The 57,200-nt window shown below is 53.6% G+C and carries 46 protein-coding genes and 19 pseudogenes (2 of these 65 running past the window's edge); 31 read left to right on the forward strand and 34 right to left on the reverse strand.

Annotated elements, in window-relative coordinates; all coding sequences use genetic code 11:
- The 4 genes and pseudogenes from pmrB to ACWWJF_RS11130 all read left to right on the forward strand — a co-directional run.
- On the forward strand, positions 1 to 427 hold the 3' end of the coding sequence (pmrB, locus tag ACWWJF_RS11115) for a two-component system sensor histidine kinase PmrB (RefSeq protein WP_455869461.1). It extends 665 nt beyond the left edge of the window; the window shows 427 of its 1,092 coding nt (coding positions 666-1,092); the start codon falls outside the window, past its left edge; it ends in the stop codon at positions 425 to 427.
- An 86-nt stretch (positions 428 to 513) separates the two neighbouring features.
- Positions 514 to 990, forward strand: a pseudogene (locus ACWWJF_RS11120) (transposase); the annotation flags it as partial.
- Positions 991 to 1,063: 73 nt separating this feature from the next.
- A protein-coding gene (locus tag ACWWJF_RS11125; protein WP_455868400.1) for an IS3 family transposase occupies positions 1,064 to 2,232 on the forward strand; the annotation gives its coding sequence in 2 pieces (ribosomal slippage) (positions 1,064 to 1,319 and positions 1,319 to 2,232; 1,170 coding nt in all).
- Positions 2,233 to 2,239: 7 nt separating this feature from the next.
- A pseudogene (locus ACWWJF_RS11130) lies at positions 2,240 to 2,434 on the forward strand (hypothetical protein); the annotation flags it as partial.
- 213 nt (positions 2,435 to 2,647) lie between these two features.
- Here ACWWJF_RS11130 and fkpA read toward each other — a convergent pair.
- Positions 2,648 to 3,457: an FKBP-type peptidyl-prolyl cis-trans isomerase gene (fkpA, locus tag ACWWJF_RS11135; protein ID WP_455869462.1), complete on the reverse strand. Its 810-nt coding sequence runs from the start codon at positions 3,455 to 3,457 to the stop codon at positions 2,648 to 2,650.
- Positions 3,458 to 3,669: 212 nt separating this feature from the next.
- Here fkpA and ACWWJF_RS11140 point away from each other — a divergent pair, with 212 nt between their 5' ends.
- On the forward strand, positions 3,670 to 3,888 hold the full coding sequence (locus ACWWJF_RS11140) for a protein SlyX (RefSeq protein ID WP_455869463.1): 219 nt from the start codon (positions 3,670 to 3,672) through the stop codon (positions 3,886 to 3,888).
- A gap of 617 nt (positions 3,889 to 4,505) precedes the next feature.
- Here the strand turns inward: ACWWJF_RS11140 and ACWWJF_RS11145 are convergent.
- Positions 4,506 to 5,674, reverse strand: a protein-coding gene (locus ACWWJF_RS11145) for an IS3 family transposase (RefSeq protein ID WP_455868400.1) whose coding sequence is annotated in 2 segments (ribosomal slippage) — positions 4,506 to 5,419 and positions 5,419 to 5,674 — 1,170 coding nt in all. Because the reading frame shifts where the segments join, the coding sequence is not laid out codon by codon here.
- A 74-nt stretch (positions 5,675 to 5,748) separates the two neighbouring features.
- Here ACWWJF_RS11145 and ACWWJF_RS11150 point away from each other — a divergent pair.
- Positions 5,749 to 6,306 (forward strand): annotated as a pseudogene (locus ACWWJF_RS11150) (dihydrodipicolinate synthase family protein); the annotation flags it as partial.
- 283 nt (positions 6,307 to 6,589) lie between these two features.
- On the opposite strand, the gene ACWWJF_RS11155 reads toward ACWWJF_RS11150, so the two are convergent.
- Complete coding sequence (locus ACWWJF_RS11155) at positions 6,590 to 7,594, reverse strand: IS110 family RNA-guided transposase (protein ID WP_455869464.1); 1,005 nt, start codon at positions 7,592 to 7,594, stop codon at positions 6,590 to 6,592.
- A 71-nt stretch (positions 7,595 to 7,665) separates the two neighbouring features.
- On the opposite strand from ACWWJF_RS11155, the pseudogene ACWWJF_RS11160 reads away from it, so the two are divergent.
- Both ACWWJF_RS11160 and ACWWJF_RS11165 read left to right on the forward strand, forming a co-directional pair.
- Positions 7,666 to 7,881, forward strand: a pseudogene (locus ACWWJF_RS11160) (dihydrodipicolinate synthase family protein); the annotation flags it as partial.
- 300 nt (positions 7,882 to 8,181) lie between these two features.
- The gene (locus tag ACWWJF_RS11165; protein ID WP_455869465.1) at positions 8,182 to 9,225 is read left to right on the forward strand and encodes a LacI family DNA-binding transcriptional regulator; all 1,044 of its coding nucleotides are present in this window, start codon (positions 8,182 to 8,184) and stop codon (positions 9,223 to 9,225) included.
- 56 nt (positions 9,226 to 9,281) lie between these two features.
- Here the strand turns inward: ACWWJF_RS11165 and ACWWJF_RS11170 are convergent, their stop codons facing one another.
- Both ACWWJF_RS11170 and ACWWJF_RS11175 read right to left on the reverse strand, forming a co-directional pair.
- Positions 9,282 to 10,169: a methyl-accepting chemotaxis protein gene (locus ACWWJF_RS11170; RefSeq protein ID WP_455869466.1), complete on the reverse strand. Its 888-nt coding sequence runs from the start codon at positions 10,167 to 10,169 to the stop codon at positions 9,282 to 9,284.
- Positions 10,170 to 10,245: 76 nt separating this feature from the next.
- Positions 10,246 to 11,090, reverse strand: a protein-coding gene (locus tag ACWWJF_RS11175) for an IS5 family transposase (protein WP_455869467.1) whose coding sequence is annotated in 2 segments (ribosomal slippage) — positions 10,246 to 10,745 and positions 10,745 to 11,090 — 846 coding nt in all. Because the reading frame shifts where the segments join, the coding sequence is not laid out codon by codon here.
- A gap of 382 nt (positions 11,091 to 11,472) precedes the next feature.
- On the opposite strand from ACWWJF_RS11175, the pseudogene ACWWJF_RS11180 reads away from it, so the two are divergent.
- Positions 11,473 to 11,676, forward strand: a pseudogene (locus ACWWJF_RS11180) (transposase); the annotation flags it as partial.
- Between the two features lie 67 nt (positions 11,677 to 11,743).
- A pseudogene (locus tag ACWWJF_RS11185) lies at positions 11,744 to 12,229 on the forward strand (IS110 family RNA-guided transposase); the annotation flags it as partial.
- A gap of 9 nt (positions 12,230 to 12,238) precedes the next feature.
- On the opposite strand, the gene ACWWJF_RS11190 reads toward ACWWJF_RS11185, so the two are convergent.
- Positions 12,239 to 13,570 (reverse strand): IS4 family transposase, encoded by a 1,332-nt coding sequence (locus ACWWJF_RS11190; protein ID WP_455869468.1) that lies wholly within the window; start codon positions 13,568 to 13,570, stop codon positions 12,239 to 12,241.
- 114 nt (positions 13,571 to 13,684) lie between these two features.
- Here ACWWJF_RS11190 and ACWWJF_RS11195 point away from each other — a divergent pair.
- Positions 13,685 to 14,221: pseudogene (locus ACWWJF_RS11195) on the forward strand (IS110 family RNA-guided transposase); the annotation flags it as partial.
- On the opposite strand, the gene ACWWJF_RS11200 reads toward ACWWJF_RS11195, so the two are convergent.
- The 5 genes from ACWWJF_RS11200 to ftsY form a co-directional block, all read right to left on the reverse strand.
- On the reverse strand, positions 14,168 to 14,407 hold the full coding sequence (locus tag ACWWJF_RS11200) for a hypothetical protein (protein WP_455868475.1): 240 nt from the start codon (positions 14,405 to 14,407) through the stop codon (positions 14,168 to 14,170). The pseudogene ACWWJF_RS11195 and the gene ACWWJF_RS11200 overlap by 54 nt on opposite strands.
- A 100-nt stretch (positions 14,408 to 14,507) precedes the next feature.
- Entirely contained in the window at positions 14,508 to 15,365 is an 858-nt protein-coding gene (rpoH, locus tag ACWWJF_RS11205) for an RNA polymerase sigma factor RpoH (protein ID WP_455869469.1), read from the reverse strand.
- 249 nt (positions 15,366 to 15,614) lie between these two features.
- A complete protein-coding gene (ftsX, locus tag ACWWJF_RS11210; protein ID WP_455869470.1) occupies positions 15,615 to 16,583 on the reverse strand; it encodes a permease-like cell division protein FtsX in 969 nt (322 codons plus the stop codon).
- Positions 16,573 to 17,241: a cell division ATP-binding protein FtsE gene (gene ftsE, locus ACWWJF_RS11215; protein ID WP_222159087.1), complete on the reverse strand. Its 669-nt coding sequence runs from the start codon at positions 17,239 to 17,241 to the stop codon at positions 16,573 to 16,575. The genes ftsX and ftsE overlap by 11 nt, the downstream gene beginning before the upstream one ends.
- A 43-nt stretch (positions 17,242 to 17,284) precedes the next feature.
- Positions 17,285 to 18,637 carry a signal recognition particle-docking protein FtsY gene (gene ftsY, locus ACWWJF_RS11220; RefSeq protein ID WP_455871042.1) on the reverse strand — a complete coding sequence of 451 codons (1,353 nt, stop codon included), beginning with the start codon at positions 18,635 to 18,637 and terminating at the stop codon, positions 17,285 to 17,287.
- A 312-nt stretch (positions 18,638 to 18,949) separates the two neighbouring features.
- Between ftsY and rsmD the strand changes: the two genes are divergently transcribed.
- Together rsmD and ACWWJF_RS11230 are read left to right on the forward strand one after the other, a co-directional pair.
- On the forward strand, positions 18,950 to 19,567 hold the full coding sequence (gene rsmD, locus ACWWJF_RS11225) for a 16S rRNA (guanine(966)-N(2))-methyltransferase (protein ID WP_455869471.1): 618 nt from the start codon (positions 18,950 to 18,952) through the stop codon (positions 19,565 to 19,567).
- Positions 19,554 to 19,847 carry a DUF1145 family protein gene (locus ACWWJF_RS11230; RefSeq protein ID WP_455869472.1) on the forward strand — a complete coding sequence of 98 codons (294 nt, stop codon included), beginning with the start codon at positions 19,554 to 19,556 and terminating at the stop codon, positions 19,845 to 19,847. The genes rsmD and ACWWJF_RS11230 overlap by 14 nt, the downstream gene beginning before the upstream one ends.
- A gap of 2 nt (positions 19,848 to 19,849) precedes the next feature.
- Here the strand turns inward: ACWWJF_RS11230 and ACWWJF_RS11235 are convergent, their stop codons facing one another.
- Together ACWWJF_RS11235 and ACWWJF_RS11240 are read right to left on the reverse strand one after the other, a co-directional pair.
- On the reverse strand, positions 19,850 to 20,203 hold the full coding sequence (locus ACWWJF_RS11235; RefSeq protein WP_455871043.1) for a DUF2500 family protein: 354 nt from the start codon (positions 20,201 to 20,203) through the stop codon (positions 19,850 to 19,852).
- Between the two features lie 3 nt (positions 20,204 to 20,206).
- Positions 20,207 to 20,491 (reverse strand): annotated as a pseudogene (locus ACWWJF_RS11240) (DUF1820 family protein); the annotation flags it as partial.
- Positions 20,492 to 20,707: 216 nt separating this feature from the next.
- Between ACWWJF_RS11240 and ACWWJF_RS11245 the strand changes: the two are divergent.
- Both ACWWJF_RS11245 and ACWWJF_RS11250 read left to right on the forward strand, forming a co-directional pair.
- Positions 20,708 to 20,788, forward strand: a pseudogene (locus ACWWJF_RS11245) (lysoplasmalogenase); the annotation flags it as partial.
- Positions 20,789 to 20,897: 109 nt separating this feature from the next.
- A pseudogene (locus ACWWJF_RS11250) lies at positions 20,898 to 23,174 on the forward strand (zinc/cadmium/mercury/lead-transporting ATPase).
- An 11-nt stretch (positions 23,175 to 23,185) separates the two neighbouring features.
- Here ACWWJF_RS11250 and tusA read toward each other — a convergent pair.
- A complete protein-coding gene (gene tusA, locus ACWWJF_RS11255) occupies positions 23,186 to 23,428 on the reverse strand; it encodes a sulfurtransferase TusA (protein ID WP_455869473.1) in 243 nt (80 codons plus the stop codon).
- Positions 23,429 to 23,728: 300 nt separating this feature from the next.
- On the opposite strand from tusA, the gene ACWWJF_RS11260 reads away from it, so the two are divergent.
- A complete protein-coding gene (locus tag ACWWJF_RS11260; protein WP_455869474.1) occupies positions 23,729 to 24,415 on the forward strand; it encodes a 7-cyano-7-deazaguanine/7-aminomethyl-7-deazaguanine transporter in 687 nt (228 codons plus the stop codon).
- A 274-nt stretch (positions 24,416 to 24,689) separates the two neighbouring features.
- Positions 24,690 to 25,256: a DcrB family lipoprotein gene (locus ACWWJF_RS11265; RefSeq protein ID WP_455869475.1), complete on the forward strand. Its 567-nt coding sequence runs from the start codon at positions 24,690 to 24,692 to the stop codon at positions 25,254 to 25,256.
- Positions 25,257 to 25,297: 41 nt separating this feature from the next.
- Here the strand turns inward: ACWWJF_RS11265 and ACWWJF_RS11270 are convergent, their stop codons facing one another.
- The gene (locus ACWWJF_RS11270) at positions 25,298 to 25,849 is read right to left on the reverse strand and encodes an FAD-binding protein (RefSeq protein WP_455869476.1); all 552 of its coding nucleotides are present in this window, start codon (positions 25,847 to 25,849) and stop codon (positions 25,298 to 25,300) included.
- A 233-nt stretch (positions 25,850 to 26,082) separates the two neighbouring features.
- On the opposite strand from ACWWJF_RS11270, the gene ACWWJF_RS11275 reads away from it, so the two are divergent.
- Positions 26,083 to 27,251 (forward strand): IS3 family transposase gene (locus ACWWJF_RS11275; protein ID WP_455868400.1). Its coding sequence is split into 2 segments (ribosomal slippage): positions 26,083 to 26,338 and positions 26,338 to 27,251, totalling 1,170 coding nucleotides; the frame shifts between segments, so codons are not numbered across the junction.
- Between the two features lie 44 nt (positions 27,252 to 27,295).
- On the opposite strand, the pseudogene ACWWJF_RS11280 reads toward ACWWJF_RS11275, so the two are convergent.
- The 9 genes and pseudogenes from ACWWJF_RS11280 to ACWWJF_RS11320 all read right to left on the reverse strand — a co-directional run.
- A pseudogene (locus ACWWJF_RS11280) lies at positions 27,296 to 27,784 on the reverse strand (IS4/Tn5 family transposase DNA-binding protein); the annotation flags it as partial.
- Positions 27,785 to 27,854: 70 nt separating this feature from the next.
- Positions 27,855 to 28,211: an antiterminator Q family protein gene (locus ACWWJF_RS11285; protein WP_455869477.1), complete on the reverse strand. Its 357-nt coding sequence runs from the start codon at positions 28,209 to 28,211 to the stop codon at positions 27,855 to 27,857.
- A gap of 44 nt (positions 28,212 to 28,255) precedes the next feature.
- Positions 28,256 to 28,465, reverse strand: coding sequence for a hypothetical protein (locus ACWWJF_RS11290; RefSeq protein WP_455869478.1), 210 nt, complete (start codon positions 28,463 to 28,465; stop codon positions 28,256 to 28,258).
- Positions 28,466 to 29,030: 565 nt separating this feature from the next.
- A pseudogene (locus ACWWJF_RS11295) lies at positions 29,031 to 29,567 on the reverse strand (integrase core domain-containing protein); the annotation flags it as partial.
- A gap of 6 nt (positions 29,568 to 29,573) precedes the next feature.
- A protein-coding gene (locus ACWWJF_RS11300) for an IS3 family transposase (protein ID WP_455869479.1) occupies positions 29,574 to 30,742 on the reverse strand; the annotation gives its coding sequence in 2 pieces (ribosomal slippage) (positions 29,574 to 30,496 and positions 30,496 to 30,742; 1,170 coding nt in all).
- An 84-nt stretch (positions 30,743 to 30,826) separates the two neighbouring features.
- Positions 30,827 to 30,934 (reverse strand): annotated as a pseudogene (locus tag ACWWJF_RS11305) (hypothetical protein); the annotation flags it as partial.
- A 346-nt stretch (positions 30,935 to 31,280) separates the two neighbouring features.
- Positions 31,281 to 32,057: an FAD-binding protein gene (locus ACWWJF_RS11310; protein WP_455869480.1), complete on the reverse strand. Its 777-nt coding sequence runs from the start codon at positions 32,055 to 32,057 to the stop codon at positions 31,281 to 31,283.
- Complete coding sequence (locus ACWWJF_RS11315; RefSeq protein WP_455869481.1) at positions 32,057 to 32,395, reverse strand: hypothetical protein; 339 nt, start codon at positions 32,393 to 32,395, stop codon at positions 32,057 to 32,059. The genes ACWWJF_RS11310 and ACWWJF_RS11315 overlap by 1 nt, the downstream gene beginning before the upstream one ends.
- A 210-nt stretch (positions 32,396 to 32,605) precedes the next feature.
- Positions 32,606 to 33,823, reverse strand: a complete 1,218-nt coding sequence (locus tag ACWWJF_RS11320; RefSeq protein WP_455869482.1) for an MFS transporter — start codon at positions 33,821 to 33,823, stop codon at positions 32,606 to 32,608.
- Between ACWWJF_RS11320 and ACWWJF_RS11325 the strand changes: the two genes are divergently transcribed.
- The 4 genes from ACWWJF_RS11325 to kdgK all read left to right on the forward strand — a co-directional run bounded on the left by ACWWJF_RS11325 (position 33,744) and on the right by kdgK (position 36,527).
- A complete protein-coding gene (locus ACWWJF_RS11325; RefSeq protein ID WP_455871275.1) occupies positions 33,744 to 33,959 on the forward strand; it encodes a hypothetical protein in 216 nt (71 codons plus the stop codon). The genes ACWWJF_RS11320 and ACWWJF_RS11325 overlap by 80 nt on opposite strands.
- A gap of 251 nt (positions 33,960 to 34,210) precedes the next feature.
- The gene (yhjD, locus tag ACWWJF_RS11330; protein WP_455869483.1) at positions 34,211 to 35,191 is read left to right on the forward strand and encodes an inner membrane protein YhjD; all 981 of its coding nucleotides are present in this window, start codon (positions 34,211 to 34,213) and stop codon (positions 35,189 to 35,191) included.
- A gap of 18 nt (positions 35,192 to 35,209) precedes the next feature.
- Positions 35,210 to 35,413: a 2-hydroxymuconate tautomerase family protein gene (locus tag ACWWJF_RS11335; RefSeq protein WP_455869484.1), complete on the forward strand. Its 204-nt coding sequence runs from the start codon at positions 35,210 to 35,212 to the stop codon at positions 35,411 to 35,413.
- 181 nt (positions 35,414 to 35,594) lie between these two features.
- Positions 35,595 to 36,527, forward strand: a complete 933-nt coding sequence (gene kdgK, locus ACWWJF_RS11340; RefSeq protein WP_455869485.1) for a 2-dehydro-3-deoxygluconokinase — start codon at positions 35,595 to 35,597, stop codon at positions 36,525 to 36,527.
- Positions 36,528 to 36,602: 75 nt separating this feature from the next.
- On the opposite strand, the gene ACWWJF_RS11345 is transcribed toward kdgK, so the two are convergent.
- The 10 genes and pseudogenes from ACWWJF_RS11345 to bcsE all read right to left on the reverse strand — a co-directional run bounded on the left by ACWWJF_RS11345 (position 36,603) and on the right by bcsE (position 46,903).
- Positions 36,603 to 38,093: an insulinase family protein gene (locus ACWWJF_RS11345; RefSeq protein ID WP_455869486.1), complete on the reverse strand. Its 1,491-nt coding sequence runs from the start codon at positions 38,091 to 38,093 to the stop codon at positions 36,603 to 36,605.
- 408 nt (positions 38,094 to 38,501) lie between these two features.
- Positions 38,502 to 39,791, reverse strand: coding sequence for a dicarboxylate/amino acid:cation symporter (locus ACWWJF_RS11350; protein WP_455869487.1), 1,290 nt, complete (start codon positions 39,789 to 39,791; stop codon positions 38,502 to 38,504).
- 332 nt (positions 39,792 to 40,123) lie between these two features.
- Positions 40,124 to 40,780: a hypothetical protein gene (locus ACWWJF_RS11355; RefSeq protein ID WP_455869488.1), complete on the reverse strand. Its 657-nt coding sequence runs from the start codon at positions 40,778 to 40,780 to the stop codon at positions 40,124 to 40,126.
- Positions 40,773 to 42,104 carry an IS4 family transposase gene (locus ACWWJF_RS11360; RefSeq protein WP_455869489.1) on the reverse strand — a complete coding sequence of 444 codons (1,332 nt, stop codon included), beginning with the start codon at positions 42,102 to 42,104 and terminating at the stop codon, positions 40,773 to 40,775. Before ACWWJF_RS11360 ends, ACWWJF_RS11355 begins: the two co-directional genes overlap by 8 nt.
- Positions 42,105 to 42,169: 65 nt before the next feature.
- Entirely contained in the window at positions 42,170 to 42,340 is a 171-nt protein-coding gene (locus tag ACWWJF_RS11365; protein WP_455869490.1) for a hypothetical protein, read from the reverse strand.
- A gap of 236 nt (positions 42,341 to 42,576) precedes the next feature.
- A pseudogene (gene bcsG / locus ACWWJF_RS11370) lies at positions 42,577 to 43,644 on the reverse strand (cellulose biosynthesis protein BcsG); the annotation flags it as partial.
- Positions 43,645 to 43,662: 18 nt separating this feature from the next.
- Positions 43,663 to 44,507 (reverse strand): IS5 family transposase gene (locus tag ACWWJF_RS11375; RefSeq protein ID WP_455869491.1). Its coding sequence is split into 2 segments (ribosomal slippage): positions 43,663 to 44,162 and positions 44,162 to 44,507, totalling 846 coding nucleotides; the frame shifts between segments, so codons are not numbered across the junction.
- A 61-nt stretch (positions 44,508 to 44,568) separates the two neighbouring features.
- A pseudogene (gene bcsG, locus ACWWJF_RS11380) lies at positions 44,569 to 45,130 on the reverse strand (cellulose biosynthesis protein BcsG); the annotation flags it as partial.
- Between the two features lie 19 nt (positions 45,131 to 45,149).
- Positions 45,150 to 45,338 carry a cellulose biosynthesis protein BcsF gene (bcsF, locus tag ACWWJF_RS11385; RefSeq protein WP_455869492.1) on the reverse strand — a complete coding sequence of 63 codons (189 nt, stop codon included), beginning with the start codon at positions 45,336 to 45,338 and terminating at the stop codon, positions 45,150 to 45,152.
- Positions 45,335 to 46,903 (reverse strand): annotated as a pseudogene (bcsE, locus tag ACWWJF_RS11390) (cellulose biosynthesis protein BcsE). Before bcsE ends, bcsF begins: the two are co-directional and overlap by 4 nt.
- Positions 46,904 to 47,445: 542 nt before the next feature.
- On the opposite strand from bcsE, the gene bcsR reads away from it, so the two are divergent.
- The 9 genes and pseudogenes from bcsR to ACWWJF_RS11435 form a co-directional block, all read left to right on the forward strand.
- The gene (gene bcsR / locus ACWWJF_RS11395; RefSeq protein WP_455869493.1) at positions 47,446 to 47,661 is read left to right on the forward strand and encodes a cellulose biosynthesis protein BcsR; all 216 of its coding nucleotides are present in this window, start codon (positions 47,446 to 47,448) and stop codon (positions 47,659 to 47,661) included.
- Between the two features lie 5 nt (positions 47,662 to 47,666).
- On the forward strand, positions 47,667 to 48,407 hold the full coding sequence (gene bcsQ, locus ACWWJF_RS11400; protein ID WP_455869494.1) for a cellulose biosynthesis protein BcsQ: 741 nt from the start codon (positions 47,667 to 47,669) through the stop codon (positions 48,405 to 48,407).
- Positions 48,404 to 50,998: pseudogene (gene bcsA, locus ACWWJF_RS11405) on the forward strand (UDP-forming cellulose synthase catalytic subunit). The gene bcsQ and the pseudogene bcsA overlap by 4 nt, the downstream one beginning before the upstream one ends.
- 81 nt (positions 50,999 to 51,079) lie before the next feature.
- A complete protein-coding gene (bcsB, locus tag ACWWJF_RS11410) occupies positions 51,080 to 53,332 on the forward strand; it encodes a cellulose biosynthesis cyclic di-GMP-binding regulatory protein BcsB (protein ID WP_455869495.1) in 2,253 nt (750 codons plus the stop codon).
- A 3-nt stretch (positions 53,333 to 53,335) separates the two neighbouring features.
- Positions 53,336 to 53,680: pseudogene (locus ACWWJF_RS11415) on the forward strand (glycosyl hydrolase family 8); the annotation flags it as partial.
- Between the two features lie 60 nt (positions 53,681 to 53,740).
- Positions 53,741 to 54,585, forward strand: a protein-coding gene (locus tag ACWWJF_RS11420; protein ID WP_455869496.1) for an IS5 family transposase whose coding sequence is annotated in 2 segments (ribosomal slippage) — positions 53,741 to 54,086 and positions 54,086 to 54,585 — 846 coding nt in all. Because the reading frame shifts where the segments join, the coding sequence is not laid out codon by codon here.
- Positions 54,586 to 54,595: 10 nt separating this feature from the next.
- Positions 54,596 to 55,381 (forward strand): annotated as a pseudogene (gene bcsZ / locus ACWWJF_RS11425) (cellulose synthase complex periplasmic endoglucanase BcsZ); the annotation flags it as partial.
- On the forward strand, positions 55,363 to 56,244 hold the full coding sequence (locus ACWWJF_RS11430) for a hypothetical protein (protein ID WP_455869497.1): 882 nt from the start codon (positions 55,363 to 55,365) through the stop codon (positions 56,242 to 56,244). The pseudogene bcsZ and the gene ACWWJF_RS11430, both read left to right, overlap by 19 nt.
- Positions 56,150 to 57,200: the 5' portion of a tetratricopeptide repeat protein gene (locus tag ACWWJF_RS11435; RefSeq protein ID WP_455869498.1), read on the forward strand. 437 nt of this gene lie beyond the right edge of the window; 1,051 of the gene's 1,488 nt are visible here — the first part of the coding sequence; it begins with the start codon at positions 56,150 to 56,152; its stop codon lies beyond the right edge, outside the window. The genes ACWWJF_RS11430 and ACWWJF_RS11435 overlap by 95 nt, the downstream gene beginning before the upstream one ends.

The following is a 57,200-nucleotide window of genomic DNA, read 5'->3' on the forward strand; positions in this document are numbered from 1 at the left end:
GATTGTCCCCATACAGGATGCGATGGAAGAGATGGTCAGTCAGCGCAACCAGCGTATTGACTGGCAAATCAGCGAGGGAGAGGTGGCGATACAGGGCGATGCCACGTTACTGCAACTGCTGCTGCGTAATTTGATCGAAAACGCCCACCGTTACAGTCCCCCAGAGAGCACGATTACCGTGCGGCTTACCGCCGACCCGGAAATCACCTTGCAGGTGCGTGACCAAGGGTCAGGCATTGATGAAAGCAAAGTTGGCGAATTGAGCAAGGCGTTTGTCCGCATGGACACGCGCTACGGCGGCATCGGGTTGGGGTTGAGTATTGTCACCCGCGTGGCGCAACTGCATCACGGTGCATTGACGCTCAGCAACCTGCGTGAGGGAAACGGCACGCTGGCAGAGGTCACCTTCCCGCCGCTGCTTTCCTGACGAGGCGTCATAAAGACCCTGTACATAAATTTGTGTAATTGCCTGATTTTGATATATTCAATCCAACATCAAAAACAGGTTAATTTATGGACGAAAAACAGTTGCAGGCTCTGGCTAACGAACTGGCCAAAAATCTCAAAACCCCTGACGATCTCAGCCAATTCGATCGCCTGCTGAAGAAAATCAGCGTTGAGGCTGCTCTCAACGCCGAAATGTCCCACCATCTGGGCTACGATAAAAATCAGCCCAAACCGGGGGCCAACTCCCGCAACGGCTATTCCACAAACACCGTGACCACCGGCGATGGCTCTCTGGAACTACGTACTCCGCGCGATCGTGATGGCTCCTTCGAACCACAACTGGTGAAGAAAAACCAGACCCGGATCACCGGGATGGATAACCAAATCTTGTCCCTGTACGCCAGAGGGATGACCACCCGCGAGATAGCGTCTGCGTTCAAAGAGCTGTATGACGCGGATGTTTCACCGGCGCTGGTCTCGAAGGTCACCGACGCCGTGATGGAACAGGTTACTGAATGGCAAAATCGTCCACTGGATGCAGTCTGTAGTGGCACACTGATACTGGCCACCTGATCGGAGGTGATATGCTCACCTCATCAACACGACAGGTGACCTCATGGGTAAACATTTTACGGCGGAATTTAAGCTCGAAGCCGCAAAGCTGGTTGTCGACCACGGCTACACATACGTTAAGGCCGCAGAGGCGGTTAATGTCAGCCATTCTGCCATTAGTCGCTGGGTCAATAAGCTTCGCCTTGAACGACAGGGAAAAACGCCAACGGGACTTCCTCTTACCCCTGAACAGCTCGAGCTGCGTGAGATGAAGAAAAAAGTCCAATGCCTTGAAATGGAGAACGAAATCCTAAAAAAGGCTACGGCGCTCTTAATGTCGGACTCACTCAACGGTTCACGGTAGTCGACAGGCTGAGGGCGCGATACCCGGTCACGGCGTTGTGCCAAACTTTTGAGGTACATCGCAGCAGCTACAGGCACTGGCAGGCTTCCGCTAATGAACCCGACGGTGAGCGCGTGGTTAAGTGTAGTCGCGTCATGGAAGCCTGGAACGCCAGCGGCGGCTCTGCCGGCGCTCGAAGTATCGCGACCATCGTCACCGGCAGCTCTGGTGTCAAAATGGGGCGCTGGCTGGCTGGCAAGCTGATGAAGGAGCTGGGTATCGCCAGCTGCCAGCGACCGGCTCACAAATACAAACGCGGCGGCAATGAACACGTTGAAATACCGAACTATCTCAACCGCCAGTTCGCGGTTACCGCGCCGGATCAGGTCTGGTGCGGCGATGTGACCTACATCTGGACGGGCAAATGCTGGGCTTACCTTGCGGTGGTGCTAGACCTGTTCGCCCGCAAACCGGTGGGCTGGGCCATGTCGACGTCGCCGGACTCGGCGCTGACAGTTAAAGCGTTGCAGATGGCCTGGGAACTCCGGGGACAACCAACAGGAGTCATGTTCCACAGCGACCAGGGCAGCCACTATACCAGCCGTCAATACCGGCAAGCCCTGTGGCGCTGCCGGATAAAGCAGAGTATGAGTCGGCGGGGTAACTGCTGGGATAATGCGCCAATGGAGCGGTTCTTCCGCAGCCTGAAGACAGAATGGGTGCCGACAAAGGGTTACAACAGCTTCAGCGAAGCCCAGGACGCGATTATCCGCTACATCACGGGGTATTACAGCGCTATCCGGCCTCACTGGTATAACGGTGGCTTAACTCCAAACGAATCTGAGCGACTGTTCTACATACAGTCTAATGCGGTGGCCAATATTAGTTGACCACTACAAATCGCTGAACAGTGTGATCCGGCATGCGATTAAAAAACGCAAGGTGTTCCCGAGTGACGACGCAGTGAAAAAGGTGGTGTGGCTGGCAATCCAGTCGGCCTCACAGAAATGGACGATGCCACTGCGGGACTGGCGTATGGCAATGAACCGTTTTATTATCGAGTTCGGTGACCGCCTGGACGGTCACTACTGAGAAAGGCATTTACACAGAATCATGTACAGGGTCGTCATAAAAAAAGCCGCGGGTTACCCCACGGCCTAAGTGACTGACAAACTGCCTTAACGCTGTCATTCCCGTGCAAGCGCGAATCTCTCTCACGCTAAACGCTCACCCTTTGTACCGGGTCCTCGGCCTACGCCGGGGACGAAGAGATAAGGATGGATGCTGTCAGTTAGCCACTACGGCTTACTTTGCGCTTTTCTCGGCAGCAGGTTTTTCTGCTTTAGCAGCCGGTTTAGCATCAGCGTTTACCTTGATATCCAGCAGTTCCACTTCAAACACCAGCGTAGAGTTCGCCGGAATACCCGGAACGCCATTTTCGCCGTAAGCTAACTCTGGCGGAATAACCAGTTTGATTTTCCCGCCTTTTTTAACCTGCTTCAGCCCTTCAGTCCAGCCTGGGATAACGCCGTCAAGACGGAAGGAGAGCGGTTCGCCACGTTTGTAAGAGTTATCAAACTCGCTACCGTCAACCAGCGTACCTTTGTAGTTAACCACTACGGTATCGCTCTCTTTCGGCGCTGCGCCCGTACCCTCTTTTTCTACCTGATACAGCAGGCCAGATTCCGTTTTCTTCACGCCTTTTTCTTTGGCAAATGCATCACGGAATTTGGTGCCTTTTTCTGCGCTTTCTTTAGCATCCTGCTTCATTTTCGCTTCTGCTGCGGTTTTCACGCGCGTTTCGAAACCTTGCAGGGTCTTCTCAATCTCTTCATCGCTCAGCTTGCTCTTGTCAGCGAACGCGTCCTGAACGCCGGCAATCAACTGGTCTTTATTCAGCGTAATGCCCAGTTTTTCTTGCTCTTTCAAGGAATTATCCATGTAACGCCCCAAGGACGCCCCCAGCGCATAAGCGGCAGCATCCTCATCGCTCTTGAATTTTGCCGCTGGGGCCGCATCGGACGCTTTGGTCGCTTCTGCTGCCATTACCAGGTTAGCATTCAGCGTCAGTGCCATCGTCGTCGCTAACAGCGTTACTTTAAATAGTGATCTCATCTATCATCTCCCGGTCTGGAACGACAGGCTCCAGAAACATTAATCGTAAATGCGCGACTACTATAACTGTGGGTATCGAGACAACACAACGACACACACAACAATCCTTTGATAAAATTCCCTGAATTATTCATAGGCCCATTTTCCGACCTCGTCGATGTCCGGAGGTTCCGAATATTCGGCTAGATACGACAAAATACAGAGGAATCGTAATGTCCCATACGCAACTCGAGCAACGTATTGAAATGCTTGAAAGCAAGCTGGCTTTTCAGGAGCTCACCATTGATGCGTTGAATCAGACGGTCGTCCAACATGAATTGGAAATGGCGAAAATCCGTGAGCACCTACGCCTGTTAGTGGAAAAATTGAAAGCGACGTCCCCTTCTCTTCTCGCCTCGCAGTCCGAAGAGACGCCACCGCCACACTATTAATCAATAACGCTGGCGCATCCGTGCCTCTACGGTTGCGCCAGATCACATTTATCACATCATCCCAGGCGTTACACACGGTTTTCTGCACGCAAGAAAACCAATTAACTAATTGATTTAAATCATATAAAATAAAAAACCCCAGCCGTTAGACAAAAATCCTTACAGCAAATCGCTCTTGGCAGTCCCTTCAGAAAAACCAAAAATGCAAACGTTACCGAGAACGTTATTAATCGTTCTTTCATTTTTCCGATGACACTAAAAAGAGAACATCATGACCAAAATTAATATCGATTTAAGTGGCCTGAACCCATATCGTTATACACATCTTTTGGCCATTTTTTGAACAGGATGCTCAGAACCCCGTGAATTAAGGCATTCAAGCCATCCCATTGGCTTTTTGAGGTTCAAAATGCCACTCTGAGATAAACCCGTAACTCATTGATTAAACAGTGCGTTAGAAAGATGTGTATAACGATATGGCCTGAACCCTGCCCCTGTCACACCGTTCAACCGCGATGGTTCCGTGGATTACGCCGCGTGTAAAAAACTGGGTGCCTGGCTTGCCAGCATCGATGGCGTAAAAAGTCTGACCGTATTGGGCCACGCAGGTGTAGTGGTCAACTAATATTGGCCACCGCATTAGACTGTATGTAGAACAGTCGCTCAGATTCGTTTGGAGTTAAGCCGCCGTTATACCAGTGAGGCCGGATAGCGCTGTAATACCCCGTGATGTAGCGGATAATCGCGTCCTGGGCTTCGCTGAAGCTGTTGTAACCCTTTGTCGGCACCCATTCTGTCTTCAGGCTGCGGAAGAACCGCTCCATTGGCGCATTATCCCAGCAGTTACCCCGCCGACTCATACTCTGCTTTATCCGGCAGCGCCACAGGGCTTGCCGGTATTGACGGCTGGTATAGTGGCTGCCCTGGTCGCTGTGGAACATGACTCCTGTTGGTTGTCCCCGGAGTTCCCAGGCCATCTGCAACGCTTTAACTGTCAGCGCCGAGTCCGGCGACGTCGACATGGCCCAGCCCACCGGTTTGCGGGCGAACAGGTCTAGCACCACCGCAAGGTAAGCCCAGCATTTGCCCGTCCAGATGTAGGTCACATCGCCGCACCAGACCTGATCCGGCGCGGTAACCGCGAACTGGCGGTTGAGATAGTTCGGTATTTCAACGTGTTCATTGCCGCCGCGTTTGTATTTGTGAGCCGGTCGCTGGCAGCTGGCGATACCCAGCTCCTTCATCAGCTTGCCAGCCAGCCAGCGCCCCATTTTGACACCGGAGCTGCCGGTGACGATGGTCGCGATACTTCGAGCGCCGGCAGAGCCGCCGCTGGCGTTCCAGGCTTCCATGACGCGGCTACACTTAACCACGCGCTCACCGTCGGGTTCATTAGCGGAAGCCTGCCAGTGCCTGTAGCTGCTGCGATGTACCTCAAAAGTTTGGCACAACGCCGTGACCGGGTATCGCGCCCTCAGCCTGTCGACTACCGTGAACCGTTGAGTGAGTCCGACATTAAGAGCGCCGTAGCCTTTTTTAGGATTTCGTTCTCCATTTCAAGGCATTGGACTTTTTTCTTCATCTCACGCAGCTCGAGCTGTTCAGGGGTAAGAGGAAGTCCCGTTGGCGTTTTTCCCTGTCGTTCAAGGCGAAGCTTATTGACCCAGCGACTAATGGCAGAATGGCTGACATTAACCGCCTCTGCGGCCTTAACGTATGTGTAGCCGTGGTCGACAACCAGCTTTGCGGCTTCGAGCTTAAATTCCGCCGTAAAATGTTTACCCATGAGGTCACCTGTCGTGTTGATGAGGTGAGCATATCACCTCCGCTCAGGTGGCCAGTATCAGTGTGCCACTACAAGGGGAAGGCACCTTTATGTCTCAGAGCGAGCAAATGAAAGTGATTGAAGCTTTTGCGGAATCGGTGAACGGCGCCATTCCAATCATTGCGGGTATCACGCTAGAAGGCACCGAAGTGGCAGCCGAAGAAGCCAAGCGCGCCGTCAGCGCAGGGGCCTCTGCGGGCCTGCTGTATCCTTCTCACGGCTGGCTGCGTTTCGGCTATCAGAAAGGCGCACCACAGGATAAATACCGCCAGGTATATGAAGAAAGTGGCCTGCCACTGATCCTGTTCCAGTATCCCGATGCCACTAAGTGCACCTATAGCCTGGAAACGTTGCTGGAAATTTCGGCTCAACCCGGTGTGTTTGCCATGAAGAACGGCGTGCGCAATATGCGTCGCTGGGACACCGAGATCCCGGTAATCCGCCGTGAGCGCCCAGACCTGCAAATTTTGAGCTGTCATGACGAATATCTGCTCTCAACGGCCTTTGATGTAGACGGTTTCCTGGTGGGCTATGGCAACATTGCACCAGAACTGCTGGTAGAGATGATCAAAGCAGGCAAGGCGAAGGATTACAATCTATGGTCACCCCCCATTTTTGCAACACTGATTTTTGACTAATGGTGGGCTTGCTTCAATCTATCCGGCGTCTCTGTGGGCGAGATGCCCGCGACTCGATGAGTTCCGCGCCTGGTGAACCTGAAAAAGCCCTCGGCTTCAGTGAGCCATTTTTGTCGTCAGGTTTTTCAGCAGGCCGATATGCCGTTCATGTCATCAATAATCAGTCTTCGCAAAACCAGATAGGTAACTGCTGTTTAATTACTTAATAATCAGTCTGTTGATTTAGTTCTACATAACATCAGGCCTGATATTCATTGTGATTAGTTGTGATTGACCAGGCTATTCGCGCCAGTTTGTTTGCCAGAGCACAGGCGACAATATTTGAATGTTTGTTATCGAGTTGCCCCCGAACCCATTCAGCAAGCCTGCCCTGCTGATATTCAAGTCGCATCATGAACGAGCGGGCACATTGAACCAGAAGTTTGCGTAAATTTTTATCACCTCGTTTGCTTATCCCCAGCAGAGTCGGTTTGCCTCCTGTGCTGTATTGTCGCGGTACAAGCCCTGTGGAAGCCGCAAAATCCCTGCTACATGAAAATTGTTTTCCATCGCCGAACTGTGATGAAAGTAAGCTGGCAGTAATCGGACCGACGCCTGGAATTGTCATAATTCGCTGTGCAGTATCATCAGCTTTGATTGACTGATTTAATTCTGATTCCAGCGCTGTTATTTGCTCGACAAGGTAAAGATAGTGGGCATGTAACTTCATCAGCAGACGGCTCAGGTATGCGGGGATTTCGTGCTCAGCCAGCACCAGAGACAGTCGCTTTATTACCGCCTCGCCGATTGGCAGGCTTATCCCAAACTCCAGCAGAAAACCGTGGATCTGGTTAGTGGTTTTTACTTTATCTCTGATAAGAGATTCCCTGACCCGATGCAGTGCTCGCATCGCCTGCTGAACCTCCGTTTTCGGCTGAACAAAACGCATTGACGGCCGGGATGCGGCTTCACATATCGCCTCTGCATCAACAAAATCATTTTTATTGCCCTTGACAAACGGGCGCACAAATTGCGGAGAGATAAGTTTTGCTTCATGGCCGCTATCATTGATACGCCGCGCCATAAAGTGTGCACCGGCACAAGCTTCCATAACAACAACCGAGGGCGGGCACGTCGCCAAAAACTGCATTAGCTTTGTGCGCGTAAACTTCTTACGCAGAAGCGCTTTACCTGACTTATCCTGGCAATGAATATGAAAAGAATGTTTACCGAGATCGATACCAATAAGAGTAACGTTTTCCATGATGGCCTCTCCTGAAAGAAAAACACCCTGCCAGCGTACCGCTCACAGAGTGGGGGTGACCATCTCATTAAGCCCGTGAGATCCATGACCGCCTGCTGCCTGTGACCAAAAGCGTGTATCACCGTGGTTCGCACATGGAAGGTACCGTGGCACTGAAGCATGCGCTGGTGGCGCGCGGCATTCTGGATCACGCCACAGTGCGTTCTCCGCTGCTGCCATTGGAACCCGGCGCAGAAGAGGAAATCAAAGCCGCAATTCGCGCTGCTGAACTGTCATTCGTTGGCTAATGCCCGTACTCCGACGCTGACATGACGGATACGCCCGCCTTCATACCGTGAACGGCGGGCGTATTTTCGATCCAAACGGCATCCAACTTCCCACGCTTGTTAGCGCAATCAAACGTATATGTTGCGCATTATTGTATGCTTTTGCATAGTAATCCCTGATTATCCTGCCATGGCACAGATTTAAAATTCCGAGGTGTAGCCAAAGCCTGGGAACCATTACATAATAAATTCGTAAACGCCGCGCGGATGTCATTGGCAACACACTGTGCCTTTTTTTAAAAATAAAAATCAAGGGATTACATGGACCCTAATACCTTTCCGCCCAACGGTTCAAGCCGTAAGTTGGGAAGCAAACCCGTCACCTTACAGGATGTCGCCACGGCAGCCGGGGTGAGCGTTTCCACCGTTTCCCGCGTTCTGGATGAACGGTTACCTCCGTCACGCAGCAAAGCAGCCGAACGTGTACGTCAGGTTGCACAGGAGTTGGGTTACCGACGCGACATAATGGCCTCCAGCCTGCGCCGTGGCGGCACGGGAACCATCGGCGTACTGGTGCCACGTCTGAGCGATATGGTGATGGCGTTATTGTATGAGGCCATTTGCCGCGCAGCAGAGCACTACGGTTATTTCGCGATTGTTGCGACCTGCGGTGACGATCCGGAGCAAGAAAAACAGGCGGCAGCCTCCCTGCTCGATCGGCGCGTCGATGGACTGATTCTGGCCACTAGCCGACTGGATGACCATTTGCCGGCGGAATTGCGTCAGCAAAATGTTGCCCACGTATTGGCGCTGCGTACCGACGGTGTTAGCCGCTCAGCCATTGGTGATGATGAACAGGGGGGTTATCTGGCAACCCGGCATCTGATCGATCTGGGCCACCGTGATATCGGAATGGTTGCGGGTCCCAGCTTTTCTTCCGGTGCAACTTATCGCCGGGAAGGATTCCATCGTGCAATGCGCGAGGCCGGGCTCCCCCCTAATCCCGCCTGGATTAGGGAATCCGGTTTCAGCATTGAGTCAGGAGAAAGTGAAGGGATGGCGCTGCTGAGCGGAGCACTCAGGCCCACAGCCATTTTCGCCATCAACGACGATTTGGCCTTCGGCGTTATGGCGGCAGCCCATCGATTGGGACTGGCAATAGGTCAGGATTTATCACTAGTAGGCTATAACGATATTCCACTGTCCGCCCGTTTGCCGGTTCCGCTCTCTTCGGTGCATATTCCGTTCGACCACGTTGCTTCGATTGCTGTTGAATTGCTGCTGGCTGGCACCGAGCCCGTCGATACCATTCGGCGCGTGATGCCAAGTCTTATTCCACGCAGTTCCAGTGCACCGCTCAGGTAATCGCTCATACATTAGCGGGTCAATGCAGCCCGCTAATGCGTGCGTTTCAAATTGCGTTACACCCAATCACCCTGCGTTAGCTGAACGGGCAAAGCCGCAAAACGGGTTGGTCGCTGTGCGGCCTCTGGCTCACAAACGGCGTTTCCAGGCAGAAGGAATACTGCAATCAGCGAGGCAAGCCGCGCGACCTGCGCTTCCAATGCTAAAGCCGCAGAGGTGGAATCACTGACCATCGTTGCATTTTCCTGAATGGTACGATCCATGTCCGTCACCGCATCACCAATTTGTGCAATACCTCGACTCTGCTCGTCTGACGCCACTGAAATATCGTTCATGATGCGATCGACAGCGCCAATTGACGTCACAATGTCATGCATGGCGCTCCCCGCTTTTTCTACCAGCACAGAACCCTCATCCACTCGCGTCACGGACTCTGCAATCAAGGTTTCAATCTCTCTGGCCGCCTGTGAACTGCGCTGCGCCAGTTCAAGGTTGCCGCGTATCGATCTCGCTATCAGGCGGGTCACCGATACGGCGATCAATATTCCCAGCAAAACGGCACAAATACCGATAACAACGATCTCCGCGACTGAATGGTTGATAACATACTGATTTTTCTTATCAAGCTGGCTCGCAATACGGCTAAGGGTATCGGTAACGGCAAACCCCGTTTTAATGGACTGCGTATCGGCCGCCTTTAGGCGCTGCCACTGTGCGGTATTCTGTATGTTCTCCCCGGCGGAAACGACATGCTTCTGCCCACGCAACACAGTCGCTGCGAGCACGATCTCTTCCAGCTCATGTTGATATTGCGTCAGCTGTTCGCTCAGGCGTTGGAAATGCTGCACATCGCTTTCTTGCCAACGCAATTGGCGCGCTTTTTCCTGCTGCGCAATTATCTGGGAAACATATTTCATCATATTGCTGGCGTTCTCTTCATCCAACGTATAAAAGAGTTTCACTCGGGCAATTTTTGACTGATCGAGATAATGGTTTATCTCAGAGACTAGGCTGTGTCCCTTAATTACATAACCTCTGGTAAAACAGGCGGATGCAGCCCAGTTTCAACATTGCCAGATAATTCCTCGCCGTTTTGTCGTAACGTGTCGCAATGCGACGGTATTCTTTAAGACGGCCAAAGCACCGCTCAACAACGTTCCGATTGCGGTAGGCGTCACGATCGAGCTTTGAACGACCATCCACCGCCATTTTTTCAGTGGATTTTCGGGGGATGACAGTTTTTATACCTCTGTTTTTCAGCTCGTTACGTAATACATGCCCGGAGTACGCCTTGTCAGCGAGTACCGCATGACCACGGCGTTTCATACTGCCGTTCTGGCGTTGAACACCAATACCGTCCAAAAGACGTAGTGCAAACTGACTTTCATGAGCCTGACCGGGGCTCAACACGATGTTTAACGGAAGACCACTTCCGTCTGTAGCCATATGGATTTTGGTGCCAAAACCACCTCGAGAGCGACCCAGCCCATTATCTCCGGTGATATCGGGATGTTTTTTTGAGCACCGGCAGCACATTTCAGCGCCCTGATATTGCTACCATCCAGCGCAGTCGCTGACCAGTCCACGAGGCCATGGGCATCAAGTGATGAAAGTAACTTATTGAAAATAATGTTAATGATTCCCGATTTTGACCATCGGTTAAAGCGGTTATAAACGGTTTTCCATGGGCCGTATCGCTCAGGTAAATCACGCCATGGGACACCAGAGCACAGCCCCCAGAACATGCCATTGATAATCATGCGATGCTCAGCCCATGGGCGTCCGGCCTGTGGTGTTGCTGGTTCAGCAGGGAGTAAGGGCTGGATGATAGCCCATGCTTCATCGGGAAGGTCGTAGCGAGCCATAGTTCAAAATGATGTAGAAACAAACAGTTAGTATAACTCATGGGATTAAGGGACACATCCTAGTATTCCATCAGCTTCAATCGGGTTAATGTCCGAGAAATGCCGTAAACTGAGAAAGAATATTAGGCTTTGTTGAATAAAGGCTTTGTTGAATAATAGGGAATCGTGCTGTTTTACTATGCCCATTTTGGTAGAAAATGCTTATCACCTCAGGCATTCCGTTTTCTCATGATGCTTAACTGCATGATTTTACGTTGCTGGAAACAATCGTTTTACTGGGCTGGTAGCATAAAATCTGTTTATTCAACAAAGCCTTGAATAAATAGAAAGTTTGGTTAATCATCGGATCAGATCACCATAGTTGTTTCAACATCAGGTCTCCATGGCAAAACAAAATTTTAAAATCACTAACTGGCCCTCCTATAACAATGCCCTCAAGCAGCGCGGTTCTCTAACCGTATGGCTAGATGAATCAGCCATTGCTGCATGGACGGAAAAAACGACTACTGAACGGCGTGGACGACCGCTCCACTACTCAGATATGGCCATCACCACAGTCCTGATGATGAAACGCGTGTTTGGCCTAATGAGATGGTCACCCCCACCCTGTGAGCGGTACGCTGACAGGGTGTTTCTTTATGGAGAAGGCCATCATGCAAAACGTCACGCTTATTGGTATCGATCTCGGCAAACATTCTTTTCACATTCATTGTCAGGATAAATCAGGCAAGGCATTACTGCGGAAAAAGTTTACCCGCACCAAACTCATCGAGTTTCTGGCTACGTGTACACCTACTACCGTTGTAATGGAAGCCTGCGCCGGTGCCCATTTTATGGCTCGTCGGATCAGTGAACTGGGGCATGAAGTAAAGTTGATCTCTCCGCAGTTTGTCCGCCCTTTTGTCAAGAGCAACAAGAACGATTTCGTTGATGCCGAAGCAATATGCGAAGCCGGATCACGCCCTTCCATGCCGTTTGTGCAGCCAAGAACTGAGGCTCAGCAGGCTATGCGAGCCTTGCATCGCGTCAGGGAGTCGTTGGTCAGAGACAACGTTAAAACGACTAACCAAACGCATGCTTTTTTACTGGAATTTGGTATCAGCGTGCCGAAAGGTATTGCGGTAATCAAAAGGCTTTCAGCCTCCTCGTTATACACATCTCTGTTCGTGCCTGAGCGCGCGTAGCGTTTCGGCGGCCGTCATGACTTTCTGCAAGCCTTTCCTGATAGTTTTTGCGCCTGGTTCACCGTCGCCTTTTCGAGCAAGAAAGCCTCCCAGTTGCGCAACTAAGCGCAATACTTCGTTTAGCTTAGGGCGGCCCTTGGGCATACGCTTGTTCATCAGTAGGTAAGCTCCATGAGTCTCGTCGGAATCAAAGAACAACATTGCGTCCAGCTCTGGACAGGTTCGTCCCATACGCATTAAATAGGCGATGCGCCATGCCACGATCATGAACAGCGCCAATGCCCGCTCAATGCGATCCACGGTCGATAACTGTAACGCTTCGACACAGCAGCCGTTCTTCAGCACATTGAAGAACATCTCGATTTCCCATCTAGCCCGATACCAGTCGATCAGCTCCACGATATCTTCTCGTCCTTCAGGTACGCGATTGCTCAGCAACCGCCACTCGACCGGCTTCACGCCTGCTGGCGGCTCAATTTCCTTGGCTATCACACAAGTCACTGCCAACCCGCAACGCAGCGACACTCGCTTCACGCGCAGCGCCTGTTTCACCGTACGCGCCTTCTGTCCCGCGCGAGCCGCCATAACGAATTGGATTTCTCCCACCGGCACGGTCTTTCCAACCTTCTGCCAAAGCTTCTCATTACAGTCCAGACTGCGATTATGAGTCGAGCGGATCAACCAGTCAGCCGGAGTGCCAAGGTCATCAGCGAGCTGCATCAACGCCTTGATATCCGCTTCGCGATCGGCTAAGTACACCAGACGTGTGTTTGGCAACTCCGAGGCGAGTTCAGCAACTCGCTCGTATCCCTCGAGCCAGCGCGTACTCTCCTTGAGCCCATCGCGTTTTCCGTCTGCATCCTTCGGCTCTCTTGCCCACATCCACGCATCCAGTACGCCCAACCCCACGCGATCCGGACTGACCGCGTAGGTCGGATGCAGGTACAGACCACGCCTGGCTTCGTAGTTCAAGGGACCCAAGCCTTGGATTTGCTGCCCGTTGAAGTCAAGCTCGGTAGTGTCTTGGATATACAGCACAACCTCGTGTTCTCGGATCCTTTCCTGCGTACGCTGCCAGTGAGGTTGCAGAATGTCTCGCCATTCGAATGCTTGGTTCTCCATGAAGCGGTAAGCACCCAGCGTCTCAAACCATCCGAGGCACGCATGCGGAATGCTGGCTTGCGGATTCTCAGCCAGCCGTATCAAAAGCCCTTTGGCACGCTTATTGAGCCTCGTGTCACCAAGATTTACCCCTTCCAGTTCTTGGTGTGCCCAGCCATCTGAATCCCGTGTCATTTTTCAGCGCCGTAAATGGCGATAGTACACGTCGGTTTCACTTCATTTACAACCCCACCGGCTGCCTATTTCAGCCCGCTAACCCTTGGCATATAAGGCGTTGCGGACTTGTGTATAACGAGGTGGCTTTCAGCTGTTCTGGCTGATAATGACTTGCCACCTTATCTGGCATAGTTGCTGCTTCGATTACACGATCATTACCAATATTTGGTTGGGCAGATAGCAGAGCTCGAAAGAGAACTTGGGCAGGCACTCTCTCTAGATGAAACTGGCCAGCATTTAATGACCATCCCTGGTGTTGGACCGATAACAGCCAGCGTTTTGTCATCACAGTTAGGCGATGGCAAGCAATATGAAAACAGTCGTAATTTTGCCGCTTCCACCGGTCTTGTACCCCGCCAATACAGTACTGGAGGGAAGAATACTCTGCTGGGTATTAGCAAGCGTGGAGATAAAAACCTTCGCCGATTGCTTGTTCAATGTGCGCGGGTATTTATCCTAAGAATTGACCATCAATCAAGGAGATTAGCTGATTGGGTAAGGTCTCAGTTGGGCAGGAAACATTCTTGCGTTGTGTGCTGTGCATTAGCAAATAAATTAGCTCGAATAGCTTGGGCAATAACGACACGAAATACCGTGTTTGAACAGTAATGCTGGTCTAACAGTCAGCAATTTAACGAAGTTACCCATCTGGTTTTGCGAAGACTGATTATTGATGACATGAACGGCCTGACGGCCTGATATAAAACCAAAAAATGAAAATGGCTCAATGAAGCCGATGGCTTTTTTAGGAATATCAGGTGCGAAACTCATCGTGGCGCGGGCATCCTTGGCCATAAAGACGCCGGATAGATTTAAGCAAGCTCACCATTAATCAAAGATCAGTGTTGCAAAAATGGGGGTGACCATAGATTTTCACTATGAATAAGTACTGTCATCAAGCTTCAATCGCTGCCCGCAGTTTCTTCATGGCGTTTTTCTCTAACTGACGCACACGTTCTGTGGACACGCCGTACTGATCGGCCAGTTCCTGCAAGGTGGATTTATTGTCATCATCCAACCAGCGCGCCCGGATAATATGCTGGCTGCGTTCATCCAGCCCTTCCAACGCGTAGGCAAGCTTGTCCGCTGCGTGGTTATCCCAGTTATCTTCTTCGATGCCATCGGCAAAATCAGAAGATTTATCCTGAAGATAGAGCATGGGTGCCATCGCTTGGCCATCGTGCGATTCGTCATCCGGCGTGGGATCGAACGTCATGTCTTGCGCGGCCATACGCGATTCCATCTCGCGCACATCTTTGCTGGTGACACCCAATTCACGGGCCACCAGTTCTACTTCGTCCTGATTAAACCAGCCAAGACGCTGTTTGGTCTTACGCAGGTTAAAGAACAGCTTGCGCTGCGCTTTGGTGGTCGCAACCTTGACGATACGCCAGTTACGCAACACATATTCGTGAATTTCGGCTTTGATCCAGTGCACAGCAAAGGACACCAGACGCACACCCATTTCCGGGTTGAAGCGGCGCACCGCTTTCATCAGGCCGATATTGCCTTCTTGAATCAGGTCTGCCTTGGGCAATCCGTAACCAGCATAAGTACGGGCTACGTGAATCACAAAGCGCAGATGCGACAGGATCAACGCTTTCGCCGATTCCAGATCGCCCTCGTAATGCAGCCGTTCAGCCAGTGCCCGCTCTTCCTCCGCCGTCAGCATCGGATAGGCGTTGGCGGCACGAATATACCCTTCCAGACTGCCCTGGGGAACTAAGGTGAAAGTTTGCATATCTTTGGTCATTCGACCCCCCTTCAATTAGCGTGAGTGAATAAAATACAACGTTAAACCTCACATTATGTACAACAAAACCGATGAACCTTACTACCGCTCCGGCACAGAACCTTTGACTATGTCGTATGCCAAGAGTTCATTCTGTTCATCGACTGACCCTATTTTATCGCCTGACGGCGACAGATCAAGGCGAACCTGTCGATGATTTTACCCCACCCTCAGCGCGCCAAGGCACCAGAAAATCCTACCAGAAAAAACTCATTCTGGTGTAAAGCGACGTAAATGTTGCACGGTTGCCAGCCATGCTGCCAGCCAGCCAATCATCCCAGCAATCAACAGCAGCAGCAGTGATTCATCCCAGGTGAGTCCGGTCACGGCAAAGCGCGTACCAAATACCGTAGCAACCTGATCGACCACGGCAGAGAGCTTCCAGACCAACGCCTGCGACAGAATCAACGACAGCAACGCGCCACCACCGCCCAACAATGCACCACCGTTGAGGAAGGGACGTAAAATAAAGCCGTCCGTCGCCCCAATCAGCTTCATGACATTGATGGTTTCACGGCGGCTGAAAATACTCAGACGCACGCTATTACCGATGACCAGGAACACGGCAACAATCATCAGGATAGCGATGGTAGTGGCCACCTGACCCACCAGTGAGGTCAGCGCCACCAAGCGCGCAAACCAGCTATCGTCCATACGGACTTCACTCACACCGTGCACCGCCGCCACGCGATCGCGCAGCGAGGTCAGCGTCTGTGAGCTTTGGAAGTTCAGCTTTGGCGTAATGATGGCAACGGCAGGCAGCGGATTCTCTTCCAGCATTTCCAGCGCCCCACCGAAACCGGACCAGTTGCGAAACTCACCCATCGCTTCATCACGGGACAGGTAGTTGACCTTCTCCACCCCGTCCTCTGCCTGAAGCGTGTTAATCACGCCCTGCGCCGCATCATTGTCCAACTCCTTATCCAGATAGACCGTCAGTTGCGGCGTGGGATACCACTGCTCCGCTGCCTGACTGACGTTTTTCCACACCAGATAACAGATACTTGGCAAGGTCAGCGAGATGGCAATCACCATCACGGTCAGCAGCGTCGCCAGCGGCTGGCGCAGCATATCCGCCAGCGTATTGTCCCAGGCATAGCGCCACTGTTCTTGCCAACCACCGCGCAGTGCCTTTTCCTTATTTACGCGGGGTTTCGGATTACGGGAATTAGTCGCCATAAACGCCTCCCAGCATACGTCCTTGCGACAGCGTCAGTACGCGATACTGACGGCTGGCAATCAGCGTCGTGTCGTGCGTTGCCATCAACACCGTAACGCCAACGCGGTTAAATTCTTCGAACAAACGCAAAATATCCTGAGACAGCGCGTTATCCAGGTTACCGGTCGGCTCATCTGCCAGCAGTACCGTCGGTTTGTTCACCACCGCGCGGGCAATGCCCACACGCTGCTGTTCACCGCCAGACAATTGAATCGGGTAGCTCTTGGCTTTGTCCAGCAAGCCCACTTTATCGAGAGCGGCCGAAACACGGCGGCGGATATCTTCACTGCTCGCCCCGGCAATAATCAGCGGCATCGCCACGTTATCGTAGACAGTACGATCCATCAGCAGATGGTGATCCTGAAAGATCATGCCGATCTGGCGGCGCAAGAAGGGCACCTCACGCTTTTTCAAGCGGCTGATATTGTGTCCGCTGAACAAAATCTGGCCCGCGCTCGGGCGCTCTATGCCACAAATCAGTTTCAGCAGGGTACTTTTCCCGGCACCAGAATGGCCCGTCAGAAACGCCATCTCCCCAGGAAGCAGATGGAAATCCACCCCCTGCAACGCCTGACGTCCACCGAGATAAGCCTTACTGACTTGTTCAAAGCGAATCATCCGTTTTCATCCTCTCGGGCAAGCTGTTTATCCTCACGAGACATCAGTCTTCGCGGGCAAAAAGCGCCTCAATAAAATCGTCAGCCTTAAAGGGACGCAAATCATCAATACCTTCCCCTACCCCAATATAGCGGATAGGAATCCCAAACTGATCGGCAATGGCGAAGATCACCCCGCCTTTCGCGGTGCCGTCCAGCTTGGTCAGGGTGATGCCGGTCAAGCCGACGGCATCGTTAAACAGTTTCGCCTGGCTGACGGCGTTTTGTCCGGTGCTGGCGTCCAACGTCAGCATGATTTCATGCGGCGCAGACTCATCCAGTTTTTTCATCACGCGGACAATTTTCTTCAATTCTTCCATCAGGTGCGCTTTGTTCTGCAAGCGTCCTGCGGTATCAGCGATCAGCACATCAGCACCGCGCGCTTTTGCCGCCTGAATGGCATCAAAAATCACCGAGGCAGAATCCGCCCCCGTGTGCTGCGCGACCACGGCCACGTTGTTGCGCTGGCCCCATACTTGCAACTGCTCTACGGCTGCGGCACGGAAGGTATCCCCGGAAGCCAGCATCACCGATTTACCCTGCGCCTGGAACTGGCGCGCCAATTTACCGATGGTGGTGGTTTTCCCGACGCCGTTAACGCCCACCATTAGGATTACGTAAGGGGTTTTTCCGTCGATGTTGAGCTGCTCGTCCACCTTGTTAAGGATAGCGCCCATCTCTTCTTTCAGTTTCACCAACAGCGCATCGGCATCTTTCAGTTGTTTACGGCTGGCGTGCTCTGTCAGGTCGGCAATAATCTTGCGCGTGGTTTCCACGCCGACATCAGCAATCAATAATTGCTCTTCCAGTTCCTCAAACAGATCGTCGTCGATTTTCTTACCGCGAAACAATCCGATAAATCCGGAACCGAGGTTTTCTCGGGTTTTTACCAGACTGCGTTTTAGTCGGGCGAAAAAACCCTCTTTGGTCGGTCTTTCCTGCTCCTGTGCCACAGGCTCAGCAACGAGTTCTGCATCTTCCGTTATCGCTTGCTCATCGGCACTGTCCTGTGATGGCAGAACATCTTGTGATAGCAACGTATCCTGCGCTTCAGGACTCGCCTGCGCGTCTGCACGATCTACCGTCTCAGCGGTGTCAACGACATCAACAACGCGCGGCGATTCTGGCTGCGCGGCGGCCGGTTCTTCAGACACCTGTGCACTGTGAACCTCTGTCTGCACGTCAGGCTCATCGTTTGGCGTTTCGACGTGAACCTCCGATACCACAGGCACATCATTGTCCTGAGGCTGTGCCATATCCTGCTGCTGTTCTGCTGCTTGCGGTTGCTCAGTCTGTTCCTCTTCCTGACGCCCTAATCCCAGCCAGGAAAAGAAACCGCGTTTTTTCTCTTTTGTCATATCGCAATCGCGCCCCATGCTGCTGCTCACAGCAGCGCTTAAATAATTGAAGTCAATAGCCCGGTCAGAGTCAAGCCCAGAGTCTACCACTTTCCGCCCGGCAGCAACACGCACCATGGCAGGGCAGGTGGAGACAATCTCGGTAACGAAGTATGTCATCTCGATAACCGGGTAGGCCAAAACCACGCGTCACCGCAGAGAAACCTGATATTAACATTCCTTCCCCTCCTAACCCTCGTTAGAATAGCGCCTACCTATTACCGATAGCGAATCTCAGCACCCGGCAACCCGGAGTTCTACAGTAAACAGACGATGGCAAAAAAAAATGCACCTGCACAGGCAGGCCAAATCCGCATTATCGGCGGCCAGTGGCGCGGGCGAAAACTTCCCGTGCCAGACAGTCCAGGGCTGCGCCCCACCACCGATCGCGTTCGTGAAACGCTGTTTAACTGGCTGGCGCCGGTCATTCAGCAGGCCCGTTGCCTGGATGGCTTCGCAGGCAGTGGCGCACTGGGGTTTGAAGCGCTGTCACGCTATGCGGCACATGTCACCCTGCTGGAAAACGAACGCAGCATCGCCCGGCAACTGGAACAGAATGCGGTACTGTTGAAGGCGAACAACGCCCGCATCATCAATACCAATACGTTGAACTGGCTGGCGCAGGCCGGTGAGCCCTATGACGTGGTGTTTCTCGATCCCCCCTTTCGCCGGGACTTATTAAACCAGACGCTCCGTTTGCTGGAACAGCAGGGCTGGCTGGCACCCGAGGCGTGGATTTATGTGGAAACCGAGGCCGAGAATGGCGAGCTAGAAATTCCGGTTACCTGGTCGCTACACCGCGAAAAAGTGGCAGGACAAGTGGCATACCGGCTGTATATACGCCAGGCTACGCCCACACAGCATGAAGAGGCAGACGATGATTTGGATTAACCTGGGTCGGATATTGATGATCGGCGTGTGGGGCTTTTTGATTACCAACCTGATTGCGCCCTTTCCCCGCCCACTGAACATCTTCATGATGGTCGCGATGGGGTTTACGCTGTTGATGCACGGTTTTCAGGTGCTGTTGTTACGTGCCAGCCACGGTAAAGAACAGGGGCCATTGAGCCGCGCGCTGGAAGCACGTATTTTCCTGTTCGGGGTGTTTGAACTGCTGGCGTGGCAGAAAAAGATGAGGGGTGTTCAACCCACTAGCGGGACAAAAAAATAGCCCTATGCAGGTTCGAAGGACACAAAACGTGAGCCCTGGACCTGCAATCTGCCCGTCATACCCAACGCCAGCGCCCGATATTGGGTCTCGCTCAGGTGGCAGGTGAGGTTTTCCCCTGCGGGCAATAGCATAAACGTCGCCTCATAGCGCTCGGGAAGATCGGGATTCATCGGTTGCGCGCGCGTGGGGCGCGCCAACGGTATGGCGCGCAGCGCGGCGATCTCGGCCTCTACCGTGCGTAGCAGTGTGGCATCGTCCTCTACGCGCTGGCGTCGTTGCCGCAGAAACTGTCGCCACCCCAGAAACAGGATCAGGCTGACAACCAAAGACCACCAATGGGACATTTCCCACGACATCAGGGCTTTTTCCCCAGAAAGAAAAGGGAACGCGTTTACATTGTCGCCCAGCTCGGAAATACGGGCCGCCCCTTTCTCCGTCACGGCATAGATACGGATCATCGCTTGCAGCGGAATAATAAAGCTGCGATTCACGCCGGAAAACTCCGTTTTCAGCTTCTCGGTAGAAGGGTCCACCAGCAGGGTGGAGGGACCGTCAAAAACGAAATCCGCAATCTCGATAAACCCAAAAAGACTGCTTTGCACCAACTCTCGCACGTAAAGCTGATAATTTTTGCCGTTATTCATAAATTGAATCCGTTAGAGCGCTGACTCATTGCTCATGCAAAAACCGTCCCCCTTCAGTGGTATCGCGAAGATATATATACAAAAAAACGATCATTATTGCCGCCAACATAACATGAAGCGCGTGACTTCGCACTTGTCACACGGCGTGTTGTTCATCCCGCGTGCGATCTCCTACACTCAATGATGAAAAATCCAATAAGATGATAAGGATACCCTATGCTCTGGTCGTTTATTGCCGTTCTCTTTTCAAGCTGGCTCTACGTCGATGCCAGCTACCGTGGGCCATTTTTTAATCGTAAGGGCGCTCTATTTTTAATCAGTGCTGAATATCAAAAGCGCTGTGCAGCTACTGGCAGCAGTGATAAAGTCTTGGATGAGAACCACTATCATCAAATAGGAGAGCATGATGCATTCTCATCACCAGACTCACTCTTGCCACACTCACCACGATCAAGGTGCCAATGCTTGCTGACAGCGCCATGCGCAACACAGTAGCCATGCCGATCGCAGTTGCTGTGCGGTTAAACACAGCACCACAACAATTTCTGCGTGCGACACCACACCCAGCGAGGAACACAGCGCGTCTGACGATGGAGAGAGCGGCGATTCCGGTGACCCCGACGGCAGCGACAGTGATGCCTCACCCGCTTCCGGCGTGCGCTTCAGTTGGATTATCCGCGGGATGGATTGTCCCAGTTGCGCCAAAAAGATCGAAAACGCTATCACCCCGCTTCCCGGCGTTATTCAAGCAAGCGTTCGCTTCGCCACCGAAAAACTCATTGTTGATGCACAGTCCGATATTCGCACAGAGATTCAACGCGCCGTAGAGCTCGCTGGGTTTACCTGGCAAGATACGTCCCCCAGCGCAACCGTCCCAACATCATCCACCCCTGCCGAAACGCCTTTACGCCTTATCCTGCGTGAACACGGTTTTCTCATTCTGTTTGCGGTGTTGACCGCAGCCAGCGGGATACTTTCGCTGTTTTCGCCTAGCGCTTCAAAGATAGCCTTTATCGCCACCACCCTGCTGGGGCTGATGCCGCTGCTCTCACAGGCCATTAAACTTATTCGCAGCGGCACGCCCTTTGCCATCGAAACGCTGATGAGCGTCGTCGCGCTGGGTGCCTTGTTGATTGGTGCTACCAGCGAAGCCACCATGGTGATTTTGCTGTTTATGCTGGGAGAGCGCCTGGAAGCCTACGCCGCACAGCGCGCCCGTCGCGGCGTCAGCGCGTTGATGGCGTTGATGCCAGAAACCGCAACGGTGATCCGTGCTGGTCAGCGTACTCAGGTCAGCATTGCCGCACTGCAACCCGGCGATGTGATCTAAGTGGCACCAGGCAGCCGATTGCCCGCCGATGGCGAACTGCTGGTTCCCCATGCCAGCTTTGATGAAAGCGCATTGACCGGGGAATCCCTTCCGGTAGAGCGTGAGCAGGGTGACAAGGTCTCAGCAGGCAGCCTGAGCGTCGATCGCCTGATACAGTTGCGCGTGATATCCGAACCGGGCAACAGCGCTATCGACCGTATTTTGCATTTGATTGAAGAAGCCGAGAGCCACCGTGCGCCGATAGAGCGTTTTCTCGATCGCTTTAGCCGCTATTACACCCCAACCATCATGCTGCTTGCCGCGGCGACCATCGTGGTGCCGCCACTGCTATTTGGTGCGCCGTGGCAGGAGTGGATTTATCGCGGCCTGACGCTATTGCTGATTGGCTGTCCCTGTGCACTGGTGATTTCCACCCCGGCAGCCATCACATACGGCTTAGCAGCCGCTGCCCGGCGCGGCGCGCTAATCAAAGGCGGCGCGGCACTGGAGATTCTGGGCACCATCAATACCATCGCTTTCGACAAAACCGGCACCCTGACACAGGGCAAACCTCAGGTGACAGATGCGATACCCGCGCAGGGCGTGAGCAAGGCTGCGTTGCTGGCACGCGCGGCGGCGATCGAGGCGGGTTCACACCACCCGCTGGCGAAAGCAATTGTCCAGCATGCCCGCCCGGTTGACCCGATGCTGCCGGTGGCAACGGCACAGCGTGCGCTGGCTGGCGTGGGAGTTGAGGGTCTCATCGCAGGCAAAACCATCAGCGTCAAAGCACCCGCTAAAATCGCCCCCGAGGCGCTCGACGCAGACTGGCGCAATCAGATTCACACCCTGGAAAGCGACGGAAAAACCGTGGTGGTGGTACAGGAAGAAACGCACATCATTGGCGTGCTGGCGCTGCGTGACACCTTGCGGGCGGATACGCCGCAAGCGATTGAAGCACTACGCACGTTGGGAATTCGCTGCACCATGCTCACCGGTGATAATCCGCGTTCGGCGGCAGCCATCGCGGCGACGCTGGGCATTGACTATAAAGCGGGTCTACTGCCCGCCGACAAAGTCGATGCCGTGCGCGAAATGAACCAGATCCATCCGACGGCGATGGTGGGCGATGGCATTAACGATGCGCCAGCAATGAAATCAGCGGCTATCGGCATCGCCATGGGAGGGGGCAGCGACGTTGCGCTGGAAACCGCCGATGCGGCGCTCACGCATAATCGGCTAAGCGAACTGGCGGGCATGATTCGGCTTTCGCGCGCCACGCGCAATAATATCCGGCAAAACATCACGCTGGCGCTGGTGACAGCCAATGCACTGCGCTTATTGCGACGCGAAAAACCACAAGACGCCGGGTAACGGCAAAAAGACTACTTCTTGCGCAGGAGGTAGCGATAGGGCAGTGATGTCGTCTCCTGTGCCAGAAGCTCGTGCTCCATATAGGCGCAAAAGCCCGGTATATCGCGCGTGGTTGCCGGGTCATCAGCCAGAATAAGTAGCGTCTGCCCCGTCTCCATCTTACGCACGGTTTTACGCACCATCATCACCGGTTCCGGGCAGCGCAGCCCCTGAGCATCGAGGGTTTTATCCGGGTTGGTGAAGGTGTCGGTCATCATTATTCTCGGCAATGGCATAAGGGCATAGATAACGACCGCCCAGTGTGGCAGACATCAAAACCGCCCTAGTTTACGCCGCAGATTTTCCTGCGCAACCTACGATATCGATTGCGCATAAATTCACCATTGCAATCCCCACCTAACAGCGTATCATGCCGCGCGCTGCTCTTTGTGTCAGTCGCATTGATCCCTGTATCAGCCGCATTGAATAAGCAGCATGAATTACGTGCCATAATATCATTGTTAACGGCACCACTTGGGTTCCCTCACCCCAATCACTAAAAAGGTCACATTGCCATGTTTCATTTTACCGCCCAGCAGCGGCTTAGCGCGCTTGTCTGGCTGTCGTTGTTTCACATTCTGATCATTACATCCAGTAATTATCTGGTGCAGTTGCCGATCTCCATTTTCGGGTTCCATACCACCTGGGGCGCATTCACCTTCCCGTTTATCTTTCTGACCACCGATCTGACCGTGCGTATCTTTGGCGCACCGTTGGCGCGCCGGATTATTCTGACGGTGATGGTGCCAGCGCTGGTGATTTCTTATGTGGTATCCGCGCTGTTTTATCAGGGAGAGTGGCAGGGGTTCAGTGCGCTCGCCAGCGTCAATATCGTGGTTGCGCGTATCGCGTGCGCCAGCTTTATTGCCTACGTGCTGGGGCAAATTCTGGATGTGCATGTGTTTAACCGCCTGCGCCAGCGCAAGGCGTGGTGGGTCGCCCCCACGGTCTCCACGTTGTTTGGTAATTTAAGCGATACGCTGGCCTTCTTCTTCATCGCTTTCTATCGCAGCACCGATGCTTTTATGGCGGCAAACTGGGTGGAAATCGCATTGATCGATTACACCTTCAAATTGCTGATTAGTTTGTTGTTGTTCTTACCGATGTACGGCGTGATGCTCAATATGCTTCTCAAGCGTTTGAGCGAATCCCACAGTCATCCCGCATTGCGCGAGCCGCCGTCGGCTGAACAATTGCGCTGATGACTGACAAACCTACTTAAAACAGCGACACCCACCGCTGTCATTCTCACCCGCCTCCGTCATTCCCGCGAAGGCGGGAATCTCGCACAGGAGAAACGCATTCTTTCTGGCAGAGATCCCCGGCTTTCGCCGAGGATGATGAGGAGTAAAGTGGCAGTGTCTCAGGAACCGTCCTAAATAGGTTTTGTGACAACAAAACGCTTGAGTTTCACCAGTAAATAGGGTGCGATATAGCGGTTTACCCGTGCATGCCTGATAAAAGAGAAGGACGCTTATGCCGAAGCTAGTGAAATATCTTGGAATTACGTTGCTTGCCGCACTATTGGCCGCCTGCGACGGTAAGAAAGACGACAATGCGGGCCACGCAGGACACGATGTCCCGGCCGCGCAGGCCACCAGTCAAACCATCTCGCTGCTGTCTGGCAACATCACGTTCACGCTGCCTGCGGATATGCATGATCAAAGTGGAAAAGTAGGTTCGCAGTCCAACAACATGCATGTCTACGCCAACGATAATGGCCAGCGCGCAGTGATTGTCATCCTGGGCGATAGCAGCAACGAAACCCTGCCAGTATTAACGCAGCGCCTTGAAGATCAGCAACGCGCCCGCGATGCCAACTTGCAGGTTGTGACCAATAAAGCCATTGAGGTTAACGGCCATGCGCTGCAACAGCTCGACAGCATCTCCAACAGTGGCAGCCGCAAGCAGGTTTACTCTTCCGTGCTGCTGGGGAACGTGGCGAACCAACTGTTGACGCTGCAAATCACGCTGCCTGCCGATAATCAACAAGCGGCGCAAACCGAAGCAGAAAGCATCATTCGCACGCTGACGTTGAAGTAATGATAATGAGGCCGCTGACGCGGCCTCTCTTCTTAATACCCTCAGCTCGCCTTTACCACGTTTTTCCCGGCAATACGCCCAAACACGGTGCAATCCGTCATGGCAACACTACCCAGACGCACCGCGCCGTGCACCCCGCCTGCGGCTTCCCCGGCGGCATACAGCCCTACAATCGGCTTCAAATCAAAACCAATCACCTGTGCATCTTTATTGATCGCCAGCCCCCCCATGGTGTGGTGAACGCGCGGCCAGAGGCGCGCCACATAGTAAGGTGGCGTGATATTGGGCGAGGCATCTTTGAAAATCATACAGCCCAGGTCGGGGTCGTTTTCCAGATGCTGCTCCACGTAGCCGTTCCAGCGTTTCACCTGTTCAACAAAAGCCGCCGCCGGCATGCCGTAAGCCTGCGCCACTTCTTCCAGCGTGTTATAGGTTTTGAGCGTTCCATTTTTCAGCGCGCCGTTCATCTGCCCTTCATCGACCATTTTCAGCGTATTGGTTTTTTCATAATAAAGAAATATTAAAATAAATAACAAATAAAAATAATTACTTAATATTAAATTTCGGATATAAAATGACAATCTGTTATACATAATGGCACTCAAAACTCGTGATAAAACCGCGCAAGCATTAGAGCAACTAGAGACAACTTTTTCGGCAAAATGGACGTGCCAATCACAGATGACGGGGAAGGTAGGCCAGCCAGAGAAGAGGCTTTTCCTTTGGCTGGCGATGTTGGCTTAGCTGACGTCCTGTAGTGGCACACTGATACTGGCCACCTGATCGGAGGTGATATGCTCACCTCATCAACACGACAGGTGACCTCATGGGTAAACATTTTACGGCGGAATTTAAGCTCGAAGCCGCAAAGCTGGTTGTCGACCACGGCTACACATACGTTAAGGCCGCAGAGGCGGTTAATGTCAGCCATTCTGCCATTAGTCGCTGGGTCAATAAGCTTCGCCTTGAACGACAGGGAAAAACGCCAACGGGACTTCCTCTTACCCCTGAACAGCTCGAGCTGCGTGAGATGAAGAAAAAAGTCCAATGCCTTGAAATGGAGAACGAAATCCTAAAAAAGGCTACGGCGCTCTTAATGTCGGACTCACTCAACGGTTCACGGTAGTCGACAGGCTGAGGGCGCGATACCCGGTCACGGCGTTGTGCCAAACTTTTGAGGTACATCGCAGCAGCTACAGGCACTGGCAGGCTTCCGCTAATGAACCCGACGGTGAGCGCGTGGTTAAGTGTAGCCGCGTCATGGAAGCCTGGAACGCCAGCGGCGGCTCTGCCGGCGCTCGAAGTATCGCGACCATCGTCACCGGCAGCTCCGGTGTCAAAATGGGGCGCTGGCTGGCTGGCAAGCTGATGAAGGAGCTGGGTATCGCCAGCTGCCAGCGACCGGCTCACAAATACAAACGCGGCGGCAATGAACACGTTGAAATACCGAACTATCTCAACCGCCAGTTCGCGGTTACCGCGCCGGATCAGGTCTGGTGCGGCGATGTGACCTACATCTGGACGGGCAAATGCTGGGCTTACCTTGCGGTGGTGCTAGATCTGTTCGCCCGCAAACCGGTGGGCTGGGCCATGTCGACGTCGCCGGACTCGGCGCTGACAGTTAAAGCGTTGCAGATGGCCTGGGAACTCCGGGGACAACCAACAGGAGTCATGTTCCACAGCGACCAGGGCAGCCACTATACCAGCCGTCAATACCGGCAAGCCCTGTGGCGCTGCCGGATAAAGCAGAGTATGAGTCGGCGGGGTAACTGCTGGGATAATGCGCCAATGGAGCGGTTCTTCCGCAGCCTGAAGACAGAATGGGTGCCGACAAAGGGTTACAACAGCTTCAGCGAAGCCCAGGACGCGATTATCCGCTACATCACGGGGTATTACAGCGCTATCCGGCCTCACTGGTATAACGGCGGCTTAACTCCAAACGAATCTGAGCGACTGTTCTACATACAGTCTAATGCGGTGGCCAATATTAGTTGACCACTATACCTCCGATCAGGTGGCCAGTATCAGTGTGCCACTACACCCTCGAGCCAGCGCGTACTCTCCTTGATCCCATCGCGTTTTCCGTCTGCATCCTTCGGCTCTCTTGCCCACATCCACGCATCCAGTACGCCCAACCCCACGCGATCCGGACTGACCGCGTAGGTCGGATGCAGGTACAGACCACGCCTGGCTTCGTAGTTCAAGGGACCCAAGCCTTGGATTTGCTGCCCGTTGAAGTCAAGCTCGGTAGTGTCTTGGATACACAGCACAACCTCGTGTTCTCGGATCCTTTCCTGCGTACGCTGCCAGTGAGGTTGCAGAATGTCTCGCCATTCGAATGCTTGGTTCTCCATGAAGCGGTAAGCACCCAGCGTCTCAGACCATCCGAGGCACGCATGCGGAATGCTGGCTTGCGGATTTTCAGTCAGCCGTATCAAAAGCCCTTTGGCACGCTTATTGGGCCTCGTGTCACCAAGATTTACCCCTTCCAGTTCTTGGTGTGCCCAGCCATCTGAATCCCGTGTCATTTTTCAGCGCCGTAAATGGCGATAGTACACGTCGGTTTCACTTCATTTACAACCCCACCGGCTGCCTATTTCAGCCCGCTAACCCTTGGCATATAAGGCGTTGCGGACTTGTGTATAACGAGGTGGCCTGTAGCCGCTTGATGAACAGTTCCCTTGAGATACCGAGACAGTTAGCAATGGTGCGCTGTGACTGGCGTTTTAAGTAATGCAGATGGATAAGTTGATGGTAATAGCTGTTGTAATGCTTTAGCCGTCTAATAGCCGCATCTATCTTTATACCGTCATCATCACAGCAACTGGGTAGTGATTTTTTACTGGAAGGAATAACGCCCTTCATAAATATCGATGTCGTCTTCCATTTTCCATCAATACCCTCATCCGCCGCCCACGCGCCCCACCTTTCAAGCACAAGTTGAATATCCCGCATAATAGGGCCTTAATGTCAGAAGAGGATGGGGTATTTTAACATGACTATCTGTATATCGGCAGCGAGTCCTCTATCTTTCTGGTGACCTCGAATATCGATTCAAGCAGCACCTCCTGATTCTCTATTCCGCTGCGGATACGCTGTAACTCGATAAGCGTCAATACCTGATAAACATGCTCGGGTTCGACGCCGCTATTAATCAACGCCTGACGGTCGGTCTTAATATGCTGTATTTCTCGTGCTAATAATGGCATGTCCGTATCTCCTATTAGTGAGGTGCTCAAGCATTTATCCCTGCGTCGTTTGTAAGCTGGGATAGCCAGCCAGAGAAGAGGCTTTTCCTTTGGCTGGCAAGTGTGGTTAATTTTTGGTCAATTCATTAACATTGAAGACATGCGTTCAGCTCCCCCCCACCCCTAGAAAGTTTTGGCTTTTCCCCCTCTACCTCTCTACCTAAACGGCTCAAGCCAGAAGTGGCGCGGCTTTGAGGGGTAGAGAACGCCCATTTTCTATTCTACCGCCTCCCTACCCCTCTCTACCTAATCGAAATGGCTGGGTAGAGAGAGGTAGACAACAGGTAGAGAATAAATCTTTCGTTCTCTACCTCACTGAAACCCTTCTTCTGTCTGGCTTTAATAGGTTTTAGGTAGAGAAGGTAGAGAGCTTTATGGGTAAACTCTTTATAGGTGGAGGGGGTCATTCATTGGGAATGCTATTGCCGTAAGCGTGTGGCAGAAATGCATTCACTAAATCTGTTAACTTGTATTAGCTCAGACCTGATCTGACAGTTACCGGTTATTTATACAGGTGTCTGTCAGATTAAATCTGGTTCAGATTTTTTTCTGCCCAGACTCGTTTACCATCAAGTAACGTGGCCATTGGCGTACGCCCGCAGCACATTTTACCCTGATGAGTTCGCTCATTATTGTAATGCCACAACCAGTTGTCCAGATCCTTTTGTAGACTTTCTAGGTCCTCGTATAACGTCTTACGGAACGCAACCTGATAAAAATCCTGCAAAATAGTTTTATGGAAGCGCTCGCAGATACCGTTTGTCTGCGGAGACATCGCTTTCGTTTTCGTATGGTCTATATCGTTGATAGCCAAGTACAGCTGATAGTCATGTTGTTCCACTTTACCGCAGTATTCCGTCCCCCTGTCCGTCAGTATTCTTAGCATTGGCAGCCCCTGAGCTTCGTAGAACGGCAGCACGCGATCATTGAGCAGGTCGGCGGCAGAGATCGGTGCTTTACTCGTGTAAAGCTTGCAGTGCGCCACTTTCGAGTACGTATCCACGAACGTCTGCTGGTAGATACGGCCAACACCTTTCAGATTACCCACGTAGAAGGTGTCCTGTAGTGGTCAACTAATATTGGCCACCGCATTAGACTGTATGTAGAACAGTCGCTCAGATTCGTTTGGAGTTAAGCCGCCGTTATACCAGTGAGGCCGGATAGCGCTGTAATACCCCGTGATGTAGCGGATAATCGCGTCCTGGGCTTCGCTGAAGCTGCTGTAACCCTTTGTCGGCACCCATTCTGTCTTCAGGCTGCGGAAGAACCGCTCCATTGGCGCATTATCCCAGCAGTTACCCCGCCGACTCATACTCTGCTTTATCCGGCAGCGCCACAGGGCTTGCCGGTATTGACGGCTGGTATAGTGGCTGCCCTGGTCGCTGTGGAACATGACTCCTGTTGGTTGTCCCCGGAGTTCCCAGGCCATCTGCAACGCTTTAACTGTCAGCGCCGAGTCCGGCGACGTCGACATGGCCCAGCCCACCGGTTTGCGGGCGAACAGGTCTAGCACCACCGCAAGGTAAGCCCAGCATTTGCCCGTCCAGATGTAGGTCACATCGCCGCACCAGACCTGATCCGGCGCGGTAACCGCGAACTGGCGGTTGAGATAGTTCGGTATTTCAACGTGTTCATTGCCGCCGCGTTTGTATTTGTGAGCCGGTCGCTGGCAGCTGGCGATACCCAGCTCCTTCATCAGCTTGCCAGCCAGCCAGCGCCCCATTTTGACACCAGAGCTGCCGGTGACGATGGTCGCGATACTTCGAGCGCCGGCAGAGCCGCCGCTGGCGTTCCAGGCTTCCATGACGCGACTACACTTAACCACGCGCTCACCGTCGGGTTCATTAGCGGAAGCCTGCCAGTGCCTGTAGCTGCTGCGATGTACCTCAAAAGTTTGGCACAACGCCGTGACCGGGTATCGCGCCCTCAGCCTGTCGACTACCGTGAACCGTTGAGTGAGTCCGACATTAAGAGCGCCGTAGCCTTTTTTAGGATTTCGTTCTCCATTTCAAGGCATTGGACTTTTTTCTTCATCTCACGCAGCTCGAGCTGTTCAGGGGTAAGAGGAAGTCCCGTTGGCGTTTTTCCCTGTCGTTCAAGGCGAAGCTTATTGACCCAGCGACTAATGGCAGAATGGCTGACATTAACCGCCTCTGCGGCCTTAACGTATGTGTAGCCGTGGTCGACAACCAGCTTTGCGGCTTCGAGCTTAAATTCCGCCGTAAAATGTTTACTCATGAGGTCACCTGTCGTGTTGATGAGGTGAGCATATCACCTCCGATCAGGTGGCCAGTATCAGTGTGCCACTACAGATTGTATCGTGCCACTGTTACGATAAGTGAAAGTCCAGCTAATACCGCCTACCGTCGATACACTGACGCTCAAGCCTGCGCCATCGGCAAAAAATTCATATTTCTCCCGAGGGACCCCTAGTCATATCGTTATACACATCTTTTGGCCATTTTTTGAACAGGATGCTCAGAACCCCGTGAATTAAGGCATTCAAGCCATCCCATTGGCTTTTTGAGGTTCAAAATGCCACTCTGAGATAAACCCGTAACTCATTGATTAAACAGTGCGTTAGAAAGATGTGTATAACGATATGACCCCTAGTAGGTTTCTTAGCTTCTTATCCGAGAGTTTGTTTAATTCTCCGCCCATCATGCAGCCTCATTTGTTATTCGTATTGTTATGCATAATTTACTGCAAAAGCAGCAAAGCATGGAAGCACATAGAAACAACAATAAGATATAATTAGCTGTATTTTAATGGATATTTACGGTTTTTTGAAAAGCATATGTGGGTATAGAAACAAGATATGGCTTTCGTCCGCAATAATCAACGCCGGATGCCCCAGTTGAATAATGGCATCAGCACGCTCTTTACGGTTGCCGGTTTCTTTAAAGAAGCGCTTGCCGTTGGCAGGGTCGACCATCAGGCCATAACCCACCACCCGTTCAACAAACTGCGGGATATAGCCGAAACCCTGCTCATCCGGGCTGGTCCAGGGGCCGAGTTGGATCCAATCCATCTGCGTCGCCAAAGCACCAATCATGCTGGCTGCCATCAGCGCTTCTCCTGTCGCGCCCGGTTGGTTGGTGGAGGTGAACGCATCCGTCAGGCGCGGATCGTACATTTGCCGTAACGCCACCCCTTGAGAGAAGCCGCCTGATGCCAGCACCCCCCCTTTTGTTGCACGGATAAACGCGATGGAACCGGAAGCATCGTCTGGGAACTTATAGCCACGCCGCACTTCCGCCCCGAGCACCCGTCCCTGGCTGTCAATAATCAACCGCTCCAGCTTGGTACGCTGCTCAATGACCACACCCAACTCTTTGGCCTTCTGGTACTGTTTCACCACCAGCCCGGAACCGGAGCGCTGCTTCAGTTGGTGAGCGCGTTTCACTGCATGGCCGCCATGATAATTCACCCGGTCAAACTCAGACCCGAGGCTTTTGGCCCACTCCAGCGCCTCCACCGAATGATCGGCAACGGTGCGCGCCAGTTCGGGGTAGTTCAGCCAGTTGCCCGCTTTCATCATGTCCTGATACATCAGTTCTGGGGAGTCCTTGATGCCCAGCGCCTGCTGCAGCCTGCCGCTGACAGATCGCCACCGTTGAGTATCGAGTTTCCGCCAAACAGCGGCATTTTCTCGATAATCAGCACATCCACCGTGGTATCCCACTTCTGCGGCACCGGCGCAGGTGGCGCAACGGCCGCCGCAGGGCGGGACAGTGCCATGCCACCCAATGCACCCATCATGATACCGGTAGATTTGAGGAAGTGACGGCGCCCCTGGGGATTTGGGTCTTGCTTGGTGTTTTTACTCATAAGATTATCTCCATGTTCAGAAACATCGAATCGAGCTGATAAAAAATCCAGTGCAATCAAAAGATAACGAAAATTGGCGTGGTGTAGCGAGCGGGCAGAATACGATGCGCGCTCGCGCCTTGAGTCGGCGGCGATGCGCTATTTCACCATGAAAAGTAAGGAATTAAACGTGAAGCGCCGCCCAATGTAGGGAATCATTCTGAAATGAGAAGCTCAGACAACATATCCCAACCGGAAACGCCATAAACATTGCCGGTTGGGTAACAACGCTTATTGCCGCGACGAGAGGGTTTCTTCCTGCGCCAACGTGATACCACGGCGGCTCAGACGCAGCGTAATCAGCAAGCCGACGCTCACTAATATCGCCGCCACCAGATAAATAGCGCCTACGCCGGTGTAGCCCATCATTACCCCCGCCAACGGGCCGACCAACCCAAGGGATAAATCAAGAAACAGCGTATAGGTCGCCAGCGCACTACCCTGATTTTGCGGCGCAACCACTTTGACCGCCAGTACGCCAAGCGAGGGGAACACCAGCGAGAAACCGGCACCGGCCAGAAAAGCGCCCAGTTCCGCCATCAGCGGCAGCGCTGCACTCCAGATTAGCAGCAGACCGGTAATTTCCACCGTAAAACAGACGATAGCCATGCGCAGCCCGCCAAAACGGTTAATGCTGTTGGGGAATAGCAGACGCACGCCGACAAAGGCGCAACTGAAAATGGTCAGAGTCAGCGCGGCACCTTCCCAGTGTCGATCGGCATAGAACAGGGTGATAAATGTGGCGATCACGCCAAACCCGACGGATGCCAACGCCAGCACAATGCCGTAAACCCACACTTTGCCCAGCACTTCGCGAAACGGCAGCTTTTTACCCGGTGTCACTTTCGCCGCCTCACGCGGCAACGCAAGCAGCACAAACAGCAGGGCAATGGTGATGACAGTATACGACACCAGCTTTAACCCACCGATGTGATTAATCCATACCCCGAGCGGCGCGCCGATCGCCATCGCGCCATAAGTCGCCACGCCATTCCAGGAGATCACCCGTCCGATATGCCGTGACCCCACCACGCCCACGCCCCACAGCGTCGCGCCAGTGCCAGCGAAACTTTGTCCCGCGCCCAGAATCAAGCGGCCGATGCACAGCAAGGTCAACGTCACAATGGGTGAACTGTCGTTCCAGGCCGCCAGCGCATAAAACACCCCGCTGACCACCGCACCGCATAGCCCCAGCACCACCACTTTCTTCGGCCCTTTCTCATCCGCGATGCGTCCGGATTGCGGTCGGGTCAACAGCGTGGTGAAGTACTGTAAACTGATTACCAATCCGGCCCAAAAGGCGCTAAACCCCAGATGTTCATGCACATAGCCCGGCAATACCGCAAGCGGCAGCCCAATGGTCAGGTAATTGGCAAAGTTGAACATCACCACGGAAAAAATACGCAAATTAAGGCGCAACGCGCTTGGCGCAGACTCTGAAGCAGGCATGAAAGGTTTTACTCGATTAACGGCGTGGCAGCATCAGCGCAATAGCGCCAACCAAACAGACCTCAAGCGGTCTTTAACGAGTATAAACAAGCGTCAACACGCTTTCATCGTAAATGTGCGCCATATCATCACCTGAGTGATTATTCAGTGAAAAATATTTTACAGATTGAATTATGGCGCAGGTCATCCTGATTTTTTTCTTTGCGCGCTTTTATCCTCCAGCTTGCACATCAGACATGCCAAAGGCACAAAGAACGCCTTCCTCTGCCGATTGTTGGTTATAATCAATACATCGTTGTACGACGTTTGCGGTTAAATTTGTTTATATAACCCGTTGATTGCAGGCACCATCAACACGTCGGCTTTTCATTGAACAGGAGGAAACGGATGCCCGCACCGGTCGATCCGCATCGTTCAACATCCACCGCTTCATCAGCACAGAAGGCGGCATCTTCATGGCTTTCACGATGTAAGCGTATTGCACAACGTGTTCATGCTATTCCCAGCATTGCACACCTGATCCGTGCCGGGGAGCGTTTCAACGATCGCATGGGAAACCAGTTTGGCGCAGCCATCACCTATTTTTCCTTTCTATCGCTGATCCCTATTTTGATGGTCTCCTTCGCTACCGTCGGTTTCGTACTTGCCTCTAACTCCGATATGCTGACGCAGTTGATTAACCGCATCGTCAACAGCATCAGCGACCCCAATCTGGCGCTGACGTTAAAAAATACGGTAAAAACCGCCGTTGAACAGCGCACCACCGTCGGTGTCACCGGGCTGCTGATCGCGCTCTATTCCGGTATCAGTTGGATGGGCAATTTACGTGAAGCGATCCGCGCCCAATCCCGTGATGTATGGGAACGTAAGCCGCATGAAGAAGAAAAAATCTATTTTCAGTACGTGAGGGATTTCCTCTCCCTGATAGGGCTGTTGATCGCGCTGACCATTACGATGTTTCTCACTTCGGCAGCGGGTACAGCACAAAGCGCTATCGTTTCTGCTCTCGGGATAGAAGGTATCGAATGGCTGCGGCCCCTGCTCCGCGTGATAACACTCACCATATCCATTTCTGCTAACTATTTGGTGTTTCTTTGGATTTTCATGATATTGCCGCGCCATAAGCCGAAGCAAAAAGCGCTGCTGCGCGGCACGCTGCTTGCCGCCGTGGGGTTTGAAGCCATCAAATTCGCTATGACGGTCGCGTTGCCAAAACTCGCCAGCACTCCGTCCGGTGCCGCTTTTGGCTCGGTGATTGGCCTGATGGCCTTCTTCTACTTCTTTGCTCGCCTCACGCTGTTTTGTGCGGCATGGATTGCAACGGCGAACTATAAAGGCGATAAATCAACAGATGACACATCACGCTAACCAATAACGGGAGATCCCATGCCATTTGTTAACATCAAAATCACGCGCGATGGCGCAACCACAGAGCAAAAACGCCAGTTGATTGCGGGCGTCACCCAATTGCTGGTCGACGTCATGGGTAAAAACTCGGCCACCACTACCGTTATCATTGATGAAGTGGATACCGACAACTGGGGGCTGGGCGGCGAAAGCGTCACCGAATTGCGTAAGCCGAAGTCCTGATATTTCGCACGTTGAGCACGAGAAGGATCGGGAGTAGTCAATTTTCCCGATCCAGGTCATGAAAAAATAAAACATCGTTTTAAGACTATTGACTCAATGCGTGCGAACGTTGAGACTGAAGCCCATTGCTCTCTTTTTTTTATGACCTTTTTCTTCACTTTTTCGAACGGGCCAGCTTCTGATGACCACTAAAAACATTGCCGTAATTGGCGAATGCATGATTGAACTGTCGCAAAAGGGCGCGGACCTCAACCGCGGCTTTGGTGGCGACACCCTGAACACCGCCGTGTATGTCGCTCGCCAGGTGAATACCGACGCTCTGGGCGTCCACTACGTGACCGCACTGGGCACGGACAGCTTCAGCACGGAAATGATGACGGCCTGGGAAAAAGAGAAGGTAGGCACCTCGCTGATTCAGCGTCTGGACAACAAGCTGCCGGGCCTGTACTTCATTGAAACCGACGATACCGGTGAGCGCACCTTCTACTACTGGCGTAATGATGCCGCCGCGCGTTTCTGGTTGGACGGCAAAGATGCCTATGCCATCTGCGCACGTTTGGCCACCTTTGACTATCTCTATCTGAGCGGTATCAGCGTAGCGATTCTTAACCCAGCCAGCCGCCAGCGTTTGCTGACGTTGCTGCGCGCCTGCCGCGCCAACGGTGGCAAGGTCATTTTCGACAACAACTACCGTCCGCGCCTGTGGCAAAGCAAAGAAGAGACACAGCAAGCCTACAGTGACATCCTCGCATGCACCGATATCGCCTTCCTGACACTGGATGACGAAGACATGCTGTGGGGCGAACAGCCGGTGGATGCCGTGCTGGCGCGCACGCACGGTTTCGGCGTGTCTGAAGTAGTAATTAAACGCGGCGCAGACTCCTGCCTGATTTCTGAAAACGGCCAGCCGTTAGTGGATGTTCCGGCGGTGAAATTGCCGAAAGAGCGCGTAGTGGATACTACTGCGGCAGGTGACTCCTTCAGCGCAGGCTATCTGTCAGTGCGCCTGTGCGGCGGCTCGACGGAAGCGGCGGCCAAACGCGGCCACCTGACCGCCAGCACGGTGATTCAGTACCGTGGTGCCATCATCCCGCAAGATGCCATGCCGGCCTGATAACACAGCGCTACAGCGAAAAAGGGAAGCCATCTGGCTTCCCTTTTTATTGGGCGAGGTAACGGCCAGGGCACATTACTGTGCCGGTGTTGCCTGTGCCGCCTCCTCCGATAGCGCGGCTGAAGCAGCCTCCACCGCGACAGGAGGTGTCATGATTTTACTGTACACCTCATATAACGCCTTGGTGTTTACTTCCGGCTCACCCTTTTGCTGCTTGAGCATCAGCGTGGTTTCCTGAGAAAGCTGCTGGTGCAGTTCCTGATTCAGCAAAGGTAGCGTCAGTTCAGAGAGATAGGCCTGACGCAACTTCTGATATTGTTCCGGTGCAATATCCACCACTCCGTTACGCTGTGAGCGCAAGCGCTGCTGCATCAACACATCGGTGCTGGTGCGGGCGTAGGTCGCAAACAGCTTGCTGAGTTCGTCGCTCTTGCGCTCGATCAGCGCATCAAACTCTTGCTGCGTTAACCCCTTGTCACGCAAGCTCATCAGCTCTTTTGCCAGGAAGGTCAACGCGGCCTCGGCGTTCTCGCTGTTAGGACTGTCCAGATGGATGCCACACTGCGCACGGGTATAGTACACATCGCAGTTAACGCGCACGCTGGTTTCTTTAAGCCCGCTCTTTTCCAATGCCTGCTGCACATGCCAGAACAGCGCTTCGCGCGCTAAATCACTGTGCCAGTAGCGGGTAAGCGCCTGCGATTCGCGGATAGGATGCCAGGGCATATCCCAGATCAGCGAGAGCGTATCGCGCTTCGCGTTATCAAGCATAAAACCAATCGGCTCCGCAGGCAGCGGCGAGAGCGTCGGCATCGGAGCCGGCGCGGCGCGTTTGCCTTCCAGTGAGACAAACGCTTTACTGATAAGCTCGTTTATCTGGCGAGTTTCTACATGCCCCACCACGTACAGCGTCATCGCATCAGGGGTATACCAGGCTTTGTAAAACTGCGACATCATCTCAGTCGTTGGGCGCGCTTTGACATTCTGTGCCGGATCGTGCGCCAGCAGAGACGATCCTTTCAAGCGATAACGCCACGTGGGATCCTGCGGATCGGCGGGAACACTCACCACCTGATCGGGGATGCGTAACGTGTTAGCGATACTGACATCATCAATCTTGATGCTCCCTGCCGTTTCTGCCAGCCAATTCAGTGCATCTTTAAGCAATTCAGGCCGATTATTGGGAAAACTGAGGTTGTAGGAGGTGTAGTCATACGAGACAAACGCGGGCGGCAGCGGCTTCGCGCCGTTAGTCTCCGGTATCAGCAACGAGGGAAGCTGTGCGACAGGTAAATTATCGCCCGGCGTCAGTGCCAAACGAGAAATAAGGTGCGCAAAGCCCGACTGCTGAGCACTCTCAGCGAGCGAACCTGCGTTAACCACTAAACGTAATTCAATCCGATCCCCAGGACGCTGCGGCGTGGTCAGTAACTGCCACGTAAAACCATTATCCAGCTTTCCCTGCTGCCAGGCAGGATCGGGTTGTAGTGTTTCAGCTTGCACGCTGCCACCAGCCAACGCCATCAACACTCCACCAACTAAGAACCCTATTTTGGTGTCCTGCATGTGAACCCCTACTTAGCTGACTATCCAACACAGTAACAGATGATTGTTACAATAAGGTCTGTACACTCTCTCACCGCCCAATACGCCTATCCCTTTCAGGATGCGCCAGCGGAGGTATTACGGGGAAATCAGAGCGATAAGTTTACTCTTACGTTAGACCGCACACTTTTGCCTATGTCACTCAATACGATGAAATAATTTTGGAAATAGAGACGAAATGATGACCAATAAGCGGTTTTTGATCGTTATGCCCCCGATACAGACCGTGCACAACGCGATTGCCTGGCCGCAACCTTATGAAAAATTCCCCGTGATGGCAAGCCGCAATCACGGGGAATCATGAGAAGCGAGGACGGGGATAGCCCGTTATCACTGCGCCAACTGGAGTTGGCGCAGGGTAAAACCCATTTATGAAAGTACGGTCGGTGCAGACGTATCGTCTTTTTTATGCCCAGAGAGCTCGCTTTCCAGCTGCTTCTCATCCAGCTCACCCACCCACTTGGCAACCACGATCGTCGCGACACCGTTGCCGACCAGGTTGGTCAGGGCACGCGCTTCTGACATAAAGCGGTCAATACCCAGGATCAACGCCAGACCAGCCACTGGCAGATGCCCCACCGCAGAAATGGTCGCTGCCAGCACGATAAACCCGCTACCGGTGACGCCAGCGGCACCTTTCGAGGAGAGCAACAACACCACCAGCAACGTAATCTGGTGCCAGATATCCATATGACTATTGGTAGCCTGCGCAATAAACACCGCCGCCATGGTCAAGTAGATGGAGGTGCCATCCAGGTTGAAAGAGTAGCCGGTAGGAATCACCAGACCCACCACCGATTTTTTACATCCCACTTTTTCCATCTTGTTCAGCATGCGCGGCAGCACGGATTCTGACGAGGAGGTCCCCAGCACAATCAGCAGCTCTTCACGGATGTAGCGGATAAATTTGAAAATGCTGAATCCGGTAGCGCGGGCGATGCTGCCCAGCACCAGGAAAACAAACAGCAGGCACGTGATATAGAAGCAGATGAGCAACTGTCCCAACTGCACCAGTGAGCCAACACCGTATTTACCAATGGTGAACGCCATCGCGCCGAATGCGCCGATCGGTGCCAAACGCATGATCATATTGATCACGCCAAAAATGGTGTGTGAGAAGCTGTCAATCACGTTGAAAATGACGCGTCCTTTCTCACCCAGGCGATGCAGTGCGAAGCCAAACATCACCGCAAACAGCAACACCTGCAAAATGTTACCACTGGCGAAAGCGCCCACCACGCTTGCAGGAATCACATCCATCAGAAACGCGACCACGCCCTGCTGTTGCGCCTGTTGGGTGTAGACCGCCACCGCAGAGGCATCCAGTGTGGAGGCATCGACATTCATGCCCGCACCCGGTTGCATGATATTCACCACCAGCAGACCGATAATCAGTGCCACGGTGCTGACAATTTCAAAGTAAAGCAGTGCTACAGCGCCAGTACGGCCTACCGACTTCATACTTTCCATACCGGCAATACCGGTCACTACGGTACAGAAGATGACGGAGGCAATCACCATCTTGATCAGTTTAACAAATCCATCGCCCAGCGGTTTCATTTGCGCACCCAGATCTGGGTAGAAATGTCCTAGTAGGATCCCTATCGTAATCGCTGTAAGAACTTGAAAATAAAGTTTTTTAAAGATAGACACTTTCATATACTTATCCTATGGTAGGGAAACACATAGGGTCGCAAACGACGCCTCTGTGACTGCGGCGAAAAGTAACATCGCGGTAACAGAGTGGAAATGTTTTATAACTTTAGTTTGTGAACGTCAGGTTAAAAATAAGAGCTGAATCACATCAGCGAGAATGCAAAAAACAAACATGCAAGCAATTTTTTTGCAACATATAACGATAATGCAATCAGTCCATTCTGGGTAAATATTGAAAAAACCCATAAAATACAATTGAAATATTAAAATACCTTTAATTTGCAAGATTAATTTTTAGTGTTATCAGATGGTAACACGAATGAGCGCGACTATCGCTACGGTTTGGGAGGAGGCGCCATATCATCCGCGTTAGATTGCGTGGCGTCATCCGCTATCTGCTGCGCTAACCGCTGCTGATTGAGGTTATAGCTGCGCACCAACGCGCCCAGTTCATCATCCTGATGATGTTTTGGCGACGTCAGACGATGTTGCAATAGCTGCTCCGTCGGCACCGCCTGCAACTCAGTGATCACCGCCCGTAGCGGATGAATCATCAAGCGGTTGATGCACCAGGTCACGGCGACAGAGAGGATCAGCGCCAGCAAGAAGTAAGTCGCCAATAGCATGGAAAAGGTGCTGACGATAAACTGAAACATACGGTAGGAATCCGCTTGCAGCACCAGCGTCGCCAGCGGCGCCGATGTCGGTGCCTGCGGCAGCGCATAGAGCGGCACCGCGATACGAATGGGTAATTTGAATACGCGTGCCAGCCACGCAGGCACCGGGCGTTCGCTTGGAAAGCGCGCGTGCAACGTTTGCAGGTAGCCGGGCAACATCACGTCGGCGCGACTCAGAAATGCCACAGGCAGCAGGTTATCGAGGATCGCTTCAACGCGGACCACGTCACCGCGCAACACCGCCTCCGCCAACGATTCACGCACGGAAAAAGCGATGCTCTCCAGTTGCCTGGCATAATCCACCTCGTTATACACATCTCTGTTCGTGCCTGAGCGCGCGTAGCGTTTCGGCGGCCGTCATGACTTTCTGCAAGCCTTTCCAGATAGTTTTTGCGCCTGGTTCACCGTCGCCTTTTCGAGCAAGAAAGCCTCCGAGTTGCGCAACTAAGCGCAATACTTCGTTTAGCTTAGGGCGGCCCTTGGGCATACGCTTGTTCATCAGTAGGTAAGCTCCATGAGTCTCGTCGGAATCAAAGAACAACATTGCGTCTAGCTCTGGACAGGTTCGTCCCATACGCATTAAATAGGCGATGCGCCATGCCACGATCATGAACAGCGCCAATGCCCGCTCAATGCGATCCACGGTCGATAACTGTAACGCTTCGACACAGCAGCCGTTCTTCAGCACATTGAAGAACATCTCGATTTTCCATCTAGCCCGATACCAGTCGATCAGCGCCACGATATCTTCTCGTCCTTCAGGTACGCGATTGCTCAGCAACCGCCACTCGACCGGCTTCACGCCTGCTGGCGGCTCAATTTCCTTGGCTATCACACAAGTCACTGCCAACCCGCAACGCAGCGACACTCGCTTCACGCGCAGCGCCTGTTTCACCGTACGCGCCTTCTGCCCCGCGCGAGCCGCCATAACGAATTGGATTTCTCCCACCGGCACGGTCTTTCCAACCTTCTGCCAAAGCTTCTCATTACAGTCCAGACTGCGATTATGAGTCGAGCGGATCAACCAGTCAGCCGGAGTGCCAAGGTCATCAGCGAGCTGCATCAACGCCTTGATATCCGCTTCGCGATCGGCTAAGTACACCAGACGTGTGTTTGGCAACTCCGAGGCGAGTTCAGCAACTCGCTCGTATCCCTCGAGCCAGCGCGTACTCTCCTTGATCCCATCGCGTTTTCCGTCTGCATCCTTCGGCTCTCTTGCCCACATCCACGCATCCAGTACGCCCAACCCCACGCGATCCGGACTGACCGCGTAGGTCGGATGCAGATACAGACCACGCCTGGCTTCGTAGTTCAAGGGACCCAAGCCTTGGATTTGCTGCCCGTTGAAGTCAAGCTCGGTAGTGTCTTGGATACACAGCACAACCTCGTGTTCTCGGATCCTTTCCTGCGTACGCTGCCAGTGAGGTTGCAGAATGTCTCGCCATTCGAATGCTTGGTTCTCCATGAAGCGGTAAGCACCCAGCGTCTCAGACCATCCGAGGCACGCATGCGGAATGCTGGCTTGCGGATTCTCAGCCAGCCGTATCAAAAGCCCTTTGGCACGCTTATTGAGCCTCGTGTCACCAAGATTTACCCCTTCCAGTTCTTGGTGTGCCCAGCCATCTGAATCCCGTGTCATTTTTCAGCGCCGTAAATGGCGATAGTACACGTCGGTTTCACTTCATTTACAACCCCACTGGCTGCCTATTTCAGCCCGCTAACCCTTGGCATATAAGGCGTTGCGGACTTGTGTATAACGAGGTGGGCATAATCCTCACGCCGCTGCTGCACGAAGTGAAAAAGTTGTATCACAATAAACAGACTGAGCGTCACCACCGCCACGGCGGAAACCGCCGTCATCTGTTTGATTGTCAAAGAGCGTCTCAGCCGCAAACCTGTTCTCCGTCGATGGCGCTTGTTCAGTTGTGTTACACGGTTCACCGGGCACGATCGCGCTAGTATAGGCCAGCTTAAGCGCGTCTCAATGCCCTTTTATGACCCCAATGGGATTTCATCTTAATCCGAACTGTGGTGCACCAGCACCGAGGGGAGGAGGCGAGCACAAAGCGCGGGAGGCAGACCCATGGCGAGTCTGCCTGATTAATCAGATATTACTGCGGATACGGTACCCAATCACCGCCGTTCAGGCGGATATAGACCTTGTCCTGATAGGGCATAACGATAGCATTCTCGTTTTCAGAAATGGCCTCGGTCTGCGGGAGCTCCTGCGTCAATGCCGCCCAGTCGATGCTCGGAGCTACAAAGTTTTTACCATCCACCAGACGAGACACCAGCGTCGAGATGGCTAAATAGCTGCTCGGCGTTTTGATTTCGAGCGGCGCCCCCTGATGCGGCGCAGCCGCGCCAAACAGTTTCATGCCGACCGGAATATGGGTAATGCTGGGGCTAGGGATATCACGCAATCCGGACATCTGCATCTTATCCCCTTCCAACGCAGCACCGTGCTCAGGCACCACCACCACCAACACCTTGCGCCCCGATTTTTCCAGCACGTCAAAGAACGCATTCAACTGATCGAACAACGTCTTGGCACGTGGCGCAAAGTCCGCCGCAGTGTTGGTGCCCACCAGACGGTTGCCATCGTGCAATGGAATCACATTGAAGAAGGTGGCACTGCGCGCCGCACCTTGCTGTGTGGTGCCCGAGAGCCAGCGGTTGAGCAGTTCCAGATCGTTATAAATCGGTTCGCCGTCGAACGACGTGATCTGATGGCTGATACCTTGCTGTGACAGGAGCTGCGACTGCATGTCGCCCTCTTCACGCACATCTTTGAGATAGTTACCGAACACGCCGGAGTGATCCATCATCAGCTGTGATTTAAAACCAAGGTTAGCGAGATTATCAAACAGATAGCACTCGCGGTTGGCCGGTTGATACAACCCCTGATGGGACGTTTGCCCACAACTGGCGCGCAGCAGACGAATCGAGGCCGGGCCGCTATAGGCGGTTGCTGAATTGAACTGGGAGAACATCACATCAACACGTTGCCACAGCGGATGGGTATCGAGATGAATGGCTTGCAAATCCGACCAGGAGAGCGAACAAATATTGATAATCAGCACGTCAAAGGGCTGCGCATCCGCCGGCAGCGCAGCAGGAAACGCGCTAATACGCGATTTTTCCCGCGTATAGAACTGATTAAGGTAGGCCGTCAGATTCTCATTAGGCTGTGTCCCTTAATTGCATAACTTCTTGTAAAAGAGGCGGATGCAGCCCAGTTTAACCATCGACAGATAATTCCTCGCCATTTTGTCATAACGTGTGGCAATACGGCGGTATTCTTTTAATCGGCCAAAACATCTTTCCACTACATTGCGATGACGGTAAGCGCCACTGGCGAACCGTGAGCGCCCGTCCGAAGCCATTTTTTCATTCGTTTTTCGGGGGATGACTGCCTTTATCCCCTTTCGTTTCAGCTCGTTGCGTAGTACATGCCCTGAATAAGCTTTGTCAGCCAGCACCGCATAACCACGACGCTTCATGCTGCCATTCTGGCGCTGAACACCAATACCGTCCAGAAAACGTAATGCGAACTGGCTTTCGTGAGCCTGTCCGGGGCTCAGCAGGATGTTTAACGGGAGACCACTTCCGTCTGTTGCCAGATGGATTTTGGTGCCAAAACCACCGCGAGAGCGACCCAGACCGTTATCTCCGGTGATATCGGGATGTTTTTTTGAGCACCGGCAGCACATTTCAGCGCCCGGATATTACTGCCATCCAGCGCCGTGGCAGACCAGTCAACGAGACCATGCGCATCAAGAGCAGAAAGTAACCTGTTGAAAATAATGTTAATCACACCCGATTTTGACCACCGATTAAAGCGGTTATATACGGTTTTCCACGGACCATATCGCTCAGGTAAATCACGCCATGGAGCACCTGAGCACAGAATCCAGAACATACCATTGATGATTTTACGATGTTCTGCCCATGGACGTCCGGCACGTGGTATTGCTGGTTCAGCAGGCAGTAAAGACTGGATGATCATCCATGCTTCATCGGGAAGGTCGTAGCGAGCCATAGTTCAATATACTGTGGAAACATACGGTTACTATAACTCAGGTAATTAAGGGACACAGCCTAGTCGGCGGCAAAGTCGCCGCCGCGGGTGCGCTCCCCTCGCCGGAAGGCGCGGAAGTCCCGGAAGCCACCGATGATGATGGCAGCAATGCAATCGCGGGCCCCCCCAGCGTAAGAATATTCAGCCAGGCAATTGCCGCAACGGTAAATACCGTAATGCGAATCCACTGCGACAGAAAGAGGTACGCCACCAGCAGCACAAAACCCGCCCCAACCATCTGCCAATTAATAAAGCGGTTTACCAGTTCCAGCAGATAAGCGGCGCTAAAGCCCGCGACCTGACTGCCCTGACTGAGAATGCTGTTAACACCTGGCAACCAGGTGTCGTGATAAAACAGGGCAATCCCAATAGGAATAGCAATAATATTGCGCGCCCGGTGCAACCCTTCCGCACGTAACGGAAACAGCAGAAACGCCAGAAATACCAGGTTTAAGAACGGGTGAAAATTCAGGTAACCAAACCACAGCAGGGCGAATTTCAACAAGAAGTAGAAATTCCCCCCCCAGCCCGCGCCAATAGCGCCAGAGTTGCTGATTCGGCGACACGTGTTGTTTCGGCGACATTGTGTTTTTTTCATCCATGTTATTTATCCGCCTGTGACTCAGCGTCGTCACGAATCCACACCCCGTCAGATTTCAGGTAGCGTGGGCGTAACAGCCGGTTTTTCCAGTACTGATAACGCGGTGTAAGGTAACGCTGCACCAGATAGCCCAGCGGGAAAAAAACCAGCGCACTCAGTGCAATAATCTGGAGGATATCACTGAGCGTCATGGTGTATTTCCCTCCGAAGATACGTCAAACAGCGCCAGCCCGATGGGCTCGCGACGAATCGGCACTGACGCCGGGCGTTCCTCGCGTGGCAGCACCACGGACTGCACGGTGCTGGAGACCACGCTCTCTTCACGCGTTTCCGACAAGGATTTCACTTCGATAAGCATCTGCACATCCTGTGACCACACCAGCCGATTGCTGAAAATCTCGTTGACCGGCAGGCGGAAAATGGATTTCAGCGCCGTCTCCAGTTCATTCGGGCGACAGGTCGAAAGATAAATAAACAGGTGTTGCTGCGCCACCGTCACCACATCGCCAAAACGGCGCAGTTGGCACAGCGTCAGAGCCTGTTCTGCGGCTAATCCCGGCACCGGCCGCAGTGCCACCAGAATGCCTTTACCCCCCTCCGGCATCAGAGAGTGCTCGATCAACATGCGCACGGCATTGCTGAACGCCGCCTGTGGCAGGTAGCCCTTGAATTGCAAAGGTCGCATCGTGGTCAGCAACGTCTCCACATCGGCAGGCACGTGACGTCCAAAGCGTTGCCCCTGTACGCTCTCCAACCGCGCCAGAAAGCGGGATAACGGCTCGGAATGAGCGACAACAATGTTCGCCCCGCAGGCGAGCAGCAGCCGCTCATCGCTGGAGCGCAAACAAGGACGCATCTCGCGAATCATGATTTTCAAGGCGTTGCCGCGCTGACGGCGTAAGCTGTGCACCCAACGCGCCAGCATGTCCACGTCCTGCGTTTGTTGCAGCGCAAAAATCAGGGTTGCAGAGTGCGTGAGCTGGGCTTGCTGAGCCAGTTCGGCGTTACTGTCCAATAGTTGCCAGTGATCGGATTATGCGGGCGCACCTTCCAGCACACTGAGCTCTGCATAAAACAGGTTTTCATCGTTTAGCAGTGGCGTGATAGAAGCAGGATCGTCGTCCTCATCGCGTAACAGTTGCCATCCCTGCGCTTGCGGCGTCATCAGTACAGCCAGATTGGCATTAATACCGCCACCTTCACTCCACCAGGCGATTAAATATTGGGCACGATCCTGCTGCCATTGCGGGTGTGCCAGGCCATACAGGGTACGGTGCTGCGTGGTCAATATCCCACGCAATCGCCCCACACCGCTGCCGTGGGCCACGACTACCAACGCACATTGCCGCTGCGCCAGCCAGGTCCCCATACGAACAATCCAGCGCTGAAGCTGTTCGGCAGAAAAATCCTTCCACTGGGTCGCGGGCAGCAGCAATACAAACAGGCGCTGACGCGGTGCGGTCGCGCGGGTGACATCGTTGGTCAGAGCCATCAATGCCGCCTTGCTCTCCGCTAAACGGTAACGAGAGAACTGAGCCAGTGCAGTGGGTAATAAGGGAATAAAAGGAGCGTCATCTGCGGCACCGCTGCGAATAAGAGTCACGCGCGCCTGTTCTGATTGCGCACCGATGCATTGCCGACAAAGTAATTCGGCATCCACAGTTCTGTCACAGTTAATCCAGTACAGTCCAGGAATCTGCATGGTGGTTAATTCATCCTGGAGTTCCCGAAGCCCTAATAAAAAGCGTGGCACCATGGGCGTTGTCTTTATCGTTAAAGAGATGGAATAACACTTTGCACGCAGGCCGAACCACGTAGAACAGCACTACGCACAGTCCCTTGTTGAACCGTTCTTGGCAAGTACCGAGTATAGTTACGCTATTCACAAATAACAAAAATTGCGCCGCCATAATAGGAAAACATTTTTTCATGATTGCTTATGAAATTTTTACCAAACCTGAAAAAGTGTTCTATTACTTAATAGGTAATATTTCGACTAATGACAAGGGTATAGCCATATCGTTATACACATCTTTTGGCCATTTTTTGAACAGGATGCTCAGAACCCCGTGAATTAAGGCATTCAAGCCATCCCATTGGCTTTTTGAGGTTCAAAATGCCACTCTGAGATAAACCCGTAACTCATTGATTAAACAGTGCGTTAGAAAGATGTGTATAACGATATGGGGTATAGCACTGTGTTCTCTCTCCTGAATATCAGAGATGAGCGCGCGGAAATGTATTTGTCAGCACGCTATTTATTATTTGAATAAGCATCATTGAGAGGCATAGGGAACCGTGGAAAATAACGCTGCTCGCCAAAATGCTATCACTCTCGCAGACCATCATGACGATTTGAATGTTTTGCGCCGTGCCTTTGCCTTGCCTCCCATTGCTTATATCGATATTACGCATCAGGCGCGTCTGACACAGATGATGGCGCGTTGGCCATTGCTGGCTGAATTGGCACATTTCCCCGCCCCTGAATCACAGCACACAGAACCACAAGGATAAAAGGCATGCCGGTGATTGCGATGCAGGGGATTCGTGGTGGTGTTGGGACAACGTCGCTGACGGCAGGTTTAGCCTGGGCACTGGAGCAGCTTGGCGAACCGGTGCTGGCTATTGATTTCTCACCGGACAACCTGCTGCGCTTTCACTTCAATATGCCCGCGTCCAGCACGCGTGGCTGGGCACGTGCCGAGCTGGACGGCGACGCCTGGCACCGAAGTGCCATGCAATATCTGCCCAAACTGGCGTTTATCCCTTTTGGTACCCTCGCGCCGGAAGAGCATGAAACACTGGCCCTGCGCCTGCAACACGTGCCTTCTTTTTGGCGTGACAATCTGCGCCATCTCGCCGGGCTTGGTCGCTACCGGTGGGTATTGCTCGATCTGCCCGCCGGACCTGCCACGCTGGCCGTTCAGCAAGCGTTGGCACAGGCAGATACCGTGTTTACCGTTATTGTGCCGGACGCCAATTGCCATATCCGTCTGCACCAGCAAACGCTGCCCGCCGACTGCCATTTTTTAGTGAACCAATTCGCCACCATCAACACATTGCAGCAAGACCTGCATCACCTGTGGCTGCACACCCTGCCTAACCTGCTGCCAATGGTCATCCACCGCGATGAAGCAGTCGCCGAAGCCCTCGCCAGCAAACTGGCCACCGGAGAGCACAGTCCGCAAAGCCTCGCCGCTGAAGAGATGCTGACATTAGCCAACTGGTGCCTGATCAATCTGACAAGGGAGGCACCATGAGCACTGTGCTCAATCTGCTGCTGGTGCCCCCGGCCTATTCAGCAATACGCCAGCGCTACCGTGACTATCTTAAACAGGGAGCTACCCTGTTCACAGCCGGCATGGGCACACTGTTATCAGTGCTGGCCTGTGCGTTTTTACGCCTGGAGTCACCCAGTTGGCAGCGAATTCGTGGCCAGAGTGCCTTCTGGTTTCCCCATATTTCACCGCAGCGGCCTCGCCCCGCCGATCCTTTGCGCTATCTGGCACAGGGGCTATGGCTGTTAGTGGTGCGTAATGGGCAAATCCCTGCTGCCCGGCGTAATCTGTTTTCGGCCCTGCCGCGCTGGCGTCAGCGCTATCTCAATATGATGCAGCAACTGCCGCAGCGCATGGGTATCCAAGAGGCACACGCGGATACACAGAAACCGCCCATTTCGTCGCTGGAAACGCTGCTGCTGATTCTCCTCGCCTTTGCCACCACGGCGCTGGCGATATTGTGCATTACTCAGCCGCTCGACTTACTGGCGCAGTTTGTGTTTATGTTGCTGCTGTGGGGCATTGCCATGTTGGTGCGTCGGGTACCAGGACGGCTGCCAACACTGATGATGATCGTGCTGTCGCTGACCGTCTCCAGCCGCTACCTGTGGTGGCGTTATACCTCCACCCTTAACTGGGACGACCCGCTCAGCCTGATCTGTGGCTTGCTGTTACTGCTGGCAGAAACCTACGCCTGGATTGTACTGGTGCTCGGTTTCTTCCAAACCCTTTGACCACTCAACCGTCAGCCTACGGCACTGCCCGAAGACAGCCGGGAATGGCCCACCGTCGACATCATGGTGCCGACCTACAATGAGCCGCTGAGCGTAGTTAAACCCACGCTTTACGCGGCATTGGGGATCGACTGGCCGAAAGATAAAATCAATATCTACCTGCTCGACGATGGCAATCGCAAAGAATTTAAGGCGTTCGCCAACAGCGTCGGCATACATTACATCGCACGCCCGACGCATGAACACGCCAAAGCGGGCAATATCAACCATGCGCTAAAACAGGCGCACGGCGAGTTTGTCGCGATCTTTGACTGTGACCACGTGCCAACACGCTCGTTCCTGCAACTGACCATGGGCTGGTTCCTCAGGGACCGCAAGCTGGGTATGCTGCAAACGCCGCACCATTTCTTCTCGCCGGATCCGTTTGAACGCAACCTGGGCCGTTTCCGCCGCACGCCGAATAAAGGCACGCTGTTCTACGGGCTGGTGCAGGACGGCAACGACATGTGGGACGCCACCTTCTTCTGCGGCTCTTGTGCCATTCTGCGCCGCACCGCACTGGATGAGGTGGGCGGCATTGCCGTGGAAACCGTGACTGAAGATGCGCACACCTCACTGCGTTTACACCGACGCGGTTACACCTCGGCCTATATCCGTATCCCACAGGCCGCCGGGTTTGCCACCGAAAGTCTGTCGGCGCATATCGGCCACCGTATTCGCTGGGCGCGCGGCATGGTGCAGATTTTCCGTCTGGACAATCCGCTGTTCGGCAAAGGGCTGAAACTCGGGCAACGCCTCTGTTACGCCAACGCGATGCTGCACTTCCTGTCCGGCATCCCGCGTTTGATTTTTCTGACCGCCCCACTGGCCTTTTTGCTGCTGCATGCTTACATCATCTATGCACCAGCACTCGCCATCGCGCTGTACGTGCTGCCACACATGATCCACTCCAGCCTGACCAACTCACGCATTCAGGCCCGCTATCGCCACTCGTTCTGGAGTAAGGTGTATGAAACCGTGCTGGCGTGGTATATCGCGCGACCTACCACAGTAGCGCTGTTCAACCCGCACAAAGGCAAGTTCAACGTTACCGCCAAAGGCGGGCTGGTCGAGGATGTACACGTTGACTGGGTCATCACCCGCCCTTACCTGTTTCTGGTGGTGCTCAATCTGTTTGGTTTGGCCTTCGGTGCCTGGCGCATGGTGTATGGTCCGCCGGAAGAAGTGATGACGGTGATCATCAGCCTGGTGTGGGAGGCCTATAACATGACGATCCTCGGTGGTGCCGTCGCGGTTTCCGTGGAGGCCAAGCAGGTGCGCCAGTCGCACCGCGTGGAAATCGCCCTCCCGGCCGCCGTCCTGCGCGCAGACGGATTCCATTATGCCTGCACGCTGCGCGACTATTCCGATGGCGGTGTCGGCATCGAAATGCATGCCAATGGGCTGTTAAAAGAGGGCGACAAGGGATCGCTGCTACTAAATCGCGGCCCACAGGAGTATGCCTTCCCGTTTGAGGTCACCCGCGCTTTCGGCACCAAGATTGGGCTAAAGATGGTCAACCTTTCGACACAGCAGCATATCGATTTTATTCAGTGCACCTTCGCACGCGCCGAAACCTGGGCGCTGTGGCAGGACAGTTTTCCGGAAGATAAGCCGATGGAAAGCCTGGGTGACGTGTTGGCATTAGGTTTCAGAGGTTATTTGCGCATCGCGGATTACGCTCCGCCGCTGATTCGCGGCGTGTTTATCGCCTTTACCTCTGCCATCGCCTGGTGTGTCTCCTTTATCCCGCGCTATGTCGGGCCGCCCCCGGCATTTGTGCCAACGGAACAGGCGTAACGCGATGCAGCGTAGTAACGATGACCACATGATGCTAATCATGAAACGGCCAGCGCGGCCCTTAACCGTGATGATGACATGATGACGAAAAAAATAACCTGGTTTACCGCTCTGGCTCTGGGCATGGTGCCGTTATCTCAGGCTGAAACCGCAGCCCCGCCGATCACGCAGGCCAACAATGCTGTGGCCGCCCTCGTTGCCAGTCAGCAGTTGGCGTTTAAGCAACTGGCACCTGCTCCAGGTAGCTTCGCATTGAGAGGAACGTCGCCTGTCGGCTATATCCAGTTTGGCGTGCGTCATGATGAAGTGGTGACGCAAGCGTCGCTACAGTTGGAGTTTACCCCCTCACCGGCTTTGATACCGGTCGAATCAAATCTCAAGGTTTATCTCAACGAGGTGTTGATGGGCGTGGTTACCATCACCAAAGAGCAAGTGGGCCAGCCAACGCGGACAACCCTGCCGCTGGACCCGCGTTATATCACCGACTTTAACCGCGTGCGGCTGAAATTTGTAGCACATTACAATAACATATGCCAAGACCCATCCAGCAGTAACCTGTGGCTGAATATCAGCCAAGCCAGCTCGCTCAATTTGCAGGTGCAAAAGCTGCCGCTGAAAAACGATCTGTCGTCATTCCCTATCCCGTTCTTCGATACCCGCGATAACCGGCCGCTTACGCTACCGATGGTGTTTTATCAGCAACCCGATCTGGGACAGCAGCAGGCTGCCGCGATCCTCGTCTCCTGGTTCGGTGCCCGCGCGCAGTGGCGCGGTCAGTCCTTCCCGGCGCTGTTCAACCAACTGCCCGACAGCCACGCGGTCGTGTTCGCCACCAATGCGCAACGTCCGGATTTCCTGCGCGATTACCCGCCGGTTGATGGCCCGACGGTAGAGGTCATCAGCCATCCGCAGAACCCTTACGTTAAGTTGCTGCTGGTGCAGGGCCGCGATGACAATGACCTGATCACCGCCGTTAAAGGGATCGCGCAAGGTAACATCCTGTTCCGTGGGCAGAATGTCAGCGTCGATCGCGTTGAGCAACTGGCACCGCGTCAGCCCTACGATGCGCCGAACTGGATCCGTACCGATCGCCCGATGACATTTGCCGAATTGCAACAATACCCTGAGCAATTGCAGAGCAGCGGCATCGATCCTGACCCGCTGATGATGACACTGAATTTGCCGCCAGACCTGTTTCTGATCCGCAGCAAAGGTATCGATATGCACTTGAAATATCGCTATACCGCGCCGCGCACGCTGGATGGATCGCGTTTGGCCGTCAACCTGAACAACCAGTTTGTTCAGGCCTTTAATCTGGTCCCCGAACGCGAGAAAAACGCCCTGCTGCTGCGCCTGCCAATTACTCAGGGGCTGCTGGATTCGGATAAAAACCTGTCCATTCCTGCTCTGAAACTGGGCACCGTCAACGAGCTGCGTTTTGATTTTGATTACGCCACGGTCACCACCAGCAATATCTCGGCGGATCGCTGCGAAACCATCGCACCCATTGAAAACCATGCGGTTATCGACGGTAATTCCACCATCAACTTCTCCGGTTACCGCCATTTTATGGCGATGCCGGACCTGCGTGCCTTCGCCAATGCCGGTTTCCCATTCAGCCGGTTGGCCGACTTATCGCAAACCGTGACGTTGATTGATAAACCCCCCCATGCGGAACAAGTCAGCGCGCTGCTTAATGCCGTCGGCAACATCGGGGCGCAAACCGGCTATCCGGCATTGGCTCTACAACTGACCAACGACCCGGCGCAGCTCAGCCAGGTGGATAAAGATATTCTGTTGATCGGTTCACTGCCTGAATCGCTGCGCGACGAAGCCAAAGTTGGGCTGCTGACTGAAACTACAAAGAGTTGGGTCAAGATGCCGGTACGACAAACCGTGCTGCCGGATGAAGGCTCACCCAAAACGGACGGCAGGCCGGACAGCAGAACCGACATTCGCGCCGAAACCTCTATGGCCACCATTATCGGTACGCAGTCCCCCTACTTTTCCCAGCACAGCATCGTCGCGTTGCTGGCAGACAGCCCACAAGGCTATGTGCTGCTCAACAATGCCCTGATCGACAGCACCAAACGCGCCACCGTTTTCGGCTCGGCGGCCGTCATCCGCGAGTCGGGCGTCAGCAGCTTGCGTGTGGGGGATATGTACTATGTGGGTCATCTTCTATGGTGGGAACGCGTCTGGCACGCATTGGCGTTGCACCCGCTCTGGCTGGCTGGCATGTCTACCCTGGTCACGATCATTTTCGCCTGGCTGCTGTGGCGCGGCCTGAAAGTGCTCAGCCGTCGCCGCCTCTCGGCTGACGAGAAGGATTAATCGATGGGTATGCTGTGGCTTGCGCTGTTGTTGACGCTGCTGCTGGACGGTCACGTTATGGCCGCCACAGGTGTCTTTCACTGGCCCGCATGGGAACAGTACCAACGAGACTACATCAGTGCGGAAGGGCGCGTTATCGACCCGTCGACACCCAGCCAGATAACCACGTCCGAAGGGCAGAGCTACGGCCTGTTTTTTGCGCTGGTGGCCAATGACCGAGCGATGTTCGAAAAGCTGCTGCAATGGACCGAAAACAATCTGGCCTCCGGCGATCTCAGCGCCCACCTTCCCGCCTGGCAATGGGGAAAAAAGATACCGCAGGCCGATGATTCGCCTTGGGGCATATTAGGCTGTGTCCCTTAATCCCATGAGTTATACTAACTGTTTGTTTCTAAATCATTTTAAACTATGGCTCGCTACGACCTTCCCGATGAAGCATGGGCTATCATCCAGCCCTTACTCCCTGCTGAACCAGCAACACCACAGGCCGGACGCCCATGGGCTGAGCATCGCATGATTATCAATGGCATGTTCTGGGTGCTGTGCTCTGGTGCCCCATGGCGTGATTTACCTGAGCGATACGGCCCATGGAAAACCGTTTATAACCGCTTTAACCGATGGTCAAAATCGGGAGTCATTAACATTATTTTCAATAAGTTACTTTCATCACTTGATGCCCATGGCCTCGTGGACTGGTCAGCGACTGCGCTGGATGGTAGCAATATCAGGGCGCTGAAATGTGCTGCCGGTGCTCAAAAAAACATCCCGATATCACCGGAGATAATGGGCTGGGTCGCTCTCGAGGTGGTTTTGGCACCAAAATCCATATGGCTACAGACGGAAGTGGTCTTCCGTTAAACATCGTGTTGAGCCCCGGTCAGGCTCATGAAAGTCAGTTTGCACTACGTCTTTTGGACGGTATTGGTGTTCAACGCCAAAACGGCAGTATGAAACGCCGTGGTCATGCGGTACTCGCTGACAAGGCGTACTCCGGGCATGTATTACGTAACGAGCTGAAAAACAGAGGTATAAAAACTGTCATCCCCCGAAAATCCACTGAAAAAATGGCGGTGGATGGTCGTTCAAAGCTCGATCGTGACGCCTACCGCAATCGGAACGTTGTTGAGCGGTGCTTTGGCCATCTGAAAGAATACCGTCGCATTGCGACACGTTACGACAAAACGGCGAGGAATTATCTGGCAATGTTGAAACTGGGCTGCATCAGCCTGTTTTACCAGAGGTTATGTAATTAAGGGACACAGCCTAGATCCTAATTACGCTTCCGATGCCGATTTGTGGATTGCCTATAACCTGCTGGAAGCCTGACGACTGTGGCAAAGCCGCCACTTTCTGACGCTGGGCACGCTGCTGTTGCAACGTATCGCCCGTGAGGAAGTGGCCGAGATCCCCGGTCTGGGCGTGATGTTGCTGCCGGGCCGAGTGGGGTTCGTGCACGGCGATCGTTGGCGACTGAACCCCAGCTACCAGCCCCCCCAGTTACTCGCGGGTTTCTCCACGCTAAACGGCCCGTGGAAAGCGATGCGGGCGGTGAATCTGAGGTTACTGAAAGAGAGTGCCCCCCACGGTTTTTCACCCGATTGGGTAGTTTGGAACAAGCAGCAGGGTTGGCAAGCGGATGAAACCAAGCCCGATATCGGCAGTTACGATGCGATTCGCGTCTATCTGTGGGCAGCCATGCTGGCGCAAGAGAGCGAAGAGCGTGCCGCGCTGGTCACCCATTTTCAACCGATGGCGACCCTGACAGCACAATCGGGCACGCCGCCCGAGCAGATCAATACCGCGACTGGGAAAGGGCAAGGTACAGGCTCGGTGGGTTTCTCCGCCGCACTGCTGCCGCTGCTGGCAACCAACCCGGCGGCGCGCGATATGCAGCGCCAGCGCTTGCACGACGCAGCGCCCGACAACAACGCCTATTTTTCTGCTTCTCTGACGCTGTTCGGTCAGGGATGGGATGAACAGCGTTATCAATTCAATCAACAGGGTGAACTTTTACCTTCCTGGGATAAGCAATGCGCAACTTCACCATAATAGGCGCTGGATTATTTTCATTAGGCCTGACGATGATGCCGTTCACAGCTGGGGCCGATACCGTGACGACCAGCGCCTTTCTCATGGAGCAAATCAGGCTGGGTGAAGCGAGTAACCGTGACGATTTGGTGCGGCAATCCCTGGCACGTCTGACACTGATTGACCCCGACAGCTCGGACGTGATCGCCGCGCAACTGCGACTGGCGCTGCGTCAGGGCGATCAGGCGCAGGCACGGCAGCACCTGGAAAAGCTACACGGCGTTGCGCCAGATTCCGAGCAGTACCGACAGTCAGCGATGATGCTGGCTCTCACACAACAGGACACGCGCCAGAAGCTGGAACAGGCGCGGCTGCAAGCCACCGCCGGGCATTATGAAGAGGCGAAGAAAGCCTACGACGAACTGTTCCACGGCGAACCGCCGACGCTCGATCTGGCCGTTGAATATTGGCGTCTGGTCGCCCGTCTGCCGGGGCAGGAGCCTGCGGCCATTCAGCAACTGGAAGCATTGGATAAACGCTATCCCGGCAACGTCAATTTACGGCTGACGCTGGCACGCCGCCTGTTCAGTCAGGATCGCGATACCGAAGGCTATGGGCTGCTGGAAAAACTGGCGGATGATCCGATTGGACGCGGTCAGGCAGCGGGTATGTGGATGGAAATGATTAAGCGCATGACAGTGTCGCCGCAAAGTATCGCGCAACTTAACCATTTTCGCAGACTATTCCAGCACAATCGGCGCACAGCAGGAGCTGGAACGCCAGCAAAAGATGCTGAACGATCCCGCCTATCAAGCACGACTGCGCGGGCTGGCAAGCGTCGAGCAAGGTGCCAGCGGCAGCGCGACCATCGCGGATTTGAATAAAGCACTGGCCGAAACCCCCGACGATCCCAACCTGATTGGTGCACTGGGCATGGCCGCGATGCGCAACGGCGATCGCACCAAAGCGCTGGCACTGTTTGAGCAAGCGAAAACAGCCGACATTAATAAGGAAAACGGTGACAAATGGGACGTGCTCATCAAAAGCACCCGCTACTGGTTAGAGATTGATGCTGGCGATCGCGCACTGAAAGCCAATAATCTGGCGCAGGCAGAACAGCACTACCAGCAGGCACAACAGGTGGACAACAACGATGGTTACGCCCTGAGTGGGTTGGGGGATGTGGCCGCAGCGCGTCACAACGATACCGCCGCCGAGCATTTTTATCAGCAGGCATTGCAACGTGAACCCGCTAACGGCGGTGCAATTCGCGGTATGGCGGCCCTTTATGGCCGCCAATCGCCACAAGCGGCGCTCGCCTATATCAATAACCTACCGACGGCCCAACAGCGGCCTCTGCAAGAGACGTTGATCGCCCTCAAGCGCGACATCACCACCCAGCAAGCCGACCAGTTGGTGGAGCAGGGGAAATGGCACGAGGCGGCAGAGGCCTACCGGCAGGTCTATCAGCCCGCCGCCGATGATATCTGGTTGCCCTATCACTACGCGCAGGTGCTGCGCCAGCTCAACCAGAATACACAGGCCGATGACATCATGCAGCGTATGGCCAATACACCTCCCGTCAGCCCTGAACTCGCTTATGCTTACGCACTCTATCTCTCCGCGACCGAACACGAGACACAGGCGCTGACGCATTTGCACACGCTGCCCGAGACACAGTGGAACGACAACATGCGAGAGCTGGCGCAGCGGGTCACTATAGAGCGCATGCTGGTACACGCCCAGGCGCTGTATGACGCAGGCAATGAAACCGGTGCCGTCAGCTACCTGCAACAGCAGCCCGCCAATACCCGCATTTCGTTGATGTTGGCAGACTGGG

The sequence above is a fragment of the Symbiopectobacterium sp. Eva_TO genome, assembly GCF_053848865.1.

What these genes read in the sequence shown, in the direction of transcription:
- ACWWJF_RS11270 (WP_455869476.1), bottom strand. Translation starts at nt 25,849, where the DNA reads ATGTATAACAGATTGTCATTTTATATCCGAAATTTAATATTAAGTAAT.
- ftsE (WP_222159087.1), bottom strand. Translation starts at nt 17,241, where the DNA reads ATGATTCGCTTTGAACAAGTCAGTAAGGCTTATCTCGGTGGACGTCAG.
- ACWWJF_RS11200 (WP_455868475.1), bottom strand. Translation starts at nt 14,407, where the DNA reads ATGGCCAAGGATGCCCGCGCCACGATGAGTTTCGCACCTGATATTCCT.
- ACWWJF_RS11345 (WP_455869486.1), bottom strand. Translation starts at nt 38,093, where the DNA reads ATGCAGGACACCAAAATAGGGTTCTTAGTTGGTGGAGTGTTGATGGCG.
- ACWWJF_RS11235 (WP_455871043.1), bottom strand. Translation starts at nt 20,203, where the DNA reads ATGTCGTGGGAAATGTCCCATTGGTGGTCTTTGGTTGTCAGCCTGATC.
- ACWWJF_RS11155 (WP_455869464.1), bottom strand. Translation starts at nt 7,594, where the DNA reads ATGGAAAACGTTACTCTTATTGGTATCGATCTCGGTAAACATTCTTTT.
- ACWWJF_RS11350 (WP_455869487.1), bottom strand. Translation starts at nt 39,791, where the DNA reads ATGAAAGTGTCTATCTTTAAAAAACTTTATTTTCAAGTTCTTACAGCG.
- bcsQ (WP_455869494.1), top strand. Translation starts at nt 47,667, where the DNA reads ATGCCGGTGATTGCGATGCAGGGGATTCGTGGTGGTGTTGGGACAACG.
- ACWWJF_RS11430 (WP_455869497.1), top strand. Translation starts at nt 55,363, where the DNA reads ATGCGCAACTTCACCATAATAGGCGCTGGATTATTTTCATTAGGCCTG.
- rpoH (WP_455869469.1), bottom strand. Translation starts at nt 15,365, where the DNA reads ATGACCAAAGATATGCAAACTTTCACCTTAGTTCCCCAGGGCAGTCTG.
- ACWWJF_RS11285 (WP_455869477.1), bottom strand. Translation starts at nt 28,211, where the DNA reads ATGCGGGATATTCAACTTGTGCTTGAAAGGTGGGGCGCGTGGGCGGCG.
- fkpA (WP_455869462.1), bottom strand. Translation starts at nt 3,457, where the DNA reads ATGAGATCACTATTTAAAGTAACGCTGTTAGCGACGACGATGGCACTG.
- ACWWJF_RS11165 (WP_455869465.1), top strand. Translation starts at nt 8,182, where the DNA reads ATGGACCCTAATACCTTTCCGCCCAACGGTTCAAGCCGTAAGTTGGGA.
- ftsY (WP_455871042.1), bottom strand. Translation starts at nt 18,637, where the DNA reads ATGACAAAAGAGAAAAAACGCGGTTTCTTTTCCTGGCTGGGATTAGGG.
- ACWWJF_RS11310 (WP_455869480.1), bottom strand. Translation starts at nt 32,057, where the DNA reads ATGTATCAGGACATGATGAAAGCGGGCAACTGGCTGAACTACCCCGAA.
- ACWWJF_RS11190 (WP_455869468.1), bottom strand. Translation starts at nt 13,570, where the DNA reads ATGACACGGGATTCAGATGGCTGGGCACACCAAGAACTGGAAGGGGTA.
- tusA (WP_455869473.1), bottom strand. Translation starts at nt 23,428, where the DNA reads ATGACCGACACCTTCACCAACCCGGATAAAACCCTCGATGCTCAGGGG.
- bcsB (WP_455869495.1), top strand. Translation starts at nt 51,080, where the DNA reads ATGACGAAAAAAATAACCTGGTTTACCGCTCTGGCTCTGGGCATGGTG.
- ACWWJF_RS11320 (WP_455869482.1), bottom strand. Translation starts at nt 33,823, where the DNA reads ATGCCTGCTTCAGAGTCTGCGCCAAGCGCGTTGCGCCTTAATTTGCGT.
- ftsX (WP_455869470.1), bottom strand. Translation starts at nt 16,583, where the DNA reads ATGGCGACTAATTCCCGTAATCCGAAACCCCGCGTAAATAAGGAAAAG.
- ACWWJF_RS11265 (WP_455869475.1), top strand. Translation starts at nt 24,690, where the DNA reads ATGCCGAAGCTAGTGAAATATCTTGGAATTACGTTGCTTGCCGCACTA.
- kdgK (WP_455869485.1), top strand. Translation starts at nt 35,595, where the DNA reads ATGACCACTAAAAACATTGCCGTAATTGGCGAATGCATGATTGAACTG.
- yhjD (WP_455869483.1), top strand. Translation starts at nt 34,211, where the DNA reads ATGCCCGCACCGGTCGATCCGCATCGTTCAACATCCACCGCTTCATCA.
- rsmD (WP_455869471.1), top strand. Translation starts at nt 18,950, where the DNA reads ATGGCAAAAAAAAATGCACCTGCACAGGCAGGCCAAATCCGCATTATC.
- ACWWJF_RS11335 (WP_455869484.1), top strand. Translation starts at nt 35,210, where the DNA reads ATGCCATTTGTTAACATCAAAATCACGCGCGATGGCGCAACCACAGAG.
- ACWWJF_RS11360 (WP_455869489.1), bottom strand. Translation starts at nt 42,104, where the DNA reads ATGACACGGGATTCAGATGGCTGGGCACACCAAGAACTGGAAGGGGTA.
- ACWWJF_RS11140 (WP_455869463.1), top strand. Translation starts at nt 3,670, where the DNA reads ATGTCCCATACGCAACTCGAGCAACGTATTGAAATGCTTGAAAGCAAG.
- ACWWJF_RS11230 (WP_455869472.1), top strand. Translation starts at nt 19,554, where the DNA reads ATGATTTGGATTAACCTGGGTCGGATATTGATGATCGGCGTGTGGGGC.
- ACWWJF_RS11290 (WP_455869478.1), bottom strand. Translation starts at nt 28,465, where the DNA reads ATGCCATTATTAGCACGAGAAATACAGCATATTAAGACCGACCGTCAG.
- bcsF (WP_455869492.1), bottom strand. Translation starts at nt 45,338, where the DNA reads ATGACGCTCAGTGATATCCTCCAGATTATTGCACTGAGTGCGCTGGTT.
- ACWWJF_RS11260 (WP_455869474.1), top strand. Translation starts at nt 23,729, where the DNA reads ATGTTTCATTTTACCGCCCAGCAGCGGCTTAGCGCGCTTGTCTGGCTG.